General features: G+C 41.3%; 58 protein-coding genes, 1 other RNA gene and 1 other annotated feature (1 of these 60 running past the window's edge). Of the genes, 50 read left to right on the top strand and 9 right to left on the bottom strand.

The features are described 5' to 3' along the window. Positions 1-31: 31 nt before the first annotated feature. A complete protein-coding gene (yajC, locus tag NR125_RS06115) occupies positions 32-316 on the top strand; it encodes a preprotein translocase subunit YajC (protein WP_009333093.1) in 285 nt (94 codons plus the stop codon). Positions 317-356: 40 nt separating this feature from the next. Here yajC and NR125_RS06110 read toward each other — a convergent pair whose 3' ends face one another. After that, positions 357-743: a TIGR04086 family membrane protein gene (locus tag NR125_RS06110; RefSeq protein ID WP_082919404.1), complete on the bottom strand. Its 387-nt coding sequence runs from the start codon at positions 741-743 to the stop codon at positions 357-359. 198 nt (positions 744-941) lie between these two features. On the opposite strand from NR125_RS06110, the gene NR125_RS06105 reads away from it, so the two are divergent. Then, positions 942-1592, top strand: a complete 651-nt coding sequence (locus NR125_RS06105; protein WP_009333092.1) for a DUF421 domain-containing protein — start codon at positions 942-944, stop codon at positions 1590-1592. Between the two features lie 56 nt (positions 1593-1648). Here the strand turns inward: NR125_RS06105 and spoVB are convergent, their stop codons facing one another. Beyond that, positions 1649-3214 (bottom strand): stage V sporulation protein B, encoded by a 1566-nt coding sequence (gene spoVB / locus NR125_RS06100; RefSeq protein WP_256814804.1) that lies wholly within the window; start codon positions 3212-3214, stop codon positions 1649-1651. A 122-nt stretch (positions 3215-3336) separates the two neighbouring features. Between spoVB and NR125_RS06095 the strand changes: the two genes are divergently transcribed. The 8 genes from NR125_RS06095 to dtd all read left to right on the top strand — a co-directional run bounded on the left by NR125_RS06095 (position 3337) and on the right by dtd (position 13558). Next, entirely contained in the window at positions 3337-3633 is a 297-nt protein-coding gene (locus tag NR125_RS06095; RefSeq protein ID WP_009333090.1) for a post-transcriptional regulator, read from the top strand. A 295-nt stretch (positions 3634-3928) separates the two neighbouring features. Next, a complete protein-coding gene (gene secDF, locus NR125_RS06090) occupies positions 3929-6193 on the top strand; it encodes a protein translocase subunit SecDF (RefSeq protein ID WP_009333089.1) in 2265 nt (754 codons plus the stop codon). Positions 6194-6333: 140 nt separating this feature from the next. Next, on the top strand, positions 6334-7236 hold the full coding sequence (locus tag NR125_RS06085) for a cation diffusion facilitator family transporter (protein ID WP_009333088.1): 903 nt from the start codon (positions 6334-6336) through the stop codon (positions 7234-7236). A gap of 24 nt (positions 7237-7260) precedes the next feature. Beyond that, on the top strand, positions 7261-7578 hold the full coding sequence (locus NR125_RS06080; protein ID WP_019382912.1) for a LapA family protein: 318 nt from the start codon (positions 7261-7263) through the stop codon (positions 7576-7578). A 162-nt stretch (positions 7579-7740) separates the two neighbouring features. After that, complete coding sequence (gene recJ / locus NR125_RS06075; protein ID WP_256814803.1) at positions 7741-10110, top strand: single-stranded-DNA-specific exonuclease RecJ; 2370 nt, start codon at positions 7741-7743, stop codon at positions 10108-10110. Continuing rightward, positions 10101-10613, top strand: coding sequence for an adenine phosphoribosyltransferase (locus NR125_RS06070; protein ID WP_256814802.1), 513 nt, complete (start codon positions 10101-10103; stop codon positions 10611-10613). The genes recJ and NR125_RS06070 overlap by 10 nt, the downstream gene beginning before the upstream one ends. Before the next feature lie 294 nt (positions 10614-10907). Further along, entirely contained in the window at positions 10908-13103 is a 2196-nt protein-coding gene (locus NR125_RS06065) for a RelA/SpoT family protein (protein WP_034296607.1), read from the top strand. A gap of 14 nt (positions 13104-13117) precedes the next feature. Beyond that, a complete protein-coding gene (gene dtd / locus NR125_RS06060) occupies positions 13118-13558 on the top strand; it encodes a D-aminoacyl-tRNA deacylase (protein ID WP_009333083.1) in 441 nt (146 codons plus the stop codon). A 62-nt stretch (positions 13559-13620) separates the two neighbouring features. Here the strand turns inward: dtd and NR125_RS06055 are convergent, their stop codons facing one another. Beyond that, on the bottom strand, positions 13621-15366 hold the full coding sequence (locus tag NR125_RS06055; protein ID WP_009333082.1) for an N-acetylmuramoyl-L-alanine amidase family protein: 1746 nt from the start codon (positions 15364-15366) through the stop codon (positions 13621-13623). Between the two features lie 228 nt (positions 15367-15594). Here NR125_RS06055 and NR125_RS06050 point away from each other — a divergent pair, with 228 nt between their 5' ends. The 5 genes from NR125_RS06050 (at position 15595) to NR125_RS06030 (ending at position 20758) form a co-directional block, all read left to right on the top strand. Then, positions 15595-15771, top strand: coding sequence for a hypothetical protein (locus NR125_RS06050; RefSeq protein WP_026041802.1), 177 nt, complete (start codon positions 15595-15597; stop codon positions 15769-15771). Between the two features lie 112 nt (positions 15772-15883). Further along, positions 15884-16123: a binding site (T-box leader), on the top strand. Positions 16124-16253: 130 nt separating this feature from the next. Continuing rightward, complete coding sequence (hisS, locus tag NR125_RS06045; RefSeq protein ID WP_256814801.1) at positions 16254-17528, top strand: histidine--tRNA ligase; 1275 nt, start codon at positions 16254-16256, stop codon at positions 17526-17528. A gap of 28 nt (positions 17529-17556) precedes the next feature. Beyond that, complete coding sequence (gene aspS, locus NR125_RS06040) at positions 17557-19332, top strand: aspartate--tRNA ligase (RefSeq protein ID WP_009333079.1); 1776 nt, start codon at positions 17557-17559, stop codon at positions 19330-19332. 187 nt (positions 19333-19519) lie between these two features. Next, positions 19520-19707, top strand: a non-coding RNA gene (ssrS, locus tag NR125_RS06035) — 6S RNA. Between the two features lie 289 nt (positions 19708-19996). Further along, positions 19997-20758, top strand: coding sequence for a tRNA threonylcarbamoyladenosine dehydratase (locus NR125_RS06030; protein WP_009333078.1), 762 nt, complete (start codon positions 19997-19999; stop codon positions 20756-20758). A 60-nt stretch (positions 20759-20818) separates the two neighbouring features. Here the strand turns inward: NR125_RS06030 and NR125_RS06025 are convergent, their stop codons facing one another. Continuing rightward, a complete protein-coding gene (locus NR125_RS06025) occupies positions 20819-21337 on the bottom strand; it encodes a hypothetical protein (RefSeq protein ID WP_009333077.1) in 519 nt (172 codons plus the stop codon). 171 nt (positions 21338-21508) lie between these two features. On the opposite strand from NR125_RS06025, the gene NR125_RS06020 reads away from it, so the two are divergent. Both NR125_RS06020 and NR125_RS06015 read left to right on the top strand, forming a co-directional pair. After that, positions 21509-22450, top strand: a complete 942-nt coding sequence (locus tag NR125_RS06020) for an ABC transporter ATP-binding protein (protein ID WP_009333076.1) — start codon at positions 21509-21511, stop codon at positions 22448-22450. Beyond that, positions 22428-23387, top strand: a complete 960-nt coding sequence (locus NR125_RS06015; protein WP_009333075.1) for an ABC transporter permease — start codon at positions 22428-22430, stop codon at positions 23385-23387. Before NR125_RS06020 ends, NR125_RS06015 begins: the two co-directional genes overlap by 23 nt. Positions 23388-23431: 44 nt before the next feature. On the opposite strand, the gene NR125_RS06010 is transcribed toward NR125_RS06015, so the two are convergent. Continuing rightward, positions 23432-24697, bottom strand: coding sequence for a replication-associated recombination protein A (locus tag NR125_RS06010; RefSeq protein ID WP_009333074.1), 1266 nt, complete (start codon positions 24695-24697; stop codon positions 23432-23434). 254 nt (positions 24698-24951) lie between these two features. Here NR125_RS06010 and NR125_RS06005 point away from each other — a divergent pair, with 254 nt between their 5' ends. The 25 genes from NR125_RS06005 to NR125_RS05885 all read left to right on the top strand — a co-directional run bounded on the left by NR125_RS06005 (position 24952) and on the right by NR125_RS05885 (position 47586). After that, the gene (locus NR125_RS06005) at positions 24952-25638 is read left to right on the top strand and encodes a YczE/YyaS/YitT family protein (protein ID WP_256814800.1); all 687 of its coding nucleotides are present in this window, start codon (positions 24952-24954) and stop codon (positions 25636-25638) included. Further along, positions 25638-26057: a cysteine metabolism transcriptional regulator CymR gene (gene cymR / locus NR125_RS06000; protein WP_009333072.1), complete on the top strand. Its 420-nt coding sequence runs from the start codon at positions 25638-25640 to the stop codon at positions 26055-26057. The genes NR125_RS06005 and cymR overlap by 1 nt, the downstream gene beginning before the upstream one ends. A gap of 68 nt (positions 26058-26125) precedes the next feature. Further along, complete coding sequence (locus tag NR125_RS05995) at positions 26126-27268, top strand: cysteine desulfurase family protein (RefSeq protein WP_009333071.1); 1143 nt, start codon at positions 26126-26128, stop codon at positions 27266-27268. A 56-nt stretch (positions 27269-27324) separates the two neighbouring features. Next, positions 27325-28440, top strand: coding sequence for a tRNA 2-thiouridine(34) synthase MnmA (mnmA, locus tag NR125_RS05990; protein WP_009333070.1), 1116 nt, complete (start codon positions 27325-27327; stop codon positions 28438-28440). Positions 28441-28555: 115 nt separating this feature from the next. Beyond that, positions 28556-29221, top strand: coding sequence for a tetratricopeptide repeat protein (locus NR125_RS05985; protein WP_019382898.1), 666 nt, complete (start codon positions 28556-28558; stop codon positions 29219-29221). 24 nt (positions 29222-29245) lie between these two features. Further along, positions 29246-31672, top strand: coding sequence for an SF1B family DNA helicase RecD2 (gene recD2, locus NR125_RS05980; protein ID WP_256814799.1), 2427 nt, complete (start codon positions 29246-29248; stop codon positions 31670-31672). Between the two features lie 63 nt (positions 31673-31735). Next, complete coding sequence (locus tag NR125_RS05975; RefSeq protein ID WP_175502159.1) at positions 31736-31897, top strand: hypothetical protein; 162 nt, start codon at positions 31736-31738, stop codon at positions 31895-31897. A gap of 37 nt (positions 31898-31934) precedes the next feature. Then, entirely contained in the window at positions 31935-32087 is a 153-nt protein-coding gene (locus NR125_RS05970) for a hypothetical protein (RefSeq protein WP_009333066.1), read from the top strand. Positions 32088-32188: 101 nt separating this feature from the next. Next, positions 32189-32659, top strand: a complete 471-nt coding sequence (locus NR125_RS05965; RefSeq protein WP_009333065.1) for a PRC-barrel domain-containing protein — start codon at positions 32189-32191, stop codon at positions 32657-32659. 15 nt (positions 32660-32674) lie between these two features. After that, positions 32675-32866 (top strand): hypothetical protein, encoded by a 192-nt coding sequence (locus NR125_RS05960; RefSeq protein ID WP_009333064.1) that lies wholly within the window; start codon positions 32675-32677, stop codon positions 32864-32866. A 24-nt stretch (positions 32867-32890) separates the two neighbouring features. Beyond that, positions 32891-33025 carry a YrzQ family protein gene (locus NR125_RS05955; RefSeq protein ID WP_083390473.1) on the top strand — a complete coding sequence of 45 codons (135 nt, stop codon included), beginning with the start codon at positions 32891-32893 and terminating at the stop codon, positions 33023-33025. A 156-nt stretch (positions 33026-33181) separates the two neighbouring features. After that, positions 33182-34270: an AI-2E family transporter gene (locus NR125_RS05950; protein WP_009333063.1), complete on the top strand. Its 1089-nt coding sequence runs from the start codon at positions 33182-33184 to the stop codon at positions 34268-34270. A 383-nt stretch (positions 34271-34653) separates the two neighbouring features. Next, the gene (alaS, locus tag NR125_RS05945; RefSeq protein ID WP_009333062.1) at positions 34654-37287 is read left to right on the top strand and encodes an alanine--tRNA ligase; all 2634 of its coding nucleotides are present in this window, start codon (positions 34654-34656) and stop codon (positions 37285-37287) included. Between the two features lie 42 nt (positions 37288-37329). Next, positions 37330-37533: a hypothetical protein gene (locus NR125_RS05940; protein ID WP_019382892.1), complete on the top strand. Its 204-nt coding sequence runs from the start codon at positions 37330-37332 to the stop codon at positions 37531-37533. Beyond that, positions 37530-37796, top strand: coding sequence for an IreB family regulatory phosphoprotein (locus NR125_RS05935; RefSeq protein WP_009333061.1), 267 nt, complete (start codon positions 37530-37532; stop codon positions 37794-37796). Before NR125_RS05940 ends, NR125_RS05935 begins: the two co-directional genes overlap by 4 nt. Before the next feature lie 2 nt (positions 37797-37798). Then, positions 37799-38215 carry a Holliday junction resolvase RuvX gene (gene ruvX / locus NR125_RS05930; RefSeq protein ID WP_026041800.1) on the top strand — a complete coding sequence of 139 codons (417 nt, stop codon included), beginning with the start codon at positions 37799-37801 and terminating at the stop codon, positions 38213-38215. A 14-nt stretch (positions 38216-38229) separates the two neighbouring features. Further along, positions 38230-38514, top strand: a complete 285-nt coding sequence (locus NR125_RS05925; protein ID WP_009333059.1) for a DUF1292 domain-containing protein — start codon at positions 38230-38232, stop codon at positions 38512-38514. A gap of 298 nt (positions 38515-38812) precedes the next feature. Continuing rightward, complete coding sequence (mltG, locus tag NR125_RS05920; RefSeq protein WP_019382891.1) at positions 38813-39946, top strand: endolytic transglycosylase MltG; 1134 nt, start codon at positions 38813-38815, stop codon at positions 39944-39946. Between the two features lie 537 nt (positions 39947-40483). After that, on the top strand, positions 40484-41119 hold the full coding sequence (locus tag NR125_RS05915) for an O-methyltransferase (RefSeq protein WP_009333057.1): 636 nt from the start codon (positions 40484-40486) through the stop codon (positions 41117-41119). Between the two features lie 5 nt (positions 41120-41124). Next, complete coding sequence (locus NR125_RS05910) at positions 41125-42054, top strand: peptidase U32 family protein (protein ID WP_071156918.1); 930 nt, start codon at positions 41125-41127, stop codon at positions 42052-42054. A gap of 35 nt (positions 42055-42089) precedes the next feature. Continuing rightward, a complete protein-coding gene (locus tag NR125_RS05905; protein ID WP_251156161.1) occupies positions 42090-43358 on the top strand; it encodes a peptidase U32 family protein in 1269 nt (422 codons plus the stop codon). 3 nt (positions 43359-43361) lie between these two features. After that, complete coding sequence (gene udk / locus NR125_RS05900; protein ID WP_009333054.1) at positions 43362-43997, top strand: uridine kinase; 636 nt, start codon at positions 43362-43364, stop codon at positions 43995-43997. A 229-nt stretch (positions 43998-44226) separates the two neighbouring features. Continuing rightward, the gene (gene greA / locus NR125_RS05895; RefSeq protein WP_009333053.1) at positions 44227-44703 is read left to right on the top strand and encodes a transcription elongation factor GreA; all 477 of its coding nucleotides are present in this window, start codon (positions 44227-44229) and stop codon (positions 44701-44703) included. 56 nt (positions 44704-44759) lie between these two features. Next, positions 44760-46553, top strand: coding sequence for a peptidoglycan D,D-transpeptidase FtsI family protein (locus NR125_RS05890; RefSeq protein ID WP_071156922.1), 1794 nt, complete (start codon positions 44760-44762; stop codon positions 46551-46553). 364 nt (positions 46554-46917) lie between these two features. Continuing rightward, positions 46918-47586, top strand: coding sequence for a YrrS family protein (locus NR125_RS05885; RefSeq protein ID WP_019382887.1), 669 nt, complete (start codon positions 46918-46920; stop codon positions 47584-47586). A gap of 28 nt (positions 47587-47614) precedes the next feature. On the opposite strand, the gene NR125_RS05880 is transcribed toward NR125_RS05885, so the two are convergent. Next, on the bottom strand, positions 47615-47821 hold the full coding sequence (locus tag NR125_RS05880) for a YrzA family protein (protein WP_009333050.1): 207 nt from the start codon (positions 47819-47821) through the stop codon (positions 47615-47617). 223 nt (positions 47822-48044) lie between these two features. Between NR125_RS05880 and mtnN the strand changes: the two genes are divergently transcribed. The 4 genes from mtnN to sigK all read left to right on the top strand — a co-directional run bounded on the left by mtnN (position 48045) and on the right by sigK (position 51276). Further along, positions 48045-48743 carry a 5'-methylthioadenosine/S-adenosylhomocysteine nucleosidase gene (gene mtnN, locus NR125_RS05875; protein ID WP_009333049.1) on the top strand — a complete coding sequence of 233 codons (699 nt, stop codon included), beginning with the start codon at positions 48045-48047 and terminating at the stop codon, positions 48741-48743. Between the two features lie 231 nt (positions 48744-48974). Further along, the gene (locus NR125_RS05870) at positions 48975-49235 is read left to right on the top strand and encodes a YrhC family protein (RefSeq protein ID WP_009333048.1); all 261 of its coding nucleotides are present in this window, start codon (positions 48975-48977) and stop codon (positions 49233-49235) included. 375 nt (positions 49236-49610) lie between these two features. Then, positions 49611-49751 carry a YrzI family small protein gene (locus NR125_RS05865; RefSeq protein WP_019382886.1) on the top strand — a complete coding sequence of 47 codons (141 nt, stop codon included), beginning with the start codon at positions 49611-49613 and terminating at the stop codon, positions 49749-49751. 805 nt (positions 49752-50556) lie between these two features. Then, complete coding sequence (sigK, locus tag NR125_RS05860; protein WP_009333047.1) at positions 50557-51276, top strand: RNA polymerase sporulation sigma factor SigK; 720 nt, start codon at positions 50557-50559, stop codon at positions 51274-51276. A 304-nt stretch (positions 51277-51580) separates the two neighbouring features. Here the strand turns inward: sigK and NR125_RS05855 are convergent, their stop codons facing one another. After that, positions 51581-52546, bottom strand: coding sequence for a F510_1955 family glycosylhydrolase (locus tag NR125_RS05855; RefSeq protein ID WP_009333046.1), 966 nt, complete (start codon positions 52544-52546; stop codon positions 51581-51583). Positions 52547-52994: 448 nt separating this feature from the next. Here NR125_RS05855 and NR125_RS05850 point away from each other — a divergent pair, with 448 nt between their 5' ends. Both NR125_RS05850 and NR125_RS05845 read left to right on the top strand, forming a co-directional pair. Next, positions 52995-53150, top strand: coding sequence for a hypothetical protein (locus tag NR125_RS05850; RefSeq protein WP_009333045.1), 156 nt, complete (start codon positions 52995-52997; stop codon positions 53148-53150). Between the two features lie 124 nt (positions 53151-53274). Beyond that, positions 53275-55071, top strand: coding sequence for a M3 family oligoendopeptidase (locus tag NR125_RS05845; protein WP_251175131.1), 1797 nt, complete (start codon positions 53275-53277; stop codon positions 55069-55071). A 41-nt stretch (positions 55072-55112) separates the two neighbouring features. Here NR125_RS05845 and pssA read toward each other — a convergent pair whose 3' ends face one another. Further along, positions 55113-55652, bottom strand: coding sequence for a CDP-diacylglycerol--serine O-phosphatidyltransferase (gene pssA / locus NR125_RS05840; RefSeq protein WP_009333043.1), 540 nt, complete (start codon positions 55650-55652; stop codon positions 55113-55115). Positions 55653-55923: 271 nt separating this feature from the next. Here pssA and NR125_RS05835 point away from each other — a divergent pair, with 271 nt between their 5' ends. Continuing rightward, a complete protein-coding gene (locus tag NR125_RS05835) occupies positions 55924-56700 on the top strand; it encodes a phosphatidylserine decarboxylase (RefSeq protein ID WP_009333042.1) in 777 nt (258 codons plus the stop codon). A gap of 74 nt (positions 56701-56774) precedes the next feature. Here the strand turns inward: NR125_RS05835 and NR125_RS05830 are convergent, their stop codons facing one another. Further along, a complete protein-coding gene (locus tag NR125_RS05830) occupies positions 56775-56915 on the bottom strand; it encodes a sporulation histidine kinase inhibitor Sda (RefSeq protein ID WP_009333041.1) in 141 nt (46 codons plus the stop codon). A 529-nt stretch (positions 56916-57444) separates the two neighbouring features. On the opposite strand from NR125_RS05830, the gene NR125_RS05825 reads away from it, so the two are divergent. Next, positions 57445-57671: the 5' end (the start) of a YqeG family HAD IIIA-type phosphatase gene (locus NR125_RS05825; RefSeq protein ID WP_009333040.1), read on the top strand. It continues 289 nt past the right edge of the window; only the first 227 of its 516 coding nucleotides appear in the window; the start codon lies at positions 57445-57447; its stop codon lies off the right edge, out of view.

Genomic DNA, 57671 nt, shown 5'->3' with positions numbered 1-57671 from the left:
ATCGGGACAATCTTTGAAAGGGGGGAAAACTATGGAGCTTTTAGGAACATTAGGACCATTATTGCTGATGTTTGTTTTATTCTATTTCCTGTTAATTCGTCCGCAGCAGAAACGCCAAAAGGCAGTTCAGCAAATGCAAAGTGATTTAAAAAAGGGAGATAAGGTTGTTACAATCGGCGGTCTTCATGGATTCGTTGATGCCATCGACGAAGACAAAGTGGTTATTAAATGTGGTGACGGAAGCCGTCTTACATACGATCGTGCAGCGATCCGCGAAGTAACGCAGGCAACTGGCGATGCATTAGCAAAATCTTAATATCAAAAAAAGAAGGTCCTGAATTTCAGGACCTTCTTTTTTAAGCTGTTCTTTTAGTGTTGAGATTAACTCCCAATATACCGCCCATCATTGCAGTCAGCGTAAAACAGGTGTGGTATATCATTTGCTCCATATCAAATAAACTGTCATGTCCCAAATATTGAAATAGAAAAATAACGATTGAGTAAATAAGGCCTGTCAAGCCTCCAAGCAGCCATCCTTTTTGCTTCCCTTTACCTCCGGATATGAACCCGCCCGCAAAAAGAGAAACAAATGAAACAGCAGAAATAATATACTGCAGGGAAGACTCCTGCAGCGAGGTGAACCGCAGAAGCAGTGAAAAAACGAGACTGCTCGCTACAGCAATGGCAAAAATGGCGATAATTCCATAAAGTACGGCGCTTCCGAAGTTCTTTGACTCTTCTATATTGACCCTCTCCCTTCTGAATCAGTAAATAGGAACAGCTTTTACCCCAGAGGCTATTCAGCTTAATCCTTAGTACAAGCATATTCACACAATGAAAAAATAGAATCTAAAATGTTCAAAGAAAAAGGCAGATAAAATCATAAAAGTTTTAATATGCGGAAGGATATAAAGGATTGCATCAAAAGGAGTGCTGTAGAAGTGGAAGAATATCTAATCATTGTAGGAAGAACATTATTTCTCTATGCAGTCATTCTTCTCATTTTTAGACTAATGGGCAAAAGAGAAATTGGTGAACTAAGCATCCTGGATTTAGTCGTCTATATCATGATTGCTGAACTTGCAGTAGTGGCGATTGAAACTCCGGATTCAGAAATCCTGAAAAATGTGCTGCCAATGCTCCTTTTGATGGTTGTGCAGATTGTGCTGGCCATACTTTCCCTGAAGAGCAAAACGTTCAGGGATGTCGTTGATGGCAAACCGACCATTATTATTAATAAAGGAAAAATTGATGAAAATGCCATGAGGAAACAGCGGTATAACTTTGATGACCTGCTTTTGCAGTTAAGAGAAAAAGATATTGCCAAAATCTCAGATGTGGAATTTGCCATCCTTGAATCTTCCGGTACTTTGTCAGTGTTTGAAAAAAAGGACAGCAAAGAGGGGGGAATTACAATCCCTTTAATCATAGATGGGACAATCCAGAAAACTAATCTGGAAACGATAAACAAAAGTGACTTTTGGCTTCGGCAAGAGCTTAGAAAAGAGGGGTATAAAGAGTTATCAAATATATCATTCTGCAGCTATGAAAATGGCCAATTTTATGTAGATCTGCTTGACGATAGGAAATAAATCGAGGGCCAGCTCAAGATAGGCAAAATTGAGCTGACCCTGCTGATATAGGCAAATTATCTAAATGCAAATCTTGATAACAGTCTGCCAACCCATGGAATCCGAATCAGATCACTCTTTTTAATCAGCTTGAAGAATAATAAGAAAATTACATATGCAGAAGTGATAGCGAAAGAAATCACAATTACCCTCACTGCTGTATTCAAGTCAGGGGAAAGTAAATCTTTGAGCATCCAGAAGCCAATGCCTCCTGACAAAAACATGGCAATAAACGTCTTTAGATAGTCCCTGATGAAAAAAGTAAACGAAATAGCTTTCAAGACTGTTGCAAAGTGAAGCATTGTCACCAGGACTGTGCCGGTCAGAATTCCCATCGCAACACCATTGATGCCAAATGCAGGCTGGCTGGCAAGTAGAAAGATGACTGCCGTTTTAACGGCAGCGCCAATCAGACTGTTGATCATTGCGGCACGGGCCAGATTTAATGCCTGTAAAGTTGCCTGAAGAGGTCCCTGATAATAATAAAACAGAAAAAATGGCGCCATCAATTTAATAAAATGAGAACCGCTTGAGGAGCCATACATTACTTCCATCAATTGATCGGAAAGGACATAAAGAACCACCACTGCCAGGCCGCCAGTAATAAATGCAAACCGAAGTGCCTGCTGAAGCCGGTATTCAATCAGACGCATATTATTCTGGGAATTTGCTTCGCTGATAGCCGGAACAAGAGATGTTGACAAAGAATAAGTAATAAACGATGGAAGCATCAGAAGAGGCATGGCAAAGCCGGTAAGAGCACCATATTGCTTCGTAGCCGCAGCGGCCGCCACCCCTGCAAGTGCAAGACTCTGTGCTACCACAATCGGTTCAAAAAACCAAGCGACTGAACCGATCATTCTGCTGCCTGTCGTTGGAAGAGCAACGGTCATCAATTCGTTAAATGTACTTTTTCCGGAAGACACAAATTTAAAAAATTGTTTCCTGACTCTGAATTTCTTTTTAAGCTTAAATGTGGTCATTAAATAAAGCAATGATGCAAGTTCTCCAATGACAGCTGCCAGCATGGCTCCCGCTGCCGCATACTCAATTCCGTATGGCAGGAATGCCTTAGTCATCAAAGCGATCAGGCTGATTCGGACTACCTGTTCAATCATCTGGGAATAGGCAGCAGGCTTCATGTTCTGTCTGCCCTGGAAATAACCCCGAATGACAGAAGAAACTGCAATGATCGGCACGATAGGGGCGATTGCCATCAAAGGAAGCTTTGTGCGTTCATCGGTAAAGAGTGTATCTGATAATAATGGAGCAAGCAAAATTAAAGCAGGAGTGAAAACAATTGACAGTGATATAGTCGTCGCTAAGGAAACAACTAATATTTTCTTGATTTTTGCTGTATCTCCCTTTGCCTCCGCTTCGGCCACATTCTTAGAAATAGCGACCGGCAGCCCAAGCTGTGTGATGGTGACGACTAGAATCATAGTGGGAAAAGCCATCATATAAAGGCCAACGCCTTCTTCTCCAATAAACCGGGCAATGACAATTCTGTTTATAAAGCCCAGGACCCTGGTCACCAGGCCTGCAGCGAGCAGGATCATGGTACCTTTCAGAAATTTGGACATTCAACTCCCTGCCTTCTCAAAATGGGTATTATCATATACAATTATCTATATGCAAGATAGAGGACAAAGCATGACAAGCTATCATAATTTCCATGTGAATAATGGCGGGGAGGCGGCTGAAAGTGAAAATCGGCCATGAATATGATTATTTTCGCACTACGGTAAAACCTGCATTGGAAAGCAAATTGGATGAATTTCGGCTGCTGGGATATAAAAAAGTGACTGAACAGGAGCTATGGGAATTCCTAACAAAGAAAAAGTGGAAAAAGCCAAGAGGAAATGTCAGGCTATTTGAAATTGTGGAAGAAATAATGGAGGTAAAAGTGAGTGAATACATTCACTATGCTACCATCGAGGCTTTTAAAGAGGCTGACTTTGCTTTTGATAATGAAGAAGAAAGAAGGGAACTGCTAAAGTAGGCATTCTTCCAATTTTTATAAAAATTAACATGAAATAAGACAAATTGACAGGTTTTACAATCTGTTTCATAATGAAAAGCGGAGTAATCTGTCTTTTTCTTGTAATTGTTCATACATAGAATGAAATTTAAGAACGGATAGAAAAGCCAGCTAGGATTCAAACAAAAAAGTCATATTACGGGGGCTGCATTGAACAGATACGCAGCTTTCCGACGCAGGCCTGTATGGTTAATGATGCATCACAGATGCTTTTGATTTCAATAAGCGGGCGATAGCTAAGGAGGATTTATTTATAATGGTAAAGCGCAGCCGTATCGTTGCCTTCTTCCTGATTGTTGTATTATTGGGAAGCCTGGCAGGGGCAACGACAAACAACATTTTAAAAAATATAAAGCTTGGCCTTGATTTGCAGGGCGGATTTGAAGTCCTTTATGATGTAACGCCAAAAGATGGGCAGAAGGTTGATAAAGCTGTCCTTGCAAGTACTGCAGAAGCACTGGATAGGCGGATCAATGTTCTTGGAGTCAGTGAGCCGAATATCCAGATTGAGGGAGATAAGAGGATCCGTGTTCAGCTTGCTGGTGTAACAGATCAGAATAAGGCAAGGGAAATTCTGTCCACAGAAGCTAATCTATCATTTAGAGATGTTAATGATCAATTGATGATGGATGGTTCAGACCTTGCTGAAAATGGGGCAAAGCAGACATTCGATGAAAACGGAAAGCCAAGTGTTTCATTGAAACTGAAAAGTGCAAGCAAATTTAAAGATGTAACTCAAAAGATTGTAAATATGGGAGCGCCAAATAACCTGCTTGTCATTTGGCTCGATTTTGAAGAAGGCCAGGATACCTTCCAGGCTGAGTCAGCAAAAGAAGATCCAAAATATTTATCAGCTCCACAGGTAAGCCAGGTTTTTAATCAGGATACCGTGTCCATTGTCGGGAATTTTACGATTGAAGAAGCAAAGACACTGTCGGATTTATTGAATGCCGGTTCCCTGCCTGTACAGCTCGATGAAGTTTATTCGACATCGGTAGGTGCGAAATTCGGTGAGCAGGCAATGGAAACGACTATTCTTGCCGGTATCATTGGAATTGCCATTATATTTATCTACATGATTGCGGTATATCGTTTCCCTGGGTTTATTGCGACAATTACATTATCTTTCTATATTTATCTGATTTTACTCGTATTTGACTGGATGAATGGCGTATTGACGCTGCCTGGTATTGCTGCGCTCATTCTGGGGGTTGGTATGGCTGTTGATGCGAATATTATTACCTATGAGAGAATCCGCGAAGAAATAAAAGTGGGCAGAACAATTAAATCAGCTTTCCAGGCTGGTGAGAAAAACTCACTTTCGACGATATTTGATGCAAATATCACAACCATTTTAGCAGCAGCCGTTTTATTCATGTATGGGACAAGTTCTGTAAAAGGATTTGCTACCATGCTTATAATAAGCATCCTGGCAAGCTTTATTACTGCGGTGTATGGCACAAGGCTGCTTATGGGGCTTTGGGTCCATAGTAAAGCACTGAATAAAAAGCCAGGCTGGTTTGGTGTTAAGAAAAGTGAGATCAAAAACATTGCTGAAAATTACGATACTCTGGATTTGCCGACCAAGTTCGATAAATTTGATTTCGTAGGGAACCGCAAGAAGTTTTTCATCCTTTCTGCTGTATTAATTGCAGTGGGAATCATTGTTGTTTCTATTTTCCGCTTAAATCTGGGAATCGATTTTGTCAGCGGTACCCGCATCGAGCAGCAGGCAAGTGAACCTATAACAAAAGAAAAATTTCAAGCTGAATTATCAGCGCTTGGAATCGAGACGGATGATATTGTCATCTCGGGCGATAATAAAGAAATCGGTGTTGCTAGACTTAAAGATGTTTTAACTAAAGATGAAATAGCAGAGGTTAAAACTCATTTTCATGAAGAATTCGGTCAAGGTCCGAATGTCAGCACAGTTTCACCAACTGTAGGAAAAGAGCTCGCTAAAAATGCATTAAAGGCTCTTGCCATAGCCTCTGTAGGCATTATCATCTATGTAACCATTCGCTTTGAGATCAAGATGGCTATTCCAGCAGTTCTTGCGCTTCTGCATGATGCCTTCTTTATAATCGCTGTATTTAGCTTTACGCGTCTTGAAGTGGACATTACCTTCATTGCAGCAGTACTGACGGTAGTAGGTTATTCGATCAACGATACAATCGTAACGTTCGACCGGATGCGTGAGAATATGCAGAAAAAGAAAAAGCTCAAATCATTCGAAGATATTGCTGATGTTGTAAACAAAAGTCTTCGCCAAACGCTTGGCCGCTCTGTGAATACTGTTTTAACTGTTGTATTTACTGTCGTTGCGCTCCTGGTGTTTGGAAGTGAGTCAATCAGAAATTTCTCGTTTGCGCTTCTGATCGGTTTAATTGCAGGTACCTATTCATCGATTTTCCTTGCTGCGCAGATTTGGGCAGTATGGAAAGGCAAAGAACTGAAAGAAAAAGGCGTTATTAATACCGTAAAAGAAAAACGCAAAGTCAGTGACGAACCTCAAGTATAATACTTTCAAAGACTCAGGCGAATGCCTGAGTTTTTTTGTTAATCTGGAAAACTGGATGCCGTCTATTTTACAAAAAAGGTTAATGATTCCGGGAAATAGGATAAACTAAAAACAAGTTCAGGGAGGAAGGAAGTATCGCTTTGGAAAATAACGATCGTTTTAAGAAAGCTGAATTTGCAGCCATTATTGGCATCGTGGGCAATATTATTCTTGCTGCCATCAAATGGGGAATAGGCATTTATTCAGGAAGTAAAGCGCTCGTGGCAGATGCGGTCCATTCTGCTTCAGATGTAGCCGGATCCTTTGCTGTATATTTAGGGCTGAGAGCTGCAAAACAGCCGCCGGATAAGGATCACCCATATGGTCATGGAAAAGCTGAAATGATTGCAGCCATTATTGTTGCGGTTTTGCTGTTCCTCGTGGGAATTGAAATCGGCAAATCATCATTTGAGTCATTTTTTTCGCCAATTGAACCTCCAAAAGCAATTGCGATAGCTGCAGTGCTGGTTTCTATCATTGTGAAAGAAGCGATGTTTCGTTATAAGTATAATTTGGGAAAGAAACTAAACAGTGATGCTTTAATTGTAAATGCCTATGAACACCGTTCAGATGTCTATTCATCAATTGCAGCTTTAATAGGCATTGGATGTGCAATAATTGGCGGAAGAATGGGGATCGAATGGCTTGAGTATGCAGATCCTGTTGCTGGTCTCATTGTTTCCCTTATGATTCTCAAGATGGCATGGAGGCTGGGGAAAGAATCCATTCATAGCACACTTGATCATGTGCTTCATGAAGAAGATACACTTGAGATGCGCAAAACTGCTGAATCCGTTGATCTGGTTAAAAGGATTGATGAACTGCACGCAAGGGAACACGGACATTATGTTATTGTAGATATTAAAGTTTCAGTGGATCCCAATATGACTGTTGAGGATGGCCACCGGGTGGGCAAAGAAGTGAAACGCAAGCTGCTTGGATTGGAAAATGTTCAAAATGTATTTGTGCACATTAATCCTTATAGTGAAGAGCGCATAAATTAGAGAAAATATTGGGGAGAGGATTGCATGAAATTTCAATGGGCTTTATTATTTGGTTTTTTATTTGCACTAATAGTCGCTGTTTTTGCAGTAATCAATGTTGATAATGTAACGGTAAACTACTTGTTTGGGGAAAGCCAGTGGCCGCTGATTCTAGTGATTTTAGGATCAGTCCTTATGGGAGGAATGATTGTCGGGTCTGTGGGCCTTGTCCGTATTTACTCACTTCAAAGGAAAGTGAAAATACTAAAAAAGGAAAATGAAAAGCTGCATGCGGGACATGCGGTAAAGGATAATGCCAATAATGAAGAGTTTGAAAAAGAGCTGGATAGGGATATTCATTAAAATAAAACAGGCTTGGGCTTTTGCCCAAGTTTTTCTCTTGTCCGCAAAAAAGTGGCCTGCAATTCATATCTTTCTTTCTAAATCTGTATGGAATATCCCGATTTTAACTTATTGAAACACATGTCCCCCTCTTGTATAATTAATAAGCTGAGGGGTGAACGTATGTTACATTCAAGAACGCGATGGATTGTTCGGCAAACACAGGAGGATAAGGTGCAGCAGCTTTCAAAGGAATTGAATATTTCTCCACTGGCCGCATCGCTGTTAATTAATCGCGGAATGGATACCGTTGATTCAGCACGGTATTTTTTATTGGATAAAGACCAGGAATTTCATGATCCTTTTTTAATGACAGATATGGCAAAAGCTGTTTCCAGAATAAAAGAAGCAATAGAAAAACAGGAACCTATCTTAATTTTTGGTGATTATGATGCGGATGGAGTGACAAGCACTTCTGTCATGATGATGGCACTTAGAGATCTCGGTGCTGACGTCCAATTCTACATACCGAATCGATTTACTGAAGGGTATGGACCAAATATCCCGGCTTTTGAACAAGCCGCTGATACTGGCATCCGTTTAATTATTACCGTAGATACAGGGATATCGGCTGTAAACGAAGCAAAGGCTGCAAAAGAGCTTGGAATGGATTTGATTATTACAGATCACCATGAGCCTGGCCATGAGCTTCCTGAAGCATGGGCAATTGTGCATCCTAAGCATCCGGAAAGCAGATACCCATTCCGGGAACTGGCCGGTGTTGGAGTAGCATTTAAACTTGCACATGCGCTATATGGTGAAATGCCTGATCACCTCTTGGAAATAGCTGCAATCGGCACAATTGCCGACCTTGTTTCTTTAACGGGAGAGAACAGGCTTATTGCCAAGCGCGGGATTCAAAAGCTGAAATCAACTAAGAATACAGGTTTGAAAGCCTTGTTTAAAGCGGCTGGAATTGAACTTCCATCCATTAATGAAGAAACAATCGGCTTTACAATCGGGCCTCGCCTCAATGCAGCCGGCAGGCTTGAAAGTGCGGATCCGGCAGTGGATTTACTTCTGACAAATGATCCTTATGAAGCACAAGCCATTGCTGAAGAAATTGAAACGTTAAATAAAGAGAGGCAAGCTATTGTCAATGACATTGCAGCACAAGCGGTTAAAGAGGTTGAAACTAATTTTCCAATCAGTAAGAATTCAGTAATTGTTGTAGGCAAAGAAGGCTGGAATGCCGGTGTAATTGGAATAGTAGCTTCGAAGCTTGTTGAAAAGTTTTACCGCCCAGCTATTGTTCTCAGTTATGACAGTGATAAAGGGCTGGCAAAGGGATCAGCAAGAAGTATTAAAGGTTTTGATCTGTTCAAAAATCTTTCTGAATGCCGGGATATCCTTCCCCACTTTGGGGGCCATCCAATGGCGGCAGGAATGACCTTGTCAATTGAATCGGTCGATGACCTCAGGGATAGACTGAATACTCTTGCAAATGAACAGCTGACCGAGGAAGATTTTATTCCGGTAACCAGCATTGATGGCGTCTTCCATCTAAAGGATATCAGCCTCTCTTCTATTGAAGAAATGCAGCTGCTTGCCCCATTTGGGATGGGAAATCCAAAACCGAAAGTCATGATAAAAGAGGCCAATATTGCCGCTATGAGAAAAATCGGATCTGATCAAACTCATATAAAGGTCACCATCGAAAATGATGGATCTTCCCTTGATGGAATCGGCTTTGGCCTCGGACATTTGCATGAGCATATTTCACCATATTCCAAGCTATCGGTTATTGGCGAATTATCCATTAATGAATGGAATAATATTAAAAAACCGCAAATCTTCCTGCAGGATATGGCAGTGAACTCCTGGCAGCTATTTGATATCCGGAGTTTAAAGCGGCTCGAAAGGCTCCAAAGCGTCATTCCTGAGGTAAACACTACTTGGATATTCTTTAATGAGGAACATATATCCAAATTCAGGACATATGCAGGGGATAGTATGGTGAAAATATCATCTGAAGAGGATGCAGAAGCATTAAAACTAGATGGTTCAAACATCGTGCTTGCTGATATGCCGCCTTCAAAGGAAATGCTTGCTCATGTATTCTCCGGAAAAAAACCTGCCAGAATTTATGCTCATTTTTATAAAGAGGACAGTGACTATTTCAGCACTATTCCAACAAGAGATCATTTTAAGTGGTATTTTGCCCTGCTTGCTAAAAAAGGCTCGGTCGATATCAGGCGTCATGGGAATGATATAGCGAAGCATAAGGGATGGAGCAGGGAAACGGTAGATTTTATGTCTCAAGTGTTTTTTGAATTGGATTTTGTTAAAATAAATAATGGTGTCATTTCGTTAAACAATACATCAATTAAACGTGATTTAGCTGATTCGCGAACCTATCAGCTTAAACAGGCACAATACACTCTTGAGAGCGATTTGCTCTATTCATCCTTTCAGCAGCTCAAAGACTGGTTTGATGAAGTTATGCAAGGGGCTGTAAAACTTGAGGAGGCAAAGGAAGAAAAATGGACTTAAAACAGTATATAACAATTGTTGAAAATTGGCCGAAGCCAGGCATAAAATTTAAAGATATTACAACACTTATGGACAACGGTGAAGCGTATAAATATGCGACTGACCAAATTGTTGAATATGCCCGTGAAAAGAAAATTGATCTGGTTGTTGGCCCGGAAGCCCGCGGATTCATCATCGGCTGCCCTGTTGCTTATTCATTAGGTGTAGGTTTTGCCCCTGTCCGCAAAGAAGGAAAACTTCCCCGTGAAACAGTCAAGGTTAATTATGGCTTAGAATATGGCAAGGATATATTAACCATTCATAAAGATGCCATCAAACCTGGGCAAAGAGTTCTGATCACTGACGATCTCCTTGCGACAGGCGGAACAATTGATGCAACCATCCAGCTGGTTGAAGAACTTGGCGGAGTAGTGGCTGGCATTGCATTCCTTATCGAATTAACATACCTTGATGGCCGTAAAAAGCTTGACGATTACGATATTCTGACATTGATGCAGTATTAATTTTTTCATACCAAGAGAGCGCCATACGAAATGGTGCTCTTTTTAATTTATCTGTCAAAATAGGTATATAAAGTGCTTCCAAAACCAATTATGGAAAAACAATAAAGAAATTCGGACAAAAAACGACAAAATTTTTGTTATTCCCATAAAAATAACAGTCTATCCCTTTACATCTTCACTTTTTTTTTCGATAATAGTAGCAATATTAATTTTTTTTATAACTTGTTATAAATCCAATTACAAAATTATTACATTATGCAAATGCATAAAATTCAGGGAGATAAAGGTGATTCCATGGCGAACGATCAAGTTCTGACCGCCGAGCAAGTCATCAACAGAGCAAAAGAATATTTAAACGATGAGCATGCAGAGCTTGTAAAAAAAGCGTACGAGTTTGCCAAGCATGCCCACCGTGAACAATATAGGAAGTCCGGTGAACCATACATTATCCATCCAATTCAAGTGGCAGGCATCCTTGCTGATCTGGAGATGGATCCATCAACGGTTGCTGCCGGCTTTCTTCACGATGTGGTTGAAGACACCGAAATCTCATTGGAGAATATCGAAGAATCCTTCAATTCAGAAGTGGCAATGCTTGTCGATGGTGTAACAAAACTGGGGAAAATTAAATATAAATCACAGGAAGAGCAGCAGGCTGAAAATCATCGGAAAATGTTCGTGGCAATGGCCCAGGACATTCGTGTAATCTTAATTAAGCTTGCTGACCGTCTTCATAATATGCGGACACTTAAGCATCTGCCAGCTGAAAAGCAGCGCCGCATTTCGAACGAAACGCTTGAAATTTTTGCACCTCTTGCGCATAGGCTTGGAATTTCAAAGATTAAGTGGGAGCTTGAAGATACGGCTCTAAGGTACCTAAATCCGCAGCAATATTATCGGATTGTAAACCTGATGAAGAAAAAAAGAGCGGAACGGGAAGAGTACCTGGATGATGTTATCAATGTCATGCGGGGCAGGCTGTCAGAGGTTTCAATTAAATCAGAGATATCCGGCCGCCCTAAGCATATATACAGCATCTATCGAAAAATGGCGCTTCAAAACAAGCAATTCAATGAGATATATGATCTTCTTGCTGTACGCATTGTTGTAAGCAGCATTAAAGATTGCTATGCGGTTCTCGGGATTATTCATACATGCTGGAAGCCGATGCCCGGCCGTTTTAAAGATTACATTGCCATGCCTAAACAGAATATGTATCAATCTCTTCATACCACGGTTATCGGGCCAAAAGGTGACCCGCTGGAAGTCCAGATCCGTACCATGGATATGCATAGAATTGCAGAGTTTGGTATTGCTGCCCATTGGGCTTATAAAGAAGGAAAAAGAGTGAATGAGGGCTCTTCATTTGAGGAGAAGCTGACCTGGTTCCGTGAAATCCTGGAGTTTCAGGATGATGCTGCAAATGCTGAAGAGTTCATGGAATCACTGAAGATCGATTTGTTTTCCGATATGGTGTTTGTTTTTACTCCTAAAGGGGATGTCATCGAACTTCCTTCCGGCTCCGTTCCCATTGACTTTGCTTACCGAATTCACTCGGAAATTGGAAACAAGACAATCGGTGCCAAAGTCAACGGAAAAATGGTCACGCTGGATTACAAATTGAAGACCGGCGATATTATTGAAATCCTGACATCCAAGCATTCATATGGACCGAGCAAAGATTGGCTGAAGCTTGCTCAGACTTCACAGGCTAAAAATAGAATACGAACCTTTTTCAAAAAGCAGAGAAAAGAAGAGAATGTGGAAAAAGGAAAAGAGCTTGTTGAGCGGGAGATTCGCAATATGGATTTCGACCTGAAGGAAATTTTGACATCTGATAATGTAAAAAGGGTCGCAGAGAAATTCAATTTTGCCACAGAGGAAGATATGTATGCTGCTGTTGGCTATAATGGAGTAACGGCACTTCAGGTTGCCAACAGGCTGACAGAAAAATGGCGCAAGAAACGCGATCTTGAACAAACCTCCGATATTACAAATGCTGTTTCGGAACTGAAGACTTTTCCATCTGCCAAAAAACGCGAATCCGGTGTCCGGGTTTCAGGCATTGATAACCTGCTGATTCGCCTTTCCCGCTGCTGTAATCCTGTCCCCGGAGATGAAATCGTCGGGTTTATTACAAAGGGCAGAGGAGTTTCTGTACACCGTGATGATTGTCCTAATATTGAAACGGATGATGCAAAACAAAGGCTCATCCCGGTTGAGTGGGAAACAGCCTTAAATGACCGGAAAGAATACAATGTTGAAATTGAAATTACCGGTTATGACCGCAGGGGATTATTAAATGAGGTCCTTCAGGCTGTTAATGAAACGAAAACCAACATTTCAGCCGTATCAGGACGATCAGACCGCAATAAATCAGCAACGATTAATATGTCCATTGCCATACACAATGTCAGCCATCTGCAAAAGGTTGTGGATCGGATTAAACAAATCCCTGATATTTACGCAGTAAGAAGGATTATGAACTAAAGGGAGCAGATAGAATGCGTGTTGTAGTGCAGCGAAGCAAAGAAGCCAGCGTAACGGTGGACGGCAAAACCGTCGGAAGCATCAAAAAGGGGTTTGTTTTGCTCGTTGGAGTCACCCATGAAGATAAGGAAGAGGACGCAGCTTTTCTGGCTGATAAAATTGCCAATCTTCGCGTCTTCGAAGATGAAAATGGCAAAATGAATTTTTCACTGCTGGATCAGGAAGGTGAAATTCTTTCGGTTTCCCAGTTTACTTTATATGGAGACTGCCGGAAGGGCAGACGGCCCAATTTCATGGAAGCGGCTAGCCCGGCGCATGCCGTAAATATCTATGATGCTTTTAACCGGTATTTAGAAGCTAAAGGCCTGAAAGTAGAAACAGGTGTATTCGGGGCCATGATGGATGTTCAGTTAACCAACGATGGACCCGTTACGTTAATTTTAGAAAGCAAGTAAGTTAATTTATAACGAAAAGCAAAAAAGCCCCGGCACCCAAAGTAGGATGCCGGGGCTTTTTGCTAATTTTTGAAATAGCGGGCAAGTCCCTGATAAATTCCTGCTGTTGCTGATTGCTGATACTGTGCAGAAGAAATCAGGGCCTCTTCAGCCGGATTGCTCAGATATCCAAGCTCGATGAGAACTGCATTGCGTTTATTCTCTCTTATCACATGATAATCTCCAGCTCTATAGCCCCTATCTCTCAGGTTTGTCATGGCTATTACATTGGAGTGAATATTGGCTGCAAGTTCCTGTTGAAAAGGATGATAATAATAAGTAGTCGCTCCTCTTGCAGTGCGATCTGGCGTGCTGTCATAATGAATGCTGATGAAAGCATCTGCATTATGATAATGTGAAATGCCTACTCTGGAAGGAAGCGGCAAATAGGTATCTCCGCTTCTGGTAAGAATAACATTTGCACCTGCAGATCTTAATTTGTCTGCGAGCAATTGAGCGGTCCTGATTGTAATATCTTTTTCACGAGTCCCTCGTGCCCCTGTTGTCCCGTTATCACGGCCACCATGGCCGGGATCAAGGACGATTGTTTTATTTTCCAGGTGCTGTTCTGCTCCCGGTTTTGTTACTGCAGGTGCAGACCCTTCAACCGTGACGATCCATCCTGCTACAAAACCCGTCCCGCCGTTTGGAAGGCGGACTTCATACCAATCATCATTCAGGCTGATAATTTCAAAGCTGTCCCCTTTATTTGCCCTGTGAATGACAGATGACTGGCTGCTCGCTTTTTTTCTAATATTTGATCCGTTATGTAATATAATTGCAGAACTGCCGTTTACACTCTGCTGGGAAGAGCCGGAATTTTTCTCGGCTGCTATGTCTATGAACCAGCTTGCTACCCATCCATAAGAACCAGTCTGATATTCAATCTTTGCCCAATTATCAGCTTGCTCAAGAATAGGAAAGGTTTGGCCTTTTGTAACAGAACCAATCGGTTTCCCATTTAACGATCCTTTATTCCTAACGGTTAAAGAAGTTGCCGTAACAGTGCCGGATTTCCCGGACGCCGACTGTTTTGGTTTGCTTTCTGATTGTGAGGATTGAACCGCAATATATTGGCTGCTGATCCATCCGGCATTGCCCGAGAAAGAGATTTCTGTCCAGCTGTCATTTTGAGAAATAACAGCTACTGTCTCCCCCGAATTTAGTTTGCCGATGACGTCACTATTAAGCGATGGCTTGTTTCTTACATTTAAGGAGTTTGCCGTGATTTTCCCGGTTTGGCTGCTGCTTGATGAATTTTTCTTTTGGCTGCCGCTGTATTGGACGAATTCATTTGCGACCCATCCATCTCCATACTGTGTTTGGATCTTAACCCAGCTTCCTTCTGTGCTCTTGACCTTATAGGCTGTTCCTTTCTGTATAGTTCCCAGGACACCGTAACTTGTACCAGGTCCCTTTCTCACCCTCAGGCCATCTGTTGTGATGATTGCCTGGGAATTTGTACTGGCTGCTTTTTCTCCTGTCTGACTGGTGGTCGTATCGGAAACAAGCCAGCTGGCCACATAGCCGTTTTCCCCCTGGAAATTAATTTTAATCCAATCTCCTTCACGGGAAAGAGCGTTAAACTGATCTCCTTTCTGGGCTTGTCCCAGAATGGGGTAGCTTAAGCCTGGGCCTTGACGGACGTTAAGATTATTTGTGGGGATTGTTACAGAACTATTTTCAGCTTTAACCTGTGTTTCCGCCTGTGTTATGCCAGCCAAAAGCATAAGACATATTACGAGAATAAGTGGTTTTCTTTTTTTCAACAGGCAGCCTCCTTTCATAATAAAAATCCTTATTAAAAGAAAAACAAACAAGGTGCTGGCAGTCAAGATAACTTTGGTCCTAGAATACTTCTGCATCTTGCGCAATTTCCCTTCTAATATCGGTTTATCAGCAATCATTTTTAGCTGGGAATTAAATTTGTCCTGCTATGAAACATTTCATCTGAAAATGGAAAGAATAGAACAGACTACAAAAAAAGGGTGAGCACTATGAGATTTGGAGAAAAAGGGATGTCTGCACAATCTGGTGAAAATCAGCTGTTCGGGGTGGATTTTCATGATTTTATACAAAGAGAACAAAACTCAAACATGATTGAACTCGCATCAGAGTTTGGACTATCTCTCAAGGATGTCAGGAAATTGAAAAAAAAGCTGGAACGATCATAACATGTATTTAGTCTTGACATTGATGAAGATGCTCCGTATTATAATATAAATAAAATGACAAATACAATTAAATGTCTAGCTGCAGCGCCTGACCAAGGCGTTTCTGCTTTTCGATAAACCATTGATGGAGAAGAGTAGTTAAACCCCACATGAAAAGAGAGAGAGTGCCGCCCGGCTGAAAGCATTCTCACATGATGATTTAACGAAAGAACACTTCGTAGGTTTCTCTCTGAAAAAGACGTGATCTTTAGTAGGAGCTGAACGTTAACAGGCGTTAACTGTAAAAGAGGAAGTCTATTTATTGGCTTCAACTAGGGTGGCACCACGGGAAAACCAAACTCTCGTCCCTTGTATTTAATATACAAGGAGGCGGGAGTTTTTTTATTTTGGCGCTGCTTTCGGTCATGGCTGATTTATAGGCTAAAGCGTAAAGGATCAATAAATTATACATAGTTATCATTTTGCATTAGGAGGTAATTTTCATGTCTATCCGAATACCGAGGGGAACGCAGGACATTTTGCCGGGGGAAGTTGAAAAATGGCAATTGATAGAAGAAAAGGCAAGGGAACTTTGTGAGAAATTTCAATATCGTGAAATCAGAACACCTATTTTTGAACATACAGAATTATTTCTGCGCAGTGTTGGAGACACGACAGATATTGTTCAAAAAGAAATGTACACGTTTGAAGACCGCGGCGGACGAAGCCTGACACTTCGTCCTGAAGGAACGGCTTCTGCTGTAAGGTCATTCGTTGAACATAAAATGTACGGTGATGCGAGCCAGCCTGTAAAGCTTTATTATATGGGACCAATGTTCCGTTATGAACGCCCCCAGGCAGGACGTTTTCGCCAGTTTGTCCAATTCGGCGTCGAAGCGATCGGCAGCGCGGATCCGGCAATTGATGCGGAAGTTATCGCACTGGCAATGTCACTTTATAGAAGCATGGGCCTGCAAAAGCTTAAATTGATTGTGAACAGCCTGGGAGATAAAGAAAGCCGATCTGCACACAGAGAGGCTCTGGTCAATCACTTCATGCCGCGGATCGGGGAGTTTTGCCAGGATTGCCAGAATCGCCTTGAAAAAAATCCAATGCGCATCCTGGACTGTAAACAGGACCGTGAACATGAACTTATGAAATCTGCTCCATCCATCATTGATTATTTAAATGATGATTCAAAAACCTACTTTGAGAAGGTTCAAAAGTATTTAAAGAACCTGGATATTGACTTTATTGTTGATCCAAATCTTGTTCGCGGCCTGGATTATTACAATCATACGGCCTTTGAAATTATGAGTGATTCCGAAGGTTTCGGAGCAATTACCACTCTTTGCGGCGGCGGACGATACAATGGCCTCACTGAGGAAATTGGCGGTCCTGAAGCGCCGGGAATAGGTTTTGCTTTAAGTGTCGAGCGATTCATTGCTGCTCTTGAAGCAGAGAAGGTGGATCTGCCTCTTAATAAGGACATTGATTGCTACCTTGTATCCCTTGGAGAGGAAGCAAAGGATTACACAGTCGGCCTTCTTCAAAAACTTCGAATGGCAGGATATTCTGCTGAAAGAGATTATCTTGACAGAAAAATTAAAGCCCAGTTTAAAGCGGCAGACCGGTCGAATGCAAAGTTTGTTGCTGTCTTGGGTGAAGATGAACTTAAAGCGAACAAAATTAATGTAAAATCAATGGAATCGGGAGAACAAACAGAGGTTGGTCTTGATTCTTTCATAGAAAAATTTACAGAGCTTTATCAATCATAAATCAGTTTTATATTTGGGAGGAATTAGAATGTTTGGGCGAACGTATTTTTGCGGGGAAGTAACAGAAAAAGCTATAGGAGAAAAAGTAAGCTTAAAAGGCTGGGTACAAAAGCGCCGGGATTTAGGCGGGCTGATCTTTGTGGATCTTCGTGACCGCACTGGCATTGTTCAGGTGGTATTCAATCCGGAGGTTTCTCCTGAAGCTCTTGCAGCAGCTGAGAAGATCCGCAATGAATTTGTTCTAGATATAGAGGGAGAAGTAATTGCGCGTGAAGAAGGCACCATCAATGAGAACCTGAAAACAGGGCGCATTGAGATTAAAGCAGAGAAAGTGACTATCATCAATGAAGCAAAAACACCTCCTTTTGTCATTGATGATAAAGCGGATGTTTCCGAAGATGTCCGCCTAAAGTACCGCTATTTGGATTTGAGACGCCCTATTATGTTTGATACCTTTAAGATGCGTCATCAAGTAACAAAAGCGATGAGGGATTATCTGGACAGCGAAGGATTTCTTGATGTTGAAACACCGATCTTAACGAAGAGCACACCGGAAGGAGCCCGTGACTATTTAGTTCCAAGCCGTGTGCATCCGGGTGAATTCTATGCTCTTCCACAATCACCTCAAATCTTTAAGCAGTTATTAATGGTAGGCGGATTTGAACGCTATTACCAAATAGCACGATGCTTCCGTGATGAAGACCTGCGTGCAGATCGCCAGCCTGAATTTACTCAGGTCGACATCGAAATGAGTTTTATGAGCCAGGAAGAAATCATCGGCCTAATGGAAAACATGATGAAAAAGATCATGAAAGAAGTGAAAGGCCTGGATGTCCAGCTTCCATTCCCGCGCATGACCTATCAGGAAGCGATGGACCGTTTTGGATCTGATAAGCCGGATACACGCTTTGGGATGGAATTGACGGATTTATCGGAAATAGTAAAAGAGTCAAGCTTCAAAGTATTTGCCGGAGCAGTAGCTTCCGGGGGACAGGTTAAGGCCATTAATGTAAAAAAAGGTGCAGGAAAGTATTCACGAAAAGATATTGATGCCCTAACAGAGTTTGCTGCTGTTTATGGTGCAAAAGGGCTTGCATGGTTAAAAGCGGAAGAAGACGGTTTAAAAGGTCCGATTGCCAAGTTTGTGACTGAGGATGAGCAAAAAGCATTCTATGCTGCTCTGTCAGTAGAACCAGGAGACTTGCTCCTCTTTGTGGCTGATAAGAAAAATGTTGTGGCAGATGCACTCGGCGCTCTGCGATTAAAGCTTGGAAAAGAGCTTGATCTGATTGATCAAAGCAAGTTTAACTTCCTTTGGGTTACAGACTGGCCGCTTCTGGAATACGATGAGGAAGAAGGCCGCTATTATGCAGCCCATCATCCTTTTACAATGCCTGCCAGAGAAGATTTAGATCTTCTTGATAAAGATCCTGCTCAAGTCCGTGCACAGGCATATGACCTTGTATTAAACGGCTACGAGCTTGGCGGCGGATCATTGCGTATTTTCGAAAGAGACGTTCAAGAAAAAATGTTCAGTGTGCTTGGCTTCTCAAAAGAGGAAGCTGTTGAACAGTTTGGATTCCTGCTTGAAGCATTTGAATATGGCACTCCTCCGCATGGCGGAATTGCCCTTGGATTAGACAGACTTGTAATGCTGCTTGCTGGCAGAACAAATCTGAGGGATACGATTGCCTTCCCTAAAACAGCCAGTGCGAGCTGTGTGCTAACAGAAGCTCCTGGTGAAGTTAGCCAGTCCCAGCTTAATGATTTGCACTTAGCGCTTAATTTGAAAAAAAGTGAGTAATTTCCTATATAATGATTAAATGGTTAAAAAAACACATTTTTCAGAAAAATAAACTGGGAAGTAACTCCTGATTTTAAGGCAGGTTCCATAACTTCAAGGAAGAAAATGGATAAAAATGTTCAAATTAGCTCCATTTCATCAGCTTGAAAAAGAAGAAACCGTGTGATATGATCATATCAATAAATAAAGAGTCCTGATGTGTTCGTTGTAAAACCTGAAATTTTGACCAACATTATTCCTTCGGGAGTCCGGAGTTTTCCCGCAGCGTAAAAGCCTCATGGATGAGGACTTACAAACGCAGGAAACAGGACACCCACCTGCTGAGTGCGGGTTCAAAACGAGGGCATCAACAGCGACGGCACGATTGGGACTCTTTAGTACATACGATTGTAAAAATCCATGCTCGTGAGCATGGATTTTTTTGTTTGTCCTGTTCTTTATGTTCGTACTTGAACTGAGCTATTGCTGTTATGATTACAAGGATTAAATATGATAGCGCAGTTAACACTATTGGATAGAAAGTTTCGATTTAATTATTGCTTAAAATGTTAATGTCATTAATCCTATAGAACTACTTGCTTTAAAATTCAAGTATGATATATTCATTATCGGGTATAAGATAATACATGCTTTTTAAATAACATCTGATGGAGTTGATTTATATATGCTTCACCAATTTTCTAGGAATGAATTGGCTATTGGCAAAGAAGGCCTTGAAAAAATGAAAAATAGTACCGTGGCAGTACTGGGCATCGGCGGAGTTGGTTCCTTTGCAGCGGAAGCACTGGCGCGTTCCGGTGTTGGACGGCTTGTTCTGGTTGATAAAGACGATGTTGATATTACAAATGTGAACAGGCAGGTCATCGCTTTATTATCCACTGTCGGGAAACCAAAGGTGGATTTAATGAAAGAAAGAATCAAGGATATCAATCCTGACTGTGAAGTTATTGCTTTAAAAATGTTTTATACAGAAGAAACCTATGAGCAATTCTTTGATTATGGACTCGACTTTGTAGTTGATGCTTCCGATACGATTTCTTATAAAATTCATCTAATGAAAGAATGCCTGAACAGAGGGATTCCAATGATCTCAAGCATGGGTGCTGCAAATAAAATGGATCCGACCAGGTTCCAGATTGCTGATATCTTCAAAACTCATACTGACCCGATTGCTAAGGTTATCCGCACACGCCTGAGAAAAGAAGGAATCAGAAAAGGCGTTCCGGTTGTATTCTCCGATGAAAGCCCGATCGTTATCCGGGAAGATGTCCGCAAAACAGTTGGAAAAGATGATGCTGAAATAAGAAAGGCCAAAATGCCGCCTTCTTCCAACGCATTTGTTCCTTCTGTTGCAGGTTTAATCATGGCTAGCTACGTAACTAGAGAACTACTAAGCGATATTAAAATTGCACGTGTAAATGACTGAAAAGAGACCGGCTTTCTGCAGGCCGGTCTTTGCGCATATTAATGTTTTGGAATCCTCGAATCAATGAACAGCTCTTTTCTCTTCATTGCTTTCATGCTTCAGAAGCTGGTCGGCTTCTTTCAGGATGCTTGCCATTTCCTCATATTGCATAAGTTGATGTTTAAATTCCGCTTCTTTTTCCTTCAACCTTCTAATTAACTGCTGATTTTGAAGTTTTAAGTGCATTTGTTCTTCATGCAGACGTTTATTTTCCTTCATTTGTTCTGAAATAGGCTGTGTTTTCGCAAAGTTCCTTAGGAAGCGTATAACTTGAGCCAAATTTTCAGGGGGAACAGAGTCAGGATTTTCATGGGTTTGACAGGCTGCATTATTGCTTGAGATTTCTTGGGTTCCATAATCTGTCCTTTTTGTTATGACTGTGTTCCAGCGGTATTGGCAGGCTGAAACTGTACGGCCGAGTTCAGTACTTGCCTTCTTAAAAGCTGATGCTTTTGAATCCCCATTTGATGTGTATTCAAGTACTGTCTCTTCGAGTAATTGATCCTCTTCCGGTTTCCATAAATCTTTCCGTTCCTTCATTCCTTTAACCACCTCGGAAAATACGATTGTTAGGCTTATCGTCACCCTAATAGATGAAAATATTCCATTCTCAGTTGTTGAAAGGTAAAATAGTGTAAGTCAAATAATAATCCCGACTTTAAAGGCGTCTGCAAAGAACCGGACTTTAAAAGATGGGAGGAGGTTGCCTAAATGGATACTCTTGTAGAAATACAGGAAGTTACAAAAGTAATAAAAGGAAGAACGATTATTGATTCTGTCAGCTTTGAGGTGAAAAAGGGAGAGGTATTCGGTTTCCTTGGCCCAAACGGTGCGGGGAAGACCACCACTATTCGAATGCTGGTGGGCTTGATCGGCATTACTTCCGGGGACATTAAAATTCTTGGCAGCAGCATCAAAACAGATTTTGAAAAGGCGGTTTCCCATATTGGAGCCATTGTGGAAAATCCTGAGATGTATAAGTTTTTGTCAGGCTATCAAAATCTGGTTCATTATGCACGAATGTCAAAAGGTATAACTAGAGAAAAAATTGATGAAACGGTTGAGCTTGTAGGACTGGCGGATCGGATTCATGATAAAGTCAGAACATACTCGCTAGGCATGAGGCAGAGGCTTGGTCTGGCACAGTGTCTTTTGCATGATCCCAAAATCCTCATTCTGGATGAACCTACGAATGGGCTTGACCCTGCCGGCATCAGGGAGATTCGGGATCACCTGAGGATGCTTGCAAGAGAAAGAGAAATGGCTGTCATTGTTTCCAGCCATTTACTATCTGAAATGGAAATGATGTGTGACAGAATCGGCATTATTCAAAACGGGAAGTTGATTGATGTTCAGCACATCAGTGATTTTGTACAGGGGAAAGAAAAAGTTTACGAAGTAGAAGTGGATGATCCTAGAAAAGCAAACGGAATTTTACAAGGGGCACATCCTGGTTTGCCTGTACAGCTTACAGAAACTAGTGTGATACTTTCGCTTGTCCGGGAAGATATACCTGAAATGATAAAAGTGTTTGTCCAGGAAGATATGAAAATATTTGCCGTTCGTGAAGTGACCAAAACATTGGAAGACCGTTTTCTGGAAGTAACAGAGTACAAAGGGGGTGCAGGTGATGCTCGGACTGATTCAAAATGAATGGATGAAAATTTTTAGGCGGCCGGGCACATACGTCATGATCGGACTTCTTTTAATTATGACGACTGTTGCAGGCGCCTTTATAAAATATCAGGAAAGCGGAGGGACAGTCCCGGATAATTCGGAATGGAAAAAGGGACTGCAGACTCAAAACGAAAGCTATAAAAAACAGCTTGAAGAGATGGGGGAAATGGCTCCCAGAGATATGAAGGAACAGTATCAGAGGGAGATTGCCATAAACGAATACAGAATTAAGAATGATATTTCACCGAATCAGGAATACTCTGTCTGGGGATTTGTATCTGACACCTCACAGCTGATTGAATTTGCCGGTCTGTTTACGATTATTATTGCCGGGGGAATCGTGGCGAGTGAGTTTACATGGGGAACCATCAAACTACTTTTGATTAGGCCTATTAAAAGAGTTAAAATCCTGGGAGCAAAGTATATTACCGTGATTTTATTCGGTCTGCTGGTGCTGGCCGTCCTCTTCGGATATTCAGCACTGCTGGGCGGACTCCTCTTTGGATTTCCTGCAGAAGCATTTCCTTATTTATATTATTACAATGGAACAGTGACAGAACAAAGCATGGGACTTCATCTGATAGCTTATTATGGTCTTAAATCCATTAATATGCTTATGCTTGCAACCATGGCTTTTATGATTTCAGCTGTTTTCAGGAATAGCTCGCTGGCGATAGGACTTTCCCTGTTTCTGATGTTTATGGGAGGACAGGTCACAAGGCTGATTGCAATGAAATATGATTGGGCCAAGTACAGCCTTTTTGCCAATACAGACCTCCTTCAATATTTTGAAGGAATGCCAATGGTTCACGGGATGACGATTGGATTTTCCATCATGATGATATTTATATATTTTCTGCTTTTCCAGGTACTTGCATTTTATGTGTTTAATAAAAGGGATGTTTCTGCTTAAAAGCGCAAATAGCAAAAGGTCTGGCATTGCTGCCAGACCTTTTGCTATTTAAGAAGTTTTTCATAGACAGATGCTAATGCCTGTTCGAATTTGCCTGTTTTCTTAGGCTGATAATATACCTTGTTTTTAATTCTGTCAGGCAAGTACTGCTGTTTGACCCAGCCTGTTTCATAATCGTGAGGGTATAAATATCCGATGCCCCTGCCAAGCTCTTTTGCTCCTTTGTAGTGGGCATCCTTCAAGTGATGAGGGACTTCACCGCTTTTGCCTGCGCGGATATCCGCTATTGCGGAATCCAATGCTGTGTATGCTGAATTGGATTTTGGAGAGAGGCAGAGCTCAATAACCGCATTTGCAAGCGGAATCCTTGCTTCCGGGAATCCAATCCTTTCAGCTGTTTCTATAGCTGCAAGGGTTCTGGCTCCGGCTTGCGGCGATGCCAGTCCAATATCTTCATAGGCAATAACCAAAAGTCTTCTGCTTATGCTTTGCAGGTCGCCTGCTTCAATTAATCTTCCTAAATAGTGCAATGCCGCATTTACATCGCTTCCGCGGATGGACTTTTGAAAACCGGATAAGACATCGTAATGGGCATCTCCATCTTTATCGTGTGTAAAGCTTTTGCGCTGAATGCATTCCTCGGCAACAGACAAATCAATCTTAATGATTCCTTCTTCATCTTCTTTAGTTGAAAGGACGGCCAATTCCAATGCATTTAGCGAGCTTCTGACATCACCATTTGAAGCGGTGGCAAGATGTGTAAGTGCATCATCGGTAACTTCCGTTTGTCTATTGCCAAGGCCTCGTTCCTTATCCAGTAAAGCCCTTGTCAGTGCTTTTTTTATATCATCAGCAGACAGCGGCTTTAGTTCGAAAATTTGGCATCGGCTTCTAATAGCCGGGTTAATTGCATGATATGGATTGCTGGTTGTGGCGCCAATTAAAGTGATGCTGCCATTTTCAAGATAGGGCAGCAGGAAATCTTGTTTGCCTTTATCAAGTCTATGGACTTCATCCAGCAGCAGAATAACCTTTCCGGACATTTTGGCCTCTGCCGCTACCACTTCCATATCTTTTTTATTGTTAGTCACAGCATTTAAAGTACGGAAAGCGTATTTGGTGCTCCCTGCAATGGCACTTGCAATCGAGGTTTTGCCTATACCTGGGGGGCCGTACAGAATCATCGATGACAGCTGCTTAGCCTGCACCATGCGATAGATAATTTTTCCTTCTGAAACAAGGTGCTCCTGGCCAATGATTTCATCAATCGTTCTAGGCCTCATCCGGAATGCAAGAGGTTTAATGTTCAAAGTTATCACTCCAGCCTTTTGCTGGCAGCCTTCAGTCTGCCTATCAATTTTCAGCAAAGTTTTCGCTTTCTATTTAAGATACCATAACATTTCCTGCTGCGAAATCAATTAGGCCACAGCCGGTATTGAACTGGGTCCAATCCCGGCCCGCCCCTTTTCCTCCTAAAATATGCTATAATGTCAAAAGTCTATAATATTACTAAGGATTTAAACTTCATATATATTTGCAGGTCTTGCGGGGAGCGTTGGGGCACATGATACTGAAAAATAAAGGGCAAATCGGTTCCAGGTTTTTGATTTATCTAATAGGGCTGCTTGTCATGAGCCTGGGGATTGTTTTGTTAATTACAGCTGATTTAGGGGCAACCCCCTGGGATGTTCTGCATGTAGGACTCTACTACCAGCTGGGCCTGACGATAGGCAGCTGGTCCATTATTGTTGGGATATTCATATTAGCTGCTGCAGCCCTTATTTCAAAGGAACTTCCACAAGTCGGTGCTTTCTTGAATATGGTCCTGATCGGACTGTTTATTGACGCTTATCTGCTTTTGCCATTTATGCAGACCCCTGATGGGCTGGCGGGAAAATTGGCCATGTTTGGTTTTGGCATAGTTGTTTATTGCTATGGAATGGGGCTGTATATTTCGGCTCAGCTCGGAGCTGGGCCAAGGGATAGCCTGATGATTGCATTAACAGCAAAAACCGGCTGGAAAGTCAGAAATGTCAGAGCTTTAATGGAAATTGCTGTACTGACTGTTGGATGGCAGCTTGGGGGCCCTGTATTCTGGGGCACAATTGTGCTAAGTCTTGCAGTCGGGCCAATTGTCGGTGCTGCTTTGCCGCAGTGTCAGGCTTTAACTGACCGATTTTTGGCAAAACTTGGAGAAAAGGATATCTATGCGAATCAAATGCTTAAAGAAAAGGATAGAGGTGCAAGCTGATGAAAATATCTACTAAAGGACGTTATGGGTTAACTATAATGATTGAATTAGCCAAAAAGCATGGGGAGGGTCCCACTTCGTTAAAATCGATTGCCCAGACGAATGACCTGTCTGAGCACTATCTCGAGCAGCTTATAGCGCCGCTTCGGAACGCAGGGCTTGTTAAAAGCATCCGAGGTGCATACGGCGGATATATTTTAGGGAAAGAGCCTACAAAAATTACTGCCGGGGATATCATCAGAGTTCTGGAAGGGCCGATCAGTCCAGTGGAAGGAATTGAAGATGAAGAGCCTGCAAAGAGAGAACTATGGATGCGTATTCGTGATGCTGTGAAAGATGTGCTTGATAACACAACGCTTGAAGATCTTGCCAGCCATACAGATACCGGCGAATCAGATGCTTATATGTTTTATATTTAGTCCTTAATCAGGGAATAATTCATGTGGAAAATACAAGCAGCAGGACGAAATGAAGTAGGTGAGATAAATTGGAAAGAATATACCTTGATCATGCAGCAACTTCGCCAATGCATCCGGAAGTGATTGAACGGATGACTGAAGTCATGAAATCTGAATATGGAAATCCTTCCAGCATTCATTATTTCGGGCGGAGTGCACGCCATATTGTCGATGAAGCAAGGTCTGCTTTAGCAAACAGTATTGGTGCTAAAGCCAATGACATTATTTTTACAAGCGGCGGTACAGAAGCTGATAATCATGCGATTTTTGGAACAGCTGAATCCTGCCGCGATAGGGGCAAACACATCATCACAACCCAAATTGAACATCATGCGGTTTTGCATGCGTGTGAGGAGCTTGAAAAACAGGGCTTTGAGGTAACGTATTTGCCTGTTGATCCAAATGGGCGTGTTTCGGTAAAGGAAGTAGAAGATGCTTTGCGGGAGGATACCATTCTTGTAACCATTATGTACGGAAATAATGAAATAGGGACCCTTCAGCCGATTAAGGAAATAGGCGAGTTATTGGCGGAGCATCCTGCTAAATTCCATACCGATGCTGTTCAGGCTTACGGGCTTGAAAAAATTGATGTGCAGGACTTGAAAGTGGATTTGCTTTCCGTCTCCGCCCATAAAATTAATGGCCCAAAAGGGATCGGCTTTTTATACGCCCATCCTGATGTGAAACTTTCTTCACGGCTTTTTGGCGGTGAACAAGAAAGGAAGCGCAGGGCAGGAACTGAAAATGTTCCATCTATTGCAGGCTTCGAGGAGGCTGTTCGGATCACTCAGAAGGAGATGGAAACTAAGCGGGAAGAGCTGCATTCTTTAAGGAAGCTGTTCATGAATAAACTGAAGCAGGAAGGTGCTGTTTTTGAACTGAACGGATCACTTGATTATTCCCTGCCTCATGTTTTAAACTTAAGCTTTCCCGGAACAAATGTTGAAGCCATGCTAGTTAATCTTGATTTGGCTGGAATAGCAGCATCAAGCGGATCGGCCTGTACTGCAGGCTCCATCGATCCATCCCACGTCCTTGTCAGTATGTTTGGAAAAGGATCAGACAAACTGCAAAATTCCATCCGTTTCAGCTTCGGCCTCTTTAATACAAAGGAACAAGCTGAAAGTGCTGCAGAACAGACTGCTAAAATCGTGAAGCGGCTGGCTAAATAGATAGGATATTTGAAAAAAGTGCAAGTCTAAGCGTTTAGAATTGAGGTGAAATAGAGATGAAAAAAGATCCAAAGGATACCCGCGTAGTGGTCGGAATGTCCGGAGGCGTTGATTCTTCTGTTGCAGCCCTTCTTCTGAAGGAACAGGGGTACGATGTGATCGGGATTTTTATGAAAAACTGGGATGACACCGACGAGAACGGTGTTTGTACCGCCACAGAGGATTACAATGATGTCATCCGGGTATGCAACCAAATCGGAATTCCTTATTATGCAGTAAACTTTGAAAAGCAATATTGGGATAAAGTGTTTACCTACTTCCTTGAAGAATACAAGGCAGGACGAACACCCAATCCTGATGTCATGTGCAATAAGGAAATAAAATTTAAGGCTTTCCTTGAACACGCTATGAGCCTTGGCGCAGACTACCTGGCTACTGGCCACTATGCACGCGTGGAATTCAGGGATGGCGAATACAAAATGCTAAGAGGCCTTGATGATAATAAGGATCAAACGTATTTCCTGAATCAGTTAACACAGGATCAACTCGAAAAAGTTATGTTTCCTATTGGCGACATTGAAAAATCAAAAGTGAGAGAACTGGCAAAGGATGCCGGTTTGGCAACTGCAGCAAAGAAAGACAGCACGGGCATCTGTTTTATTGGTGAACGCAACTTCAAGGAGTTCCTTGGAAATTACCTTCCCGCTCAGCCAGGGAACATGGAAACCATGGACGGAAAGATTGTCGGCAAGCATGATGGTCTGATGTATTATACCATTGGGCAGCGACATGGACTTGGCATTGGCGGAGCAGGTGAACCATGGTTTGCAATCGGTAAAGACCTGAAGCGGAATGTCTTGTATGTTGGACAAGGCTTCCACAATGAAATGCTCTATTCAGACTCCATTATTGCTGTTAATGCAAGCTGGGTTACCCATTCAGAACAGCCGCAGGAATTTGAATGTACGGCTAAGTTCAGATACCGCCAGGCTGATAGCAGAGTAAAGGTTCAGATTCTTGGAGATGGAAAAGTACAAGTTATTTTTGACGAGCCAATCCGAGCTGTTACCCCGGGGCAGGCTGTTGTTTTTTATAATGGAGACGAGTGTCTTGGCGGCGGAACAATTGATAAAATATTCAAAGATGGCAAACAGCTGGATTATGTGGGTTAAGAAAAGACGGGCCCCCGATTCTTACATAGAATCGGGGTTTTATTATGGAAATAGCGGACAGCGGAAAATGAAAATTCAAATATGCTATACTTTGATTTGAATGGAGTGATGAATAATGGATAAGAACCAAATGGGTATTCAATATATGCAAGAAGGAAAATGGGAAGAAGCAGCGAAGGTTTTTATGGAAGCAATTGAAGAAAATCCTTCTGATCCTGTTTCCTATATTAACTTTGGAAATGTGCTATCAGCTGTAGGGGAAAACGAAAAAGCGCTGAAGTTGTATGAAAAAGCAATAGGACTTGATGAAAACGCGGCAGCTGCGTATTACAGTGCGGGAAACTTATATTATGAATTGCAGCATTTTGACGAAGCCAAAAAGATGTTTGAAACAGCATTGAAAAAAGGCCTGGAAACTGGAGATAACTTCTTCATGCTCGGTATGTCCCTAACAGCACTTGACCAGGGTAAACTGGCTTTGCCTTATTTGCAGCGCAGTGTGGAGCTGAATGAAAACGATGCCGAAGCACATTTTCAATATGGATTATGCCTAGCGCAGCTCGATTATATTGATGAAGCAATCCAGCAGATGAAAAAGTGCATTGAAATTGAGCCGGAGCATGCAGATGCCTATTACAACCTTGGAGTAGCTTATGGATTTAAAGAACAGGAAAATGAAGCACTCTCTTACTTTAATAGGGCACTGGAAATTCAGCCGGACCATATGCTTGCCGGGTATGGAAAAAAGCTGATTGAAAAAGGCGGCAGTGACTTGAGCTAAATGTATTATGGGGAGGATAAGGAAATGGAGAAACAGGATTCCATGGATCTTTTTGCCGAACAGGGAAAGTTCATAAAAGGCAGACATCTTGTCACAATCTTTCATAATGAGCAAAACTTATATACGGTTGTGCGAATCCGGGTTGATGAAACGAATGACTCTTATGATGAAAAAGAAGCGGTCATTACAGGTTATCTGCCAAAGATGCATGAGCAGGAAACGTATATTTTCTACGGTGAATTCAAGGATCACCCTAAGTTCGGTGTCCAATTCCACGCAAGCCATTACCGGAAAGATCTTCCCCAGACCAAACAAGGTGTAGCCAATTATTTATCAAGCGAATTATTTAAAGGGATTGGAAAGAAAACCGCCGAGCAAATCGTTGAAACACTTGGCGAAGATGCGATTACACGCATTCTGAATCAGCCGTCTCTTCTCAATAAGGTTCCAAAACTGTCACCTGAAAAAGCAAAATTGCTTTACGACACGCTTATGGAACATCAAGGCCTTGAGCAAGCCATGATTGCGCTAAATCAATATGGTTTTGGTCCGCAGCTTTCCATGAGAATTTATCAAGTATATAAAGAAATGACGATTGAAGTCGTCCAAAGCAATCCGTATAAGCTGGTTGAGGATATAGAAGGAGTCGGCTTTGGCCGTGCAGATGAACTGGGATATCAAATCGGCATATCAGGTAATCATCCTGATCGTATTAAAGCAGCCTGCCTCTACATACTTGAAATGGAAAGCATGCAGGCAGGCCATGTTTATACTGAAGCAAAACCTCTTCTGCAAAGTGTGAAGAAGCTTTTAGAAGAAAATAAGCGTGATAGCATTGAATACAGGGATATATCCAATGAACTGATTAAGCTTGAAGAGGAAGGGAAAATCATGGCTGAAGGCCAAAAAATATACCTTCCATCCCTTTACTTTTCTGAAAAGGGACTTGTAACCAATATTAAACGGATCCTTAAGCAAACACAATATGATGAACAGTTTCCGGAGTCGGAATTTCTTTTGGCCCTTGGCAATCTGGAGGAACGTCTGGGTGTTCAGTACGCCCCGACCCAAAAAGAAGCCATTCAAACAGCTCTTATGTCTCCTATGCTGATACTGACTGGCGGACCTGGTACAGGAAAAACAACCGTTATTAAAGGAATTGTTGAGTTATATGCCGAACTGCATGGCTGCTCCCTGGAGCCAAAAGACTATAAAAAGGAAGAGCCTTTTCCCTTCCTGCTGGCTGCGCCTACAGGAAGGGCTGCAAAACGGATGGCCGAGTCAACAGGGCTGCCTGCGGTAACCATTCACCGCCTGCTTGGCTGGAATGGGACCGAAGGGTTTGACCGGCATGAAGAGAGTCCATTGGAAGGCAGGATTTTAATTGTAGATGAGACATCAATGGTTGATGTTTGGCTTGCTAATCAGCTTTTCAAGGCTCTCCCTGAAAATATGCAGGTGATCCTTGTGGGGGATGAAGATCAGCTGCCCTCAGTGGGGCCAGGCCAGGTTTTAAAAGATCTTTTGCGTTCAGAACGTATTCCTACCGTTCGTTTAACAGATATATACAGGCAGGCTGAAGGATCCTCAATCATTGAATTGGCTCATGAAATGAAAAAAGGCAAACTTCCGGCGAACATTTCTGCACAGCAGACAGATCGTTCCTTTATCAAATGCCAGCCGGGCCAAATTGCGGATGTTGTTGAAAAAGTTGTTCTGAATGCCAAGAAGAAAGGTTATTCTTCAAAAGATATTCAGGTGCTTGCCCCTATGTACCGCGGACCTGCAGGAATTGACAGGCTAAACGAAATATTGCAGGAAATACTAAATCCAAATCCTGATGGAACGAGAAAAGAGCTGTCCTTCGGTGATGTGAAATACAGAATCGGCGATAAAGTCCTTCAGCTTGTCAATCAGCCTGAGAATAATGTGTTTAATGGGGATATGGGTGAGATTGTTTCTATTTTTTACGCAAAGGAAAATACGGAAAAACAGGATATGATTGTCGTATCCTTCGATGGTGCAGAAGCTACTTATACAAGGCAGGATCTTAATCAGATCACACATGCCTACTGCTGTTCAGTCCATAAATCCCAGGGAAGTGAATTCCCTATCGTCATTTTGCCAATTGTTAAAAGCTATTACAGGATGCTTAGGAGAAATCTTCTTTATACCGCCATTACCCGCAGCAGACAGTTTTTGATACTGTGCGGTGAAGAAGATGCGTTGAAAATCGGTGTGGAACGTGCGGATGAACAGGCCCGACTGACAACTCTTTCAGAAAAGCTTAGAGATGCCATTCCATTAAATGGTGAAACAATACAGGAAGATACAGCAGAGTTATCCCTGCCTGAAACCTTAACCCTTGAAGAAAGGCTTCTCCAAGCCGATCCAATGATAGGAATGGGAAATATAACACCGTATGATTTTATGGAAAAAGAATATAGCTAAAAAGAACAGTCTTAATAACAGACTGTTCTTTTTGTATACCATCAGATTTCGAGGGGGGATTTCATGGGAAAGTGGAATGAAGAAGCTGCACCAAACAACAATATGGCTTCAGAAGAGCTGTCAGCCTCCAATCTAACCTCCAGCGCTGACCTGGTTAAAGGGGATACTAAGAAAGATTCAGCCAAAGGGGAATTAAATAATCCTGGCAATAGAAGCACTGTGTAGTCGTTTGATTATAAATTTATATATAGGAGCAGTGAACATGAATAATAAAAGCAGAACCTCTCTTCTCAATCTCCATGGTGTGAAACGGCGTAAAAAGCCGCAGCAGCCGGATTATGAATTTTCAGAGGAACTTTCGGATGGTGGAGAGCGTAATGAGCGCTTTAATAAGCCGAGATATACTGGCAAGTAAAAGGGAAAGAAAAAATGTTTTGGCTCCCATGGCAAAGGTTTTTCGTCATGTTTTTTAAGGGACAGTGAAAACTAAAAATGTTCGGGAAGGCGGGATTCTCTTTGCGGACATTTTCTTTATTAAAGGGTTTGCCGGTTTTTGAATTGAAAACCGGCAATAAAGCAGGCGATATTTGTGATTTATCCATCACAGGCACCGGTAAAGTACAGGGATTACTGCTGCGAAAGGGCGCTCTTCTGAAAAAGACATATATCATCAATATTGAGGACGTAACATCTTTTGGCTGGGATGGAGTAATGATTGAAGATTCCTCTGTTCTGCAAGCAATTCCAAAACATGAGGATTATACATGTGAGACCCATAACCGGTTAACAGGCAAAATGATTATGAGCCAGGAAGGTGAACGGCTGGGCTTACTTGAGGATGTATACTTCAGGGAAGAATTGGGCACGATTGTAGGGTACGAACTGTCGGATGGCTTCTTTTCAGATGTGCTGGAAGGAAAACGTGTCATAAAAACCGATGACCCGCCTGCAATAGGAAAAGACGCCATAATTGTAAATGTAAAATAGTGAGGTGTCTTTTCCGTGCTGAAATGTCCAAATTGCCAGAGCAAAGATATTGGAAAAATTGGAATTAACCAATATTACTGCTGGAATTGCTTTATAGAACTTTCCTTGGCCAAGGGGGTTATTAATACCCATCAGGTAGAGGAAGATGGTACACTTAGCTCCCTTGATGATTTATTTGAAGAAGATGAGCGCAGGTATCTTTCGTAATTTTGGACGAAAGAGGTGAGCAGATTGAACAAAATATTAACCTCTGCAATGATGCTTGGTGCAGGTATGGCGGCTTATAATTACGCCCAAAAAAATAATATGATATCAGGCCGAAAAATGAAACGCATGCAAAAAAAAATAACGAAAGCTTTATTCTAAAAATGATTTTGGGGCTGGTTCTTGAAAAGGGCCAGCTTTTTTGTGTAATGGAATGGCTGATTTCCTCTCATGTACAAATGTCTTGCGCTTATCTTATTAAGCACATGTATAAATCCCCAGGAACCTATCACAATAAAAACAAGGAGGCGGGCCATATTGAATATTCAAATGAAATGGTACTACCGGCTTGGATTTCTGCTTCTCTTGTTTATTGTGATTTTAGTCTTCCTAAAGCTTCAGGCATTATGGATGCCTGTACTGGAAATCTTATTTGCGGTATTCATACCGTTTGTTATTGGAGCATTTATTACATATCTCCTTCACCCGATTGTGGAGAAATTGCATGAAACTGGCCTTCATAGGGGGCTTGCCGTTTTTATTATATATTTTTTATTTTTCGGAGGAATCAGCCTTGCTTTATATAAAGGGATTCCGGCTTTTATTCACCAATTGCGTGATCTTGCGGAAAATGCTCCTCAATTTGCCAATCAGTACCGGGGATGGATAAACCTTATTCAGAGTAAAACATCAACATGGCCTGATGGCCTGCAAACCAGGATAGATGATTTCATTGTAGCGGTGGAGAAACGGTTGAATAATCTTTTATCAAAGGTAATCACATTTTTTCTTAATGTATTGAATTATGCTGTGATTATCGCTGTTATTCCCTTCATTTCTTTTTATCTGCTTAAAGATTTTTCGATTATGAAAAAGGCTGCCTGGTATTTGACGCCAAGGAAATGGAGAAAGGAAGGCGTCTTATTCTTAAGAGATGTAGATAAGTCCCTGGGAAGCTATATTAGAGGACAGCTTTTGGTATGTGCGGCCATCGGGGCCATTTCTTCTCTGCTTTTCTGGATCTTTGATATGCGCTACCCTCTTTTGCTTGGCACTATTATAGGGGTCACTAATGTAATCCCTTATTTTGGCCCAATTATTGGAGCGGTACCGGCTGTAATCATTGCCTCTGCTTTATCGGTCAAGATGATCGTGATTACGATTGGCATCATTATTGTTCTTCAGTTTCTTGAGGGGAATATCCTATCACCCCTCATTGTTGGAAAAAGCCTTCATATGCATCCGCTTCTTATTATGCTGGCCTTGCTGGCTGGCGGGGAAGCAGCAGGGATATTGGGATTAATTATTGCAGTTCCAATTTTAGCTGTCATTAAAGTAAGCATCATACATGCGAAAAAACACTTTTCAAAAAATAAACAGCCAAAAATCACTGGAACATCATCATGATGTTGACAACAATAAAGATAAATCGCTATAATTCGTCTATAAAGCTATATTAAACATGTTGAAGGAATAAGTATGTTATAGGCCATCTGCGTGAAATGCTACTATTGCATTCACATAAGAGAGGGAGTTCCCAGGCTGAAAGGACTCCTAGATGAAGGATAACAGAAAGCTAATCCCGAGTGCAGCTAATCCCTGCCGTTTATCCGCGTTAAGGATCTGAGAGATGGGAGATTTCCTAATGAACTGGATAAAGGTCTGGTCATTGGTTCATAAACTTCCATAATCAGGGTGGTACCGCGAGCAAGCTCTCGTCCCTGTCCAGGGATGAGGGCTTTTTTTGTTGTTTTTAAAAGCTTTTACATAATTTTAGGAGGCTGGTTAGTATGAAACAATTATCAGGTGCAGAAATACGCCGAATGTTTTTAGACTTCTTCAAGGAGAAAGGACACGCTGTTGAACCCAGCGCTTCCCTAGTTCCGCACGAAGACCCTTCTCTGCTTTGGATTAATAGTGGTGTTGCCACTCTAAAAAAATATTTTGACGGCCGTGTCATCCCAGAGAATCCAAGGATTACAAATGCCCAAAAATCCATCCGCACCAACGATATCGAAAATGTAGGCAAAACAGCAAGGCACCATACATTTTTTGAAATGCTTGGCAATTTCTCAATTGGTGATTACTTTAAAGAAGAAGCCATCATTTGGGCCTGGGAGTTTTTGACTGATAAAAATTGGATTGGGTTTGAAGATGAAAAGCTATCTGTTACGATTCATCCCGAAGATGACGAAGCTTTTAAAATCTGGCGGGAAAAAGTGGGGGTTCCGGAAGAAAGAATTATCCGCCTCGAAGGAAACTTCTGGGATATTGGAGAAGGCCCAAGCGGCCCAAATACAGAAATTTTCTATGATCGCGGACCCGAATATGGAAATGACCCGGAAGATCCTGAACTATACCCAGGCGGTGAAAATGATCGCTATTTAGAAGTTTGGAACCTTGTGTTTTCTGAATTCAATCATAATCCGGATGGCACCTATACACCTCTTCCAAAGAAAAATATTGATACCGGTATGGGTCTTGAACGGATGGCATCTGTCGTACAAAATGTGCCTACAAACTTTGATACAGATTTATTTATGCCGATTATCCGAGGAACAGAAGAAATCTCGGGCAAGAAATATGGAGCTTCTAAAGAAACCGATGTTGCATTTAAAGTTATTGCTGATCATATCCGCACAGTAGCATTCGCAGTGGGGGATGGTGCACTGCCTTCCAATGAAGGACGGGGTTATGTTTTGAGAAGATTGCTTCGCCGTGCAGTCAGATATGCTAAGCAAATCAATATAAATGAGCCATTCATGTATGATTTGGTGCCGGTAGTAGGGGAAATAATGCATGACTTCTATCCGGAAGTAAAAGAAAAAACAGAATTTATTCAAAAAGTCATCAAAAATGAAGAAGAACGTTTCCATGAAACACTTCATGAAGGTCTGGCCATCCTGTCATCTGTAATTAAGAAAGAAAAGGAAAAAGGCAGTGTTACGATTCAGGGGGCAGATGTCTTCCGACTTTATGATACGTATGGATTCCCCGTAGAATTAACTGAGGAATATGCGGAAGAAGAAGGAATGAAAGTGGATCATGCCGGGTTTGAAAAGGAAATGGAAGGTCAGCGTGAGCGTGCACGTTCAGCGCGCCAGGATGTAGATTCCATGCAGGTCCAAGGCGGCGTATTAGGTGAGCTGAAAATTGAAAGCGAATTTGTTGGATATGATAAGCTTCAGACAGCAGCTAAAGTAGCAGCCATCGTAAAAGACGGGCAGCTAATTGATGAAGCCCATGCTGGTGAAGAAGTCCAGCTGATTCTGAATGAAACACCATTTTACGCAGAGAGCGGCGGACAGATTGCGGACCAGGGAACTCTTAAAGCAGAGGGTTTAAAGGTTTCCATTAAGGATGTTCAAAAAGCGCCAAATGGACAAAACCTTCATAGAGCTGTCATTGAAGAAGGGACGCTGAAGGCTGAAGCATCTGTATTGGCTTCGGTAGATGAGCAAATACGTTCTAAGGTAATCAAGAATCACACAGCAACTCACTTGCTTCATCAGGCTTTAAAAGATGTATTGGGAAGCCATGTCAACCAGGCTGGATCTCTGGTAGGCCCTGATCGCCTGCGCTTTGACTTCTCTCATTTCGGTCAAATTACCTCTGAAGAACTGGAGAAGATTGAGGCTATTGTCAACGAACAAATTTGGGTAAGCCTTGATGTTGATATCAATTTCAAAGATATTGACGAGGCAAAGGCAATGGGGGCTATGGCACTATTTGGAGAGAAATATGGAAAAATCGTCCGTGTTGTTCAGGTTGGAGATTATAGTCTTGAGCTTTGCGGCGGGTGCCATGTTCCGAACACTTCTTCGATCGGATTGTTTAAGATTCAATCGGAAAGCGGAATTGGGGCAGGAACTCGCAGAATTGAAGCTGTAACCGGCGAGGCTGCATACAAGCTGTTGAATGACCAGATTCATGTTTTAAAAGAAGCTTCAGGCAAATTAAAAACCAATCCAAAAGATTTATCTTCAAGAATTGATGTGCTGCTTGGAGAAATGAAGCAGCTGCAGCGAGAAAACGAATCTTTAGCTGCGAAATTGGGCAATATTGAAGCAGGGAGCCTGGTATCAAAGGCAAAAGAAATCAACGGCATTACTGTTCTTGCTGAGAAGGTCCAGGCGTCAGACATGAATAACCTGCGCAATATGGCCGACGATTTAAAACAAAAGCTCGGATCTGCAGTTGTTGTATTAGGCAGTGTAAATGAGGGTAAAGTGAATATTATAGCTGGGGTAACAGATGACCTTATCAAAAAAGGTTTCCATGCGGGCAAAGCGGTCAAAGAAGTCGCTGCAAAATGCGGCGGCGGAGGAGGCGGCCGTCCGGACATGGCCCAGGCTGGCGGAAAAGACCCTGAAAAACTTGAAAGTGCTCTGCAATTTGTGGAAGAATGGGTTAAATCCGTTTGATATCCCTGAGAAGTAGTGTAAAATGAAGGTAACCAAGAGAAATTGTTCATCATCAGGAAGAAACAGCTTGTTCTTCACCATGTTTTCCTGTCACGAACAAGATCATTTATTGATCGCTCTGTATATTCAGGCGGCAGGCCAAACCGTTATGAAGAGCAGGACAAGCTGGCTGTTCACCGGATTTCAGTTCCGGCACATTTAAGCTATCCTCATCCTTCATACAGAAAAGCGAGGTGTAAGATATGAGCTCATTTGATAAAACAATGAGGTTCAATTTTCCTGAGGAACCAATCGAACAAGATGTGAATGAAGTTCTTTTTCAAGTTTATGGGGCCCTCCAGGAAAAAGGGTATAACCCTATTAACCAAATTGTCGGTTATCTGCTGTCCGGGGATCCAGCTTACATTCCCCGCCATAAGGATGCCCGCAATATCATCCGTAAACTTGAACGGGATGAGATCATCGAAGAATTGGTTAAATCATACTTAAAACAGCAGCGTGAGGGGTAAACATGCGGACTATGGGACTGGATGTCGGCTCTAAGACAGTCGGCGTCGCTCTAAGTGATGCGTTTGGATGGACAGCGCAGGGCTTGGAAACCATCAAAATCAGCGAGGAAGAAAAAGAGTTTGGTTTTGAAAGAATTAGTGAAATAATAAAAGAGCATGAAGTCAGTAAAATTGTTGTCGGCTTGCCTAAAAATATGAATGGAACCATTGGCCCCCGCGGAGAAGCAAGCCAGTTCTATGCTTCAGAGCTGGAAAAGCTATTTGGTCTTCCAGTCGTATTATGGGACGAACGTCTCTCTACAATGGCAGCTGAAAGAGTTTTGCTTGAAGCGGATGTCAGCCGCAAGAAACGGAAAAAGGTCATTGATAAAATGGCAGCCGTCATGATTTTACAAGGCTTTTTAAATAGCCAAATTTAATGAGGTGAACAGAAATGAACCATGGAGATAACAACATTACTGTAATTGACGAGGAAGGCAACGAGCAGCTTTGCGAAGTATTGTTCACGTTCGATTCCGAAGAATTCGGCAAATCATATGTCCTGTACTACCCAGTGGGGGCAGATGAAAATGATGATGAAGAAATTGAAATTCATGCATCGGCATTCAGCCCAAGCGAAGACAGCAAGGACGGCGAACTGCAGCCAATCGAAACAGAAGAGGAATGGGATTTAATTGAAGAAATGCTTAACACATTCCTTGATGAGCAGGAAGATTAATAAAACTGGCCCCCGGGCCAGTTTTTTTATTTTCTCTGGATTTCTGATATTAGTTCAGATGGACCATAATTAATAAAATCAGGAGTGAAAAATGTGGAAAAAATTGGCGAATCTTTTTGGTTTTTGTAATATCCTGCGACTTCCAAAAGAAAATATAGTATAATAAGCCGAGATGTATCAGGAATTATTCTTAGGCCTGTTGGCAAGCAAGCATACTGGTTAATTTACAGGATAACATCATGATTTAGCCTGTCTTTTGCAAAAGAAGCCAACGTCTTTGGAACGGAGGGGATATGTGATGTCGGCAGACGATAAAAAAGGGAAAAAAGAAATAATGCGCGAAAAAATGATTGAGCGCCAAGGGGAAGCGAAAGTAGTCCGGAAAATTGTAATGATTGTTGCAATCATATTATTAATCTCAGCTGCTGCAGTGATTGGCGGCGGATATTTTTATATTAATTCAGCTTTAAAGCCTGTTGATCCCGACAATGATAAGCCAAAGAAAGTAGAAATACCAATCGGTTCATCTGTTACAGGAATCGGCACTGTTCTTGAAGAAAATGGAATCATCAGGGATGCACGTGTATTTAAATATTATGTGAAATTTAAAAATGAAGCTGGATTCATGGCAGGAGAATATGAATTAAAGCCTTCCATGAATATGAAGGAAATCCTGGATAGCTTGAAAACAGGTAAAGTTATGGAAGAAATGGCTTTCAAGATCACCATTCCTGAGGGAAAACAGCTTGAGCAAATTGCAGGAATTATTGCCGAAAAGACTGATAAAAAACCTGAAGACGTTCTGAAGAAACTCAATGATAAAGCGTTTATTGAGTCGTTAATGGCAGAATATCCTAAATTGCTGACAAAGGAAATCCTTGCACAAAATATTAAGTATCCCCTTGAAGGATACTTATTTCCGGCAACCTATCCTTTTTACAAAGAAGATCCGACTATAGAGGAAATTGTCAAAGTTATGCTTGATAAAACGGCATCAGTTATTAATGAATATAGAGGTGACATGGAGCAGCGGGAATACACCCCGCACAAATTATTGACAATGGCATCGCTCATTGAGGAAGAAGCAACGGCGAAAGTAGACCGTGATCAGATTGCCAGTGTTTTCTACAATCGGATAGACACAGGAATGCCGCTTCAGACAGATCCAACTGTCCTGTATGCACATGGAGAGCATAAATCAAGGGTCCTATATAAAGACCTGGAGATCGACTCGCCATACAACACTTATAAGTATCCTGGACTGACGCCAGGACCAATTGCCAATGCCGGCGTTTCATCGATTGAAGCAGCATTGGTGCCTGCAGAGACAGATTACCTGTATTTCCTGGCTACCTCTACAGGAGAAGTGCTTTTCTCAAAAACTCTGGATGAGCATAATCAAAAGAAAGCACAGCATATAACAAATAATTGAACAGCAAAAAGGGGAATGTGCAGATATAGCATTCCCCTTTTAATTATGGTAAAATAGATCAGGTGTTTTATTACAGTGAAACTTCAATTAGTGGGGGCCTTATCCCCGCTAATTGTTAGTTGAGGCCCACAGGATGTGGGTCACAAAGACATTGCCACTGGACAAGGAAAGCTACGGCAGCGATACATCGCACGACCGAAAGCGCAGCTTTTGGAAGGACGTGGCGTTCTTAGTATTTGTTCTTCTTTCGTACCTTTACGGACAGTTTGACCTCACATATACTTCTTTGATTTTCATTCAGTCTTGGAGTGGGGTCTTATTGTCCGTTAGACTGCGATATAGCTTTGCAATAGCGTAAATCACGGACAAGCATGGATACAGGCTCACCTAAGCCGGAATGCCGCACAGCGCATTTTCACATCCTATCTGTGAACGCTATTTTTTCATGTCTAAATAGAAAAGCGGCTGAGACCTGTGAGTCCCTGGGAGCCGCAGCTTGACAATAAAATTCCGTCTGAACGAGGTGATGCCAGCTTGATGAACGATAAGCTGCATGCATATATAGAGGAAATAATACCTGAAAGACCCCAGTTACTGGACAAAATGGAGCAATTCGCCAGGGAACATAATGTACCGATCATGGAACTGGCAGGGATCGAGGCAATGCTTCAGCTTTTGCGCATCCAAAGGCCTAAAACGATTTTGGAAGTAGGCACAGCAATTGGCTATTCTGCTCTCAGAATGGCATTTGCAGTTCCTGAAGCGAAAATTGTAACAATTGAACGCGATGTTGAACGTTATCAGCTTGCCGAGCAATATATAGATGAAGCCCGGAAAAAGGAGCAAATCCTTATTATAAAGGGAGATGCTCTGGAAGTTGAGGAGGATGTCAAAAAACATGGACCCTATGATGCTATATTTATTGATGCAGCAAAGGGACAATATCAGCGTTTTTTTGAATTATATTCCCGCTATCTCTCTTCTGATGGCGTAATCATTACAGACAATGTTCTTTTTAAAGGTCTTGTGTGCGAACCTGATATAGAAAATAAACGTATCCGGAATCTGGTTAAAAAAATTGATGTTTTTAATAAATGGTTAATGAGTCATCCTGAATACCACACAGTTATTTTGCCTGTTGGGGATGGCGTGGCAATTAGTAAAAAGAGGTGATCATAATGAAAAAACCTGAACTCTTAGTAACACCCGCAAGAGTTGAAGATATCGAGCAGCTTGTGTCGGCTGGTGCAGATGCCTTTGTTGTAGGTGAACAGCGTTTTGGACTAAGGCTTGCAGGAGAATTTACAAGGGAAGATGTGCAAAAAACGGTGGGAATTGCCCACGAGCAAGGGAAAAAAGTGTATGTAGCGATGAATGCTTTATTTCATAATGATAAAGTGCCTGAACTCGAGGGCTATATCAGTTTCTTAAAAGAAATAAATGCAGATGCTATCATCTTTGGGGATCCTGCTGTATTGATGGCAGCCCGCTCGGCTGCACCTGATATGAAGCTTCATTGGAATACTGAAACTACTGCAACAAACTGGTATACATGCAATTACTGGGGCAGAAAAGGTGCTAAACGCGCAGTCCTGGCAAGAGAGATTAATATGGATGCCATCATTGAAATAAAAGAAAATGCTGAAGTGGAAATTGAAGTGCAGGTTCATGGCATGACTGCCATGTTCCAATCTAAGCGCTCCTTGCTTGGCAATTATTATGAATACCAGGGAAAAGCTCTGGAAGTTGAAAACCGCAAACAGGAAAGAAATATGTTCCTTCACGATAAGGAACGGGAAAACAAATACCCGATCTTTGAAGATGAAAATGGCACCCATATCATGAGCCCTAATGACATCTGCATTATTGATGAACTGCAGGAAATGATTGAAGCTGGCGTTGATTCATTTAAAATTGACGGGGTATTAAAAAGTCCTGAATATATTATCGAAGTCACTAAGCTATACAGAAAAGCTATTGATCTATGTGTTGAAGACCCGGACCAATACGATGAAATAAAAGAGGATCTACTCGCTGAAATTGAAGAAATTCAGCCAGCAAACCGTAAGCTTGATACAGGATTCTTCTTTAAAGAAACCGTCTACTGATTTGACTAAATTAAAAAGAAAGAGGAGGAAGCTTTATGGCAGCGGTAAAAGAGAAAATTTCCGAAATTGTCAACGGCAAAAGGGTTATTGTAAAGAAGCCTGAATTGCTTGCTCCGGCAGGAAACCTTGAAAAGCTGAAGATTGCCGTCCACTATGGTGCAGACGCCGTGTTTATTGGCGGACAGGAATATGGCCTTCGTTCGAACGCAGGCAACTTCACTTTTGAAGAAATGAAAGAGGGCGTGGAATTCGCCAAAAAATACGGAGCTAAGATTTATGTTACAACCAATATTTTTGCGCATAACGAAAATATTGATGGTCTTGAGGAGTATTTGCTGGGCCTTAAAGAAGCAGGAGTAGCAGGAATTATTGTAGCAGATCCGCTTATCATTGAAACCTGCCGCCGTGTTGCACCTGAGATAGAAGTCCATTTAAGCACGCAGCAATCCCTGTCTAACTGGAAAGCAGTGGAATTCTGGAAAGAAGAAGGATTGGAGCGTGTCGTCCTTGCGCGTGAAACAAGTGCGGAGGAAATCAAAGAAATGAAGGAGAAGGTAGACATTGAAATTGAAACCTTCATCCACGGGGCAATGTGCATTGCTTACTCCGGACGCTGTACACTCAGCAATCATATGACAGCCCGTGATTCCAACAGAGGCGGCTGCTGTCAATCCTGCCGCTGGGATTATGATTTATACCAGCTTGAAGGCGAGAATGAAGTTCCTTTATACAGCGAAGGAGATGCTCCTTTTGCCATGAGTCCGAAAGATCTTAAGCTGATTGAATCAATTCCCCGTATGATTGAACTGGGAATCGACAGCTTAAAAATAGAAGGACGCATGAAATCCATTCATTACATTGCAACAGTAGTCAGCGTGTACCGTAAAGTGATTGATGCCTATTGTGCAGATCCAGATAACTTCAAGATTAAGCAGGAATGGCTTGAAGAGCTCGATAAATGTGCTAATCGCGAAACAGCTCCCGCTTTCTTTGAAGGGGTTCCTGGGTATAAAGAGCAAATGTTTGGAAATCATAGCAAAAAGACGAATATCGATTTCGTTGGGCTTGTACTGGAATACAATCCGGATACACAGGTTGTTACCCTTCAGCAGAGAAACAAATTTCAGCCTGGAGAAGAAGTGGAATTCTTTGGTCCGGAAATTGACAATTTTACACAAGTCATCGATAAAATATGGGATGAAAAAGGCAATGAGCTGGATGCAGCGCGCCATCCGCTTCAAATTGTTCAATTTAAGGTTGATAAGCCGGTATACCCTAACAACATGATGCGAAAGGAGCTCTAATCAATGAAACGCAAACCCGTTGTAATTGGGGTGGCCGGCGGTTCCGGCTCAGGAAAAACGAGCGTAACCAAAGCGATCTATGATCGTTTCAAAGGGCATTCAATCCTTATGATCGAACAGGACTATTATTATAAGGATCAGACTCATCTGCCTTTTGAAGAAAGATTGAAAACGAATTATGACCATCCGCTTGCATTTGATAACGACCTGCTAATTGAACATATTGAAAACCTGCTGAGATATGAACCGATTAACAAGCCTGTATATGATTATGCCATGCATACAAGGTCCGAAGAGGTAATTGAAGTCGAACCAAAGGATGTCATCATTTTAGAAGGCATTCTGATCCTTGAGGATGAGAGGCTCCGTAATCTGATGGACATGAAATTATATGTAGATACGGATGCCGACCTGCGTATTATCCGCCGCTTATTCAGGGATATAAAAGAACGGGGACGCACCATGGATTCAGTTATAGAACAATATGTAAATGTGGTACGGCCGATGCATAATCAATTTATAGAGCCGACCAAAAGATATGCTGACATCATTATTCCTGAAGGCGGGCATAATTATGTTGCCATCGATTTAATGGTCACAAAAATTCAAACAATTCTTGAACAAAAGTCATTTTTATGAAACAATAGCATTGAAAATGTTCAATAGGACTTATCCTTTTACCGAATGGCTATGTTGCTTGCGATCAGCATTTTAAAATTATCAGAGCCAGTGAACATAAAAAGATGATCTGCGCGCCCTTTAACAAAGGACGCGCTCCTGTTCATTTTCCTAAAAATATGATAAAAAGAAGTACATACATTATAGAACACATACTTTTAAAGATGTGTAATTCGAAGGAGTGAAGGTTTTGGCTACAGAAAAGGTTTTCCCAATGACACAAGCAGGTAAAGAAAAACTTGAGCAGGAACTTGAATATTTAAAATCGGTTAAACGCAAAGAAGTGGTTGAACGTATAAAAATCGCAAGAAGCTTCGGGGATCTTTCCGAGAACTCAGAATATGATTCAGCGAAAGAAGAGCAGGCATTTGTTGAAGGCAGGATTACCACTCTTGAAAATATGATCCGCAATGCAAAGATCATCCAAGAAGAAGAAATGGCCGGAGATATTGTGGGACTTGGCCGTTCCGTTACTTTCGTAGAGCTTCCAGATGGAGACGAAGAAACTTACACTATCGTGGGAAGTGCTGAGGCGGATCCATTTGAAGGGAAAATCTCAAATGATTCGCCAATTGCCAAAAGCCTGATTGGCCGTACAGTTGGAGATGAAGTGACTGTTCAGACTCCGGGTGGAGAAATGAACGTACGTATTGTTTCCATTAAATAAGAATAGCTGGTTTGAAATCAGAAAACCTCGTCAAGACTTTTGACGAGGTGTTTTTTATGTGGAGAAAAAGAGCAGCAGGCTGGCTAATCGTTAGTTTCATGGTCCTTGGTTTTCTTATGGGCAGACTGATACAGCTGCAGCTTGTTTCAACAGAGCATTTTACAGACAGAGAAATTAATTTATTGGAATCGAGTGTCCGCCAGCGTTCCCAGGAAATGATTATTGATGCAGGAAGAGGGAATTTCCTGGATCGCAGCGGAAACCCAATGACATTTGAAAATAAATCTGTTCTTATATTATTCCCCTTCCTTGCAAGAATGGAATGGGATATAAATAAGATATCTAAGATTACAGGTGCTTCGGAGTATTCCTTGCGACATTCAGTTGAGAATGCAAAGGAGCCTTTTGCTTTTGGAACCCCAGAGCCAATTCAGCTGTCATTCGAGCAGATGGAGGACATCAATGCATTGAAAATTCCGGGTGTCTTTGCTGTTGAGAAGAAATACAGCCGTTCCGAAAAACCTGCAGCCCAGCTTATTGGAATTACTGGACAAAATCAGAACGTTTTAAATGAAAGATATCCGAACAAAGATCTGTCTTCTGACACAATGATCGGCATTACCGGCATGGAGAAAAGTTTTGATGAGTTTCTGCTTCCTGAAGGAGCATCAAAACTTGTTTATCATGTGGACGGGACAGGCGGCCCGCTGTTTGGGATTGATGTAAAATATGTTGAGCCGGCAAATCCCTTTTATCCGGTCAATATTAAAACAACCTTGGACTACGATTTGCAGATGATGACCGAAAAATTGGCTGATCAGCATGGGATTAAAAAAGGGGGAGTTGTCCTCCTTGATATAGAGACTAATTCAGTTTTGGCTATGGTGTCACGTCCATCCATTAACAAAGATAATCCTTTTGATGAAGAAAGCAGCGGAACAGTAAATCATATGATTAAACAGCAAATTATGGGATCAGTTTTTAAAACAGTGGTGGCAGCTGCGGCAATTGATCAAGGTCTGGACGATCCGAAAAGGCAATTTGACTGCAGCAGGAAAATAAACGGGGAGCCTGATCTTAAATACCAGCATGGGATGCTGAATTTTAATGATAGCTTTGCCAGAAGCTGCAATAATACATTTGCTTCCATTGCTAAGGAGCTAAAAGATATTAACCCGGATCTCCTTGAGGAGTATGCAGATAAACTTTCATTAATGGGTCCTGTGAGCTGGCAGGGGGATATTTATCATTTTAATGATTTCAAACAGCTTCAAGACGAAGAAAAAGGACGAGTGTTTCTGTCAGAAGATGCAAAAAAAGACAGTAATTTTGCAGGCTTGACAGGGATCGGACAGCATGAAGTGAGAGCCACTCCACTTGCTGTTGCCAACATGATGGCAACTATAGCAAGAGGAGGAGATAAAGAAATGGTCCGGGTTGCTTCTAAAATAGAATATAAAAACAGTACATCTCTTATAGAATTCAAGGAGCAGAAGCTGGAGGGAGATAAAATTGCCCCTTTTACCGCTATGAAGCTTCAAAGGCTGCTTAGGGAAGTAGTATTAAATGAAGAAGGGACCGGCCGCTGGTTTAAAGAACTTCCATACGAGGTTGCAGGCAAATCGGGCACTGCAGAAACAGGTATTATGGCAGATGGGCAACAGCTTCACAATAAATGGTTTGCGGGTTATTTTCCTTATAAAAACCCAAAATATGCCCTTGTAGCTGTAAACCTGGAAGTTACTGAAGACACAGGAGGAGTAAATCCGCTTTTTTCTGATATTGTGAAAGAAATCTATAACAATAATCATAATGAAGAAAATCCTCCATCTGGCTCTGCAGACTCTTAAACAAATATGGTATAGTGTAACTTTCCTCATGCTGCCGTCGTCCATATAACTGCTGGCAGTGCCTGAGTCCATAGGTTATTCCTTTTAAGATAACCTGTTTCCATGTTAGAATGTTGACAGCCGCTGTTTAGGTTTTAATATTGATTCTATCAACGTATGTAGATTTTATGCATATGCACTGAGTTGATTGGAGCGGAGGGCGCTTTACTCCTGCGGGAAGCTCGCAGCACTCCCCGCGGGTTCGCTGCGGCCTGTAGCGGAAATTAACGGACTGATTTATAAGTAAAAATATATTATATTAGTGTATCAAACAGCACCTTTAGATATTTACTTGTAATCTTGACAGATTTGGGAGGAGAAAGCCTTGAAAGGGAATAGCAGAGAATCCCGTTTTGGAAAACGGGAAAAAAGAAAAAAAACCAATATCATTTTAAATAGTCTTATTGCATTTGTTATCGTCCTAATTATTGTTGTATCAGCCAAAATATTCCTCGGCGGAAATAATGACCAGGCGGTTCCTGCTGATGAACAGACAGCATCTGAATCGAAACAAAATGAGAGCAGCCAGGAAGACCAGGACAATGACATAGAGCAGGATAAGAGTAAAGACAAAGAGAAAGCAGATAAAGAATCTGATAAAGAAGAAAAAGAGGCTGAAGAGAATGAAGCTGAAGATGAGTCTGAGGAAGATAAAGAACAAGTCGTAACAGAAGGCGGAAGCGGGCCTGATGTTGAAAAAACGATTGAAAATCCAGCATGGAAACCAGTCGGCACATCTCAGTCCGGAGAACATACTGCTGTCTACGATCAAAATCATGTGGATTGGCAGGAAATGCTCAGTGCCATTTCATATGCTACAGGTATCGAACAGGGCAATATGACTGTTTGGTTCCTTGGCAATAATGGGCCAAACAGCTCTGTTGGGACAATTTCCACAAAAGATCAAAGCGAAAAGTACCGAGTATATATTGACTGGGTTGACGGAGAAGGCTGGAAGCCATCCAAAGTGGAAGTTTTAAATGCAATAAATTAATTAGGTAATAAGGACGCCAGCGGCGTCCTTATTTTTTTGCCTTAAAGTGCACCACTGCCGAGTAATACGTTCTCCCATTCTCATCGAGATGCATTTGATGGGAAACGTGATGGACGGTTAAAAGAATTGCTTTATTATGCTCAATTTGTGCATTTATCTTCTTTTCAAGATCTTTTAAAGCAAGAGCCTCAAAGAACTCAACCTTATCTTCTATCAAATCAAACTGAAAATTCATTGTGATTCCCCTTCCCTTCCATACTGTTTTCACTATTTATTTTATGGGGTGCATTTAAGTCTGGCAACTTTCAATTCTGGATAGGTGGCTGTATGGATAGATTATCGAAAATGGCAAACATCCCGTCTATGATGGTAGAATAGACTTTGGATATTGCATATGGGCATTCTATTACTTATGAATGCAATCAAAAGCTTAGAAAAATGAGAAAGAGGTTTTATTTATGAAAATAGCTATTATTGGAGCAATGGAAGAGGAAGTAACATTACTTAGAGATAAAATAGAAGAAAAGAGCCAGGAAACGATCGCCGGGTGCGAGTATACAGCAGGGAAAATGAATGGCGCGGAAGTGGTGCTTCTCCGTTCAGGCATAGGCAAAGTAAACGCAGCCATGTCCACAGCTATTCTTTTGGAGAGATATAAGCCGGATTATGTAATTAATACCGGTTCTGCTGGAGGCTTTAATCCTGAACTGAATGTGGGAGATACGGTAATCTCCACGGAAGTTAGGCATCATGATGTAGACGTTACTGCTTTTGGCTACGAATATGGCCAGGTGCCCCAATTGCCGCCTGCTTTTGAAGCAGACAGCAATCTGGTGCAGATCGCTGAAGCGTGTGCAAAGGAAATCGGGGATATCCAGGTTGTCAGAGGGTTAATTGCAACAGGTGATTCTTTCATGAATGATCCTGCAAGAGTTGACTATATCCGTGATAAATTTACAGACTTGCAGGCAGTAGAAATGGAAGCAGCGGCGGTGGCACAGGTTGCCCATCAATTTCAGATTCCTTTTGTTGTCATTCGTGCACTTTCTGATATTGCTGGAAAAGAATCCGATGTTTCATTTGAGCAATTTTTGGAGAAGGCGGCACTTCATTCCGCTACGCTGGTAATGAAGATTGTCGATTCTCTAAAGCAATAATAAAGGATAACGGCGTTTTGGCGGCTTTTCATCATGGGAAGCCGTCTTTTCGTAATATCAGCACCTATATGTTTGGACTTCGATAACTGTCTAGCTTCAGGTGCCTTCTGCTTTTCTAATTTAGATGTTTTTCCCTCGCTTACAATATTTACATCACCTTCACAACTGCCATATATGTTAAAGTAGGATTATAGTCTTTTATAAGATCTATTCCATAGAAGGTGATAATAAATGAAAAATGAAGCAAAGCATTTATTTGAAAAAATGGTGGATTTCAAGCGTTTTGCAATTTCTATGCTTGCTGTCGGATCATTTTTTTACATTGGTTTGATTATCCCTGACACTGCAAACACAGTTTCTGATTTATATATAATGGCTGGATCTTCTTCAGCTTTCCTGTTTGGCTCGATCCTTTTCTTTATCCTTTCAAAACGATGCCGAAGTAAATTGAATGAAACGGATGAAGGACAGGAATACCTAATGAGGAAATAAATAAAATGAACGTCCGGATTTCCGGGCGTTTTTTTTATTTAATAAAAAAATTAATAAAAATAATCAAAAAAGGTTTACAAACCATATAACTGTGGATATAATTACCAATATAAGTGAAAATATTCTAAAAAGGAGGTCGAATGAAATGATGTTAAAAGCAATTGTATTAGAAGCACAGCTAAATAAATATTTTACAAATTCGACCTACATGGAATGGATCGCTTAGATTTGATTAATTGACATTACATATCCATGCCGCAGGGAGAATTGTGCCCTGCGGTTTTTTATGCCTTATGGCCAGGCCGCTGGGAGTGTATCTCTTTGCGGCTTTTTTGTGCCTTCAGGCTGGATATGAATAAGGAGGTGGAATATCTAATGACACTAAATATATTATTTTTGACAGTCACAATAAAAAAACGTCAATTATCAGCAGAAGATGTTGTACGCGAACAATTGGCTAAAAAAATTATCGATCAAAACCGTGATCGTCAATTCTCTATTTACCGTCCATTTTAATTTAAGTATAAAAAATTAGGAAAGGTGGTTTGCTAAATGTTTTACATTTTACAAGGACGTCAGGCAATTTTCTGGGTGGAGAAAGATTCCACCTAACAAAGCTGTAACCGGTTAGGAGGTATGGTGCATGTCTTTGCATATTTTAATTTTAACCCTGAAATTCCGTAAAAAAAGGAACTGATCCAGTTGATCCGGATTAACAGAATGTTCATATTCCTCTCCTTTTCTGAAGCAGAAACCATGTTACATTAAAGAAATAAGGAATTTAATAGGGGTGGGAAAGATGTTTTGGATCGTAATGGGATTGGTTGTATGCGGCACTATCGGCTGCATCATATCGGCTGAGGTGAGCGTAGCCGAGTAACTTGGAATAAAAGAAAAAGGACTGACTTTGGGATTGAAAAGTCAGTCCTTTTTGTTTGGGAAAATCCAGAGAAATAAAACGATTCCAGAAACTCCAAGCAATATCAGCAAGGTCTTTAAAGAAAAACCTTCGAAAATAAATTTGGCTAGGCTGTCAAGCAGAACAATAAAAAAAACGAGAGCTAAAATGATTCTCTGGGCATTCAAATATCAAGACCTCTTTCTTCCAAAGCTATGTATTGGGAATACCAGCCATAATTATTTATTACATGAATGATTATATCCTATTACTGTGACGGATAGCTTGTCTAATTGCAGAGAAAATGAAGAATAAAATATTTTCTGAAGAAAATATCTCGATTGGACAGACAAAAACAACTCCATTCATACATAGGAATTAGTTATAGACGTTTTTGAACGCATTCAAAGCGGGGGTGGAACGATGTCCGGTATTTTAACTGCACTCGGGTTTTTGGTTAAGGAGATTGTGTTTCTTGTATCTTATGTAAAAAATAATGCATTTCCTCAACCGCTGTCTCCTGCAGATGAAAAGAAATACCTGCGATTGATGGCTGCAGGCGATGCACATGCCCGTAATATGCTTATTGAACATAATCTAAGGCTGGTCGCCCATATTGTAAAGAAATTCGAAAACACAGGCGAGGATTCTGAAGATCTGATATCAATAGGGACAATCGGACTGATAAAGGCCATTGAGAGCTATTCAGAAGGTAAAGGCACAAAACTTGCCACCTATGCAGCCCGCTGTATTGAAAATGAGATACTGATGCACTTGCGGGCATTGAAGAAGACGAAGAAAGATGTATCCCTTCATGATCCCATCGGGCAGGACAAAGAAGGAAACGAAATATCCCTTATTGACGTTCTTAAGTCGGAATCTGAGGATGTTATTAATACCATACAGTTAAATATGGAGCTGGAAAAAGTGAAGGAGTATATTGATGTTTTAGATGACAGGGAAAAAGAAGTAATTGTGGGTAGGTTCGGGCTTGACCTGCAAAAAGAAAAAACACAAAGAGAAATTGCCAAAGAGCTTGGCATCTCTAGAAGTTACGTCTCCCGTATTGAAAAGAGGGCACTGATGAAAATGTTTCATGAGTTTTATCGGGCGGAAAAAGAAAAAAGGAAAAATAACAGCTAAAGGGACAGTTCAACTGTCCCTTTGGTTTTTGTATAGGAACTATAAAATGGAGCGTTGTGAATAAATCCGCGAAATGTTGTCTGCATCCAGCTCCAGCGCCCGGGTCATAAGCCAAATCACTCCAGAAATCAGGCAAGGAACGCTTCGGCAGAGATGCTTCGCCCGACCACAGCTTGCTTTGGGAGGTTTCCTGCGTGAAGTCTTATGCCTGTTGGACTTGCACAGGATGTACAGACTGCAGCGTTCGCCATTGAACGTGGCGGTTTTAGTTGAAGTTCCTATGATCAAGTAGCTTTCGTTTTGGTTATTCTATTCTTCCGTTTTTTGACAAAAGCTGCCAATTTTCACCGCTGTCTGCTGATTCATATAAATCTTTGAGATACGTTGAAACTGCAAGTGTTCCGCTAGATTTATTATCGGCAGCAATGTATGTAATAGGGTTGTCATAGCTGAGAAAAGGGATTTTAATATGTGAGTTTTCCATCGTTTCAAGATCGATTTTACTCATTTGCACCTTTTCCTGATCTGCATACGCATAGTACAAGCTATTTTCCGTGAAGGTGAGTGCTGTAGCCATGATTGGATCAGATACTAATTTTACATTTTCACCTCTATCCTCTGAGAAGAAGATGCCGCTTCTTGTGGACATAGCCATGATTTCCGGATCAGTTGGATGTGCCGCGATCATACCAAGTGTGTCACCCTCAAGCCCATTTAAGCTGACTGGCTCCCATGTTTTACCTGCGTCCTGAGAGCGGTAAACACCTGCCTCAAGCTCTTCGCTTTTTTCCTGGTTGATCATGTAGATTATATTTGTATCATAGCCGGCAGCTAAAAAAGGAAAGGAACTTGTTCCGCTAAAAGCCAGGTCTTTAAAAGAAGCTCCTTTATCAGTGCTTTTCACAATACCAAGAGGGTTTTTTATGACGGAGTTCTTATCAGGCTGGCCGCTGACAATAAATCCATCTTTGACTGCCTGAAAACCCATGTAGTCATGGTTAAGGGAAGTGGCCTCATGCCAAGTGCCATCTTTATAAAACTTTAAGCCATCGCTGGACGATAGGTAGAGTGCAGTATCATTTCCCGGGTATCCAATTCCTTGAATATGCTCGATTTGCTGAGCTGATGCCTCAATAATAGTATAGTCAGCCTCATCTGAAGTTTTACTTGATGGTTCATCAGCAGTTTTTTTACTTTGCTCTTTCTCAGCAGAACAGCCAGCTGCGAACAATAACAGGAGAACTGCCAAAATCATTCTGCCTTGTTTCATTGATTTCACTCCAATTCATATCAGTTTAACGGATATTATGATTATCGATGTCATTATATAGTATTTCAGCGTAAAATAAAAAACCCTTGCCTATGGAAGGGTTCAGATAAATAGCTCCCTATAAAGAGTGAAGAAAAAACTTATTCCGTTCCTCTTTTTTAAAATCGGAAAGGTGCTTAGTTACTTTGCCGGATCCTTTGCAGACAGGGCAGGTTTTCTTTATGAATTTATATGCTGTAATATTGCCTGTACCTTTGCATTTTTTACAGATTGAGATAATTTTCATTTAACACTCCTCCCATAAAATTCCTTCTAGTATATCCTATGAACCATTCTAAGAGAGGTGCTGGGAACATACCGATTTTCACCGGGATTTTAGTGTAAAAGCCTAATCGCTGGTCCATAAATTACATATCTTAGTAATAGAAGGCGAAGGGAGGTAAAGGTTATGCCTTATGGTTATGGCGGTTATCCCGTTCCCCCTCCTTATCCATGCGGTTATTATGGAGGCGGAGGATTCTGGCTGGCCCTCGTAGTTGTACTGCTGATCCTGCTGCTTGTTTTTGGAGGATTTGCATACTATGGCGGCGGCTATTTCAGGTAGAGATATAACCAGAAGTTGGCTCATACCAAGGGTATGGGCTTCTTTTATAAGAATATTTTATAGAAATTTCGGAAAAATCGCGGTATAATATTTCTGTAATCGAAATTTTTTATGGGGGGATCATATGACTGTAACAGCCTATTCGTCAGTTTGGGATTTGGATGTCTTTTTTAAGGGTGGAAGCGACTCAGCAGAATTTGATCAGCATTTACTGGAAACAAGAAAGCATATTGATTCATTTTTTAATCAAATACATAACTGGGAGCCTGCTAATTCAGCTGCAGATTCAGCTGCAATAAGTGAAATCATTGAGCTTTTCCAGCAGACGGCAAGAAAAGTGCGTCAGGCTGGTGCTTTTGTGAGCTGTCTTCAGGCCCAAAATACCGAGGATAAGAAAGCGAAAGATCTTAGAGGGACAACTACGGAACTTAGTGCAGCTTTTCAAAACGCTTTAACGGCATTTGATCAGAAGCTTGCAAGTTTAGATCAAAGTTCATGGGAGCAAATTATAAATGATAAGGATTTAATTGAGCTTTCATTTGTATTAAACGAACGCCGCGAAAATGCCTCAGAAAAACTTTCGCAAGAGGAAGAAACGGTCATTAATGCCCTTGCAGTTGATGGTTACCACGGATGGGGACAGATGTATGACGTAATAGTAGGAAATATAAAAATTCCTTACACTGAAAATGGCGAGATAAAGCAGCTTTCAGTTGGACAGGCTGCTAATAAGTTTTCAAGTCCTGACAGAAAATTGCGCAAGGAAGTTTTTGATAATTGGGAAAAATCATGGAACAGCCAGTCTGATTATTTATCTAAAACCTTAAATCATTTAGCCGGTTTTAGATTAAATATATATAAACTAAGAGGCTGGAGCGACTTCCTCAAAGAACCTCTGGACTTAAACAGAATGAAAAAAGAAACCCTGGATACCATGTGGAATGTCATTTCAAGAAATAAAGCACCTCTTATTAAATATTTGGAGAGAAAAGCAAAGCTTTTAGGCTTAGAGAAATTAAGCTGGTATGACCTGGATGCCCCGCTCTCCAAGTCAGAAACAAAATTAACTTATCAGCAGGGTGCAGATTTTATTCTTGAGCAGTTTGCTCACTTTGGAGAAGAAATGACAGCCTTTTCTAAAAAAGCGTTTGAAGAAAAATGGATTGAAGCAGAGGATCGTCCAGGAAAGGCGCCAGGCGGTTTCCATACTTACTTCCCTGAAAGCAGTCAATCAAGGATCTTTATGACATACTCAGGGACACCATCCAATGTTTCAACCCTGGCACATGAACTGGGGCATGGATTTCATACATATGCAATGAGGGACCTTCATTTGCTGAATCGAAATTATGCCATGAATGTTGCTGAGACAGCTTCTACTTTCGCAGAAATGATTGTCTCTGATGCAGCAGTGAAAAATGCTGGATCAGAAGAAGAGAAACTGGCGCTTTTAGAAGATAAAGTGCAAAGGTCTGTTGCGCTGCTAATGAATATCCATGCACGATTCCTGTTTGAAACACGATTCTATGAAGAAAGAAAACGAGGAGTTGTAAGTGCGGACCGTCTGAATGAAATCATGACGGATGCCCAAAAAGAAGCTTATGGAAACGCACTTGATGAGTATCATCCATCTTTCTGGGCTTCAAAGCTCCATTTCTTTATTACTGGCGTGCCATTTTATAATTTCCCATATACTTTTGGATATTTGTTCTCGCTGGGAATCTATGCACAGGCTCTTAAAGAAGGAAAAGGGTATGAAGAAAAATATATAGCATTATTAAAGGATACTGCATCGATGACAGTCGAAGATTTAGCTATGAAGCATTTAAATGCAGATTTAACAAAACCTGAGTTCTGGGAAAGTGCCGTTCAATTATGCATGGACGATGTGGAAGAATTCCTGGCATTAACAGAAAATTAATAAAAGCAGAAGCCGCGCTCTTATTATGAGCACGGCTTTTTTTACATTTTTTTCAGCCTGAAAGGACTTATCATTAGAATGGAAAGTGTCAGCATTATAAAGAGAAATAAAGGTGAAGGCCAATATGGAATTGCCAGAAAGCATAAAGTGGCCAGGCAGCCGGCAGCCGTTATCGGCAAGCCTGTAAAATAGCCATTATTGTCACTGATGCTAAAACGGGCTAGCCGCAAAGCTCCACAGCCGATATATAGAGCAGTTAAGAAAGCTCCTGGTGCCCCAAAATCATAAAGGACTCCCATGTATAGGAGCAGTGCAGGAGCAACTCCAAAAGAAATAATATCACTCATGGAATCCAGCTGCTTTCCTAGATCCGATTCAATATTCATTTTTCTCGCTGCCATCCCATCAAAACGGTCAGCAAGAGCTGCGATAAAGATCAGCAGCATACTCAATTTCAAATTATCATTAATAGAAAATAAAATAGCAAAGCACCCTAAGAACAGGTTAGACAGAGTTAAGATATTGGCTGTCTGTGCCTTTAGCTTCTTGATGGTTAAATCAAGAACATCCTGTAAAAACATGTCAAACACTCCTTGCACCTGGGAATCACAGCCTGCAGACTATAAGAAGTTTTTTCTTATGGGCAATGTGTTAAAGTGTACGTTAATCGGGAAAAATCTGGAAGGATAAAAAGAAGCAATCCACAGTATTTCAAGAAAGCCAAAAATAAAAAAAGTGTCAAATCTGAGGAAGTCTATGGCAAACTTAGTTTTATATGTTATATAATAATATTTTATTCTATGCTTTTTATGCCTGTTCGTAAAGAACATATTTTTTTAGGGGGCATGTCGTTTGTTAAAACCTGTATATCGCCTGCTGATTGAATTGACAAATGGAAGATGGACATCCGGGATACTGCAGAAATTTGCAAAATCAAATTTGAGCAGGCGGGTCATTCCGTCATTTTCAAGGGTTTATAATATAAATGAAAGTGAAATGGAAAAAAGCCTGAATGAATATCCAACACTGCATGATTTTTTCATTAGAAGGCTTAAAGAAGGTGCAAGAGTTACAGATCTGAGCCCTAACTCGGCAGTCAGTCCTGTAGATGCTGTTATCGAAGATGTTGGTAGTATCCGGAAGGACCGTGTTATTACAGTAAAAGGAAAAAACTATTCCATCTCTGAGATGCTGGGTGAAGATAAAGCAGGAAAATATGCAGGCGGCACTTATATGATCTTTTATTTAAGTCCGAGCCACTATCATAGGATACACAGCCCGGTCACTGGAAAAGTAGCAGATCAATGGATTCTTGGGCTGAAGTCTTATCCGGTCAACAAATGGGGATTAAAATATGGTAGAGATACACTTTCCAAAAATTATCGGAGCATAACTGAGGTGAGGCATGGAGATGCAGCAATCGCGATTGTGAAGGTTGGCGCTATGTTTGTAAATTCCATTGAACTTATACATGAAGGGGATCAGCTTGAAAAAGGAAAGGAAATGGCCTATTTTACGTTTGGCTCTACTGTCATTCTCCTGTTTGAGCAAGGGAAATTCGAACTTGAAAAGTCAATCAGGACTCCTGCTCACATTAAAGTAGGGGAGCGGATTGGGACGCTATTGTGAATGTTTGGGCCGCTTATTTCAGTTTTTAATGAATATGGAGAATAAAAAAAGCCCTATTAAGGGCTTGTCCATTTTTAAGAAGTAACTTTTATTCTGTTTGATAGTGAGCGACGGTGGATTTCTGTTTCGATTAAACGAATGAAGTCTTTGCTAAGCTGCAGTTCCTTTGCTTTATAATATGATTCGATTAGTAAATCATCTGACAGTTTACGCATTCCTGTCCCACCTCCAGGCACTTGATATTTCAGTTCTAAAAGAATTATTTTATACATATAATGTAAGATTTTATGTTGTACCCCTACTCTAGCAAAATTAAACGATTAGAACAACTGTTCTCTTATCCACAGGAAACAGTGGATAACCTGTGATTATTTTGTTTATAAAAAGGGAAAAAGTATAAAAATCATATTGGATTATGTGCATAAAGTTATCCACAGGGTTGAAGGGCAGTTGTTTTTTGTCGAAAAATTTTTATTATAAGGATAAATAATATCTATTCCATGGAAATTTACTGAGCTTTGAGTGTCTTTCCCCATTTTGTGGAATCGTATAAAATAGAACAGCTGGATTGTATCCTCCGGTTTTTATTTTGAAAGAGCAGATGAAATTGGGTATGATGAAATCGGTGTTTTTCAATAGTGAAAACACTGCTGAAACTAATTATTATTAAAGCCCGAGCGGTATTTGAGGATTCAGAAACAATATTGTTGGACCATAAGAATTTATGATTGAGGTGTAAATATAGTGTTAAAGCATTTTTTGCCTGATCAGCATGTTAAAAGTATATTTGAAATTACTCCCCACAGTTTACAGGAAAAAGGAGTTAAAGGAATTATCACGGACCTGGATAATACACTAGTCGAATGGGACAGGCCAAATGCAACACCGAAGCTGATTAGCTGGTTTGAAGAAATGAAGCAAAGTAACATCAAGGTTACCATTGTCTCAAATAATAATGAAAATCGGGTTAA

It is taken from the genome of Cytobacillus sp. Bac17, from assembly GCF_024519925.1.
Taxonomy (GTDB): domain Bacteria; phylum Bacillota; class Bacilli; order Bacillales; family Cytobacillaceae; genus Cytobacillus; species Cytobacillus pseudoceanisediminis.
This window is presented reverse-complemented; position numbering and strand designations above follow the sequence as displayed.

Excerpts from the sequence above, each read along its gene's own strand:
- yajC (WP_009333093.1), top strand. The coding sequence starts at position 32 with ATGGAGCTTTTAGGAACATTAGGACCATTATTGCTGATGTTTGTTTTA.
- spoVB (WP_256814804.1), bottom strand. The coding sequence starts at position 3,214 with ATGTCCAAATTTCTGAAAGGTACCATGATCCTGCTCGCTGCAGGCCTG.
- secDF (WP_009333089.1), top strand. The coding sequence starts at position 3,929 with ATGGTAAAGCGCAGCCGTATCGTTGCCTTCTTCCTGATTGTTGTATTA.
- NR125_RS06080 (WP_019382912.1), top strand. The coding sequence starts at position 7,261 with ATGAAATTTCAATGGGCTTTATTATTTGGTTTTTTATTTGCACTAATA.
- recJ (WP_256814803.1), top strand. The coding sequence starts at position 7,741 with ATGTTACATTCAAGAACGCGATGGATTGTTCGGCAAACACAGGAGGAT.
- NR125_RS06070 (WP_256814802.1), top strand. The coding sequence starts at position 10,101 with ATGGACTTAAAACAGTATATAACAATTGTTGAAAATTGGCCGAAGCCA.
- NR125_RS06065 (WP_034296607.1), top strand. The coding sequence starts at position 10,908 with ATGGCGAACGATCAAGTTCTGACCGCCGAGCAAGTCATCAACAGAGCA.
- dtd (WP_009333083.1), top strand. The coding sequence starts at position 13,118 with ATGCGTGTTGTAGTGCAGCGAAGCAAAGAAGCCAGCGTAACGGTGGAC.
- NR125_RS06050 (WP_026041802.1), top strand. The coding sequence starts at position 15,595 with ATGAGATTTGGAGAAAAAGGGATGTCTGCACAATCTGGTGAAAATCAG.
- hisS (WP_256814801.1), top strand. The coding sequence starts at position 16,254 with ATGTCTATCCGAATACCGAGGGGAACGCAGGACATTTTGCCGGGGGAA.
- aspS (WP_009333079.1), top strand. The coding sequence starts at position 17,557 with ATGTTTGGGCGAACGTATTTTTGCGGGGAAGTAACAGAAAAAGCTATA.
- NR125_RS06030 (WP_009333078.1), top strand. The coding sequence starts at position 19,997 with ATGCTTCACCAATTTTCTAGGAATGAATTGGCTATTGGCAAAGAAGGC.
- NR125_RS06025 (WP_009333077.1), bottom strand. The coding sequence starts at position 21,337 with ATGAAGGAACGGAAAGATTTATGGAAACCGGAAGAGGATCAATTACTC.
- NR125_RS06020 (WP_009333076.1), top strand. The coding sequence starts at position 21,509 with ATGGATACTCTTGTAGAAATACAGGAAGTTACAAAAGTAATAAAAGGA.
- NR125_RS06015 (WP_009333075.1), top strand. The coding sequence starts at position 22,428 with ATGCTCGGACTGATTCAAAATGAATGGATGAAAATTTTTAGGCGGCCG.
- NR125_RS06005 (WP_256814800.1), top strand. The coding sequence starts at position 24,952 with ATGATACTGAAAAATAAAGGGCAAATCGGTTCCAGGTTTTTGATTTAT.
- cymR (WP_009333072.1), top strand. The coding sequence starts at position 25,638 with ATGAAAATATCTACTAAAGGACGTTATGGGTTAACTATAATGATTGAA.
- mnmA (WP_009333070.1), top strand. The coding sequence starts at position 27,325 with ATGAAAAAAGATCCAAAGGATACCCGCGTAGTGGTCGGAATGTCCGGA.
- NR125_RS05985 (WP_019382898.1), top strand. The coding sequence starts at position 28,556 with ATGGATAAGAACCAAATGGGTATTCAATATATGCAAGAAGGAAAATGG.
- recD2 (WP_256814799.1), top strand. The coding sequence starts at position 29,246 with ATGGAGAAACAGGATTCCATGGATCTTTTTGCCGAACAGGGAAAGTTC.
- NR125_RS05975 (WP_175502159.1), top strand. The coding sequence starts at position 31,736 with ATGGGAAAGTGGAATGAAGAAGCTGCACCAAACAACAATATGGCTTCA.
- NR125_RS05970 (WP_009333066.1), top strand. The coding sequence starts at position 31,935 with ATGAATAATAAAAGCAGAACCTCTCTTCTCAATCTCCATGGTGTGAAA.
- alaS (WP_009333062.1), top strand. The coding sequence starts at position 34,654 with ATGAAACAATTATCAGGTGCAGAAATACGCCGAATGTTTTTAGACTTC.
- NR125_RS05935 (WP_009333061.1), top strand. The coding sequence starts at position 37,530 with ATGAGCTCATTTGATAAAACAATGAGGTTCAATTTTCCTGAGGAACCA.
- ruvX (WP_026041800.1), top strand. The coding sequence starts at position 37,799 with ATGCGGACTATGGGACTGGATGTCGGCTCTAAGACAGTCGGCGTCGCT.
- NR125_RS05925 (WP_009333059.1), top strand. The coding sequence starts at position 38,230 with ATGAACCATGGAGATAACAACATTACTGTAATTGACGAGGAAGGCAAC.
- mltG (WP_019382891.1), top strand. The coding sequence starts at position 38,813 with ATGTCGGCAGACGATAAAAAAGGGAAAAAAGAAATAATGCGCGAAAAA.
- NR125_RS05915 (WP_009333057.1), top strand. The coding sequence starts at position 40,484 with ATGAACGATAAGCTGCATGCATATATAGAGGAAATAATACCTGAAAGA.
- NR125_RS05910 (WP_071156918.1), top strand. The coding sequence starts at position 41,125 with ATGAAAAAACCTGAACTCTTAGTAACACCCGCAAGAGTTGAAGATATC.
- NR125_RS05905 (WP_251156161.1), top strand. The coding sequence starts at position 42,090 with ATGGCAGCGGTAAAAGAGAAAATTTCCGAAATTGTCAACGGCAAAAGG.
- udk (WP_009333054.1), top strand. The coding sequence starts at position 43,362 with ATGAAACGCAAACCCGTTGTAATTGGGGTGGCCGGCGGTTCCGGCTCA.
- NR125_RS05890 (WP_071156922.1), top strand. The coding sequence starts at position 44,760 with ATGTGGAGAAAAAGAGCAGCAGGCTGGCTAATCGTTAGTTTCATGGTC.
- NR125_RS05880 (WP_009333050.1), bottom strand. The coding sequence starts at position 47,821 with ATGAATTTTCAGTTTGATTTGATAGAAGATAAGGTTGAGTTCTTTGAG.
- mtnN (WP_009333049.1), top strand. The coding sequence starts at position 48,045 with ATGAAAATAGCTATTATTGGAGCAATGGAAGAGGAAGTAACATTACTT.
- NR125_RS05870 (WP_009333048.1), top strand. The coding sequence starts at position 48,975 with ATGAAAAATGAAGCAAAGCATTTATTTGAAAAAATGGTGGATTTCAAG.
- NR125_RS05865 (WP_019382886.1), top strand. The coding sequence starts at position 49,611 with ATGACACTAAATATATTATTTTTGACAGTCACAATAAAAAAACGTCAA.
- sigK (WP_009333047.1), top strand. The coding sequence starts at position 50,557 with ATGTCCGGTATTTTAACTGCACTCGGGTTTTTGGTTAAGGAGATTGTG.
- NR125_RS05855 (WP_009333046.1), bottom strand. The coding sequence starts at position 52,546 with ATGAAACAAGGCAGAATGATTTTGGCAGTTCTCCTGTTATTGTTCGCA.
- NR125_RS05850 (WP_009333045.1), top strand. The coding sequence starts at position 52,995 with ATGCCTTATGGTTATGGCGGTTATCCCGTTCCCCCTCCTTATCCATGC.
- NR125_RS05845 (WP_251175131.1), top strand. The coding sequence starts at position 53,275 with ATGACTGTAACAGCCTATTCGTCAGTTTGGGATTTGGATGTCTTTTTT.
- pssA (WP_009333043.1), bottom strand. The coding sequence starts at position 55,652 with ATGTTTTTACAGGATGTTCTTGATTTAACCATCAAGAAGCTAAAGGCA.
- NR125_RS05830 (WP_009333041.1), bottom strand. The coding sequence starts at position 56,915 with ATGCGTAAACTGTCAGATGATTTACTAATCGAATCATATTATAAAGCA.